Here is a 57,671-nt window from a genome sequence, read left to right on the forward strand (position 1 = left end):
AGGGACCACGACTGTTGGCGTCATTGTTGCATACCAAACAGCGAGAATTGGCCAGCCAGCTCTTAGCATGGGGGGTTGATGTGCATACAGCTCGAATGCATCTCACTGCGTACAAGAACTATCACGAGTCTTCCGCCAAGGAGGATCTGTTCCTCATGGGGGCCGACCTTTCCATCGCCGTGATGCGGGCCTTCGAGACCAACAATATCCTAGCCGCACGGCAATTAACCCAAGACTCATTCGAGGTCGGATCTCGATCAATACTACACATCCTCGGCGATAAAACGGTCCCTGACGAGGTCAAAACAGCAAGATTGAGATTGATACTTGAGTGGAACATATCAACCGACGGGGCAATGCAGACACTGGCGAAGAAAGGCGAGATCGAGGACATTCGGCGTCTCGTCAGACTTGGCGTTTCCGTCGATGCATTCATGATGGACCTGAGCAAGCAGGGCGACGTGCGGCGCATCGCATCGCTCATTACCGCTGGAGCAGATATCGGCAAACCCATGCAAACCCTGCAGGCCAGCAACGAACAAGAGGCATTGCGCACGCTGACGGTAGCGCTGATGAAGGCCCAAAGTGACTCGACATTGGCATATGCGAAAGCCGCTAACCTGCCCTACAGTATCAATCCAGGCGGCCGCGTCGAGCTGCTATAGATACATTGAGAGGGAATGCGTGGCAGGGATGCTCCCACCACGCAATCTCGAAATAGATGGAACACCAACAATGAAATCGTTACTTACACAGACTACGTCCACTAGTACGTGTGCTTCCCTCTGCCCGTAGACAAAGGTTGGCTCGTCTAGGCGACTGTCCATTTCAGCCCAGGAGCCAGCATGACTAATGAACTCAGTGCCTCGCAAAGCCTACGCACGTCTCCGCCCATTGAGCCGGGTCTGGCGCTTGAAAAGCCTCGTGCATCAATCATTAAGGAAGAGGTACTACAAGCCCTCAAAAACGACGATTGGTCAACATTCGAAGCATTGACACTGGGATCAGATGCTGAAATAAATATCGTAGCGGAACGATTCGAAAACGGCGAAAACTGCTTTCATGTCGCGATGAAGTCTGGCAGCTATTCGATCGTCTCAAATCTCATGATGCTGAGTTATGGGGGGGTGCCCGATCTCATTAATGACCGCGACGATGCTGGGCACACTCCCCTCATGTATGCGGTCCAGGCGAAAACCGACAACCCGGAATTGATCAAATCCATGATTAATGCCGGTGCGACAGAGGACCTGTCCGACGCTCTGGCCACTGCGGCGGTGAAAGGCCACATAAAAACAGTAGAGTGCTTGATCGAAAATTGCACCGACCGCGACGCCGAACGCGCATTGGAGAATGCTATTGCTCAACACCATGGCCAGCGAGGTTCGACGGCTGCAAAGTTACTGATATCGATGGGCGTCAAGGTTTCAAATGCCCTGCCAGAGACTATTACTGCTAATTTTGAGAAGGACCTTGCAAAGCGTTTGCTTTTGCTCGGCGCAAATGGAGCCGCCAAGCTGGCCCAACTCGCAGGATTTCACGACGCCGCGGAAATCGAGCCATACATTAAAGTGGGTGTGGACGTCTCTCGAACGTTGGCGATCCTGGCGAGCAAGCAACCTAAACCTGACATCAAGGCTATGAAATTAGTAGCCGCCACGCAGAGCAAGCTCCAGGATAAATCAGCGTCAGCGATCTATGAATCGGCACTCTTGCGACTGTGCAGAAACCGGAATCTTCCAGAGATCAAGACATTTTGCGCCGCGCTAGATGCCATCAATCCCGATCATCTGGACAAGATACTCCATCAACTCATCGCGCGCGGTGACTCCGACACGCTCATCACCTTAATTTCCGCAGGTCTGGCAAATCCCGACGACATTCTGATGAATGTTGCCCTGACAGGTAACTTTGCCGCGACAAAAGCGTTGCTCCATACCAGTACAAACGTATCCTCCGTCCTACAGCATCTGTCAAAGATTCACACCTCAGGTTATCTGAACACCTCTGAGGCGATAGAACTGTTGGTTCTCGCAGGAGCAGACTCTTCCGTATTGCCGGACAGTACCGAGGCCTTGATTAACATCAATGAAAGAAATACCGCGATATCACAGTCCTCGCAAAGCCAAAAGAATGACGCGCTCATCACCGCAACGATGCAATACAACGACGTCGTGGATGCCGTGTCGTTCATCAAAGCAGGAGCAGACAAGCTCGTTGCATTGAAAGCGCTGAAACAGACCAATTCTCTGGAAGGTATCCGTACATTGCTGAAAGCTGATGACGATCCCTGCGCACTCCTGATTGATCGACTCAAAGCCAACGACATGGAGCTAGTCCAGGCGATACTAAAGGCCAAAGATATATCCAGCGATGCGTTGAACTATCTCATCAAGAAAGGAGATCTGCAGACTGCGGCCGCGTGTATTCCCGTGCTGACCGACGGAGTTGATTTACTGTTACAGGCGGTGCAAGACAACGATGAAGAACTGGCGAAACTTCTCATCTCGATAGGCGCAGATGGACCCAAGCTATTGGCATCACTGATGCACACCAAACAAAGAGAATTGGCCGGCCGACTGTTGACATGGGGAGGAGTCGACATCAATACGGCACGGATGCGTCTCACGGAGATTACTACGGGCTGGTCGCCCGCTAGCGTGGATCTGGGTCTGTTGGGAGCCGATCTGTCCATCGCAGTGATGCGCGCCTTCGAGTCCAACAATATAGAAGCCGCGCAAAAGCTAGTCAACGCGGTCAATTGGGCAGGTTCTCGATCGATATTGCGCGTCATCGACGATAAGACGGTAGCTGAGGACGTTAAAACTGCAAGGTTGAAATTGATACTTCAGTGGAACGTATCAACCGACGAGGCGATGCAGACACTGGCGGAAAGGAACGACACCGATAATCTTCGGCGCCTGGTTAGGCTTGGCGCTTCTGCCGAATCGCTAATGATGGACTTGAGCAAGCGAGGCGACATAAGACGCATCGCAGCGCTCATTGTCGCTGGGGCGGATATCGCCAGACCCATGGAGACCCTGCAGGCCAGCAACGAGCAAGAGGCATTGCGCACGTTGACGGTAGCGCTGGCCGTGGCTCAGAGCGACTCGATACTGGCTCACGCGAGAGCTAATAACCTGCCCTACCGTATCAACCCGAGCGGCAGCGTCGAGCTGATATAGATGGACCGCGTCCTGTCGTAGCAGGACACCGCAGTACAAGCCCGTCCGATTTTTCTATGCATGAGTACGGGATAGAGTGCAGGCCCCTAAGAAATGGGACGATATCTTTATCGTCTTTTTCTTAGGGGCCACGTATGTTTCATAAACTCAATCTCTCGCGAGATCTCTCGTGTCCGACGAGGACGGACGCTTTCCCTGAAAACCCGGGCGCACAGGGTATTCAGGCTCACACGCTAAAGACCTCGCAAGAAGATGACTCCGGGAAAACGCGGGTGTATGCGGCCGAACCGAGAGGAGATAAGGTCGAACTGGCACCAGCGTTGATCGACTGCGGCGTATGCGGCGATTTATCGGAAGCGCTAAAGTCCGCCTCCCTAAGAGGCGATGTCGAAACGGCGCAGTGCCTGATCAGTGCCAAGGCTGACACATCAAAGACCCTGGCAGAGCTAGCCACCCGTGATGACGGACACCTTTCTCCCATGGCGGCGGCCAAAGCCGCAAAGCTATTGATATCGCTAGGAGCAAATGTTTCCAGCGCGCTTGATTACGCGGCCAAGACTTTTTGCGCAGAGGCCGTAAGTACATTGCTTTTGCTGGGCGCCAACGGGTCCGATATGCTGGTATCGGCCGCAATATCACGCGATACGAACACATTAGGGCAACTGATATCGGCAGGCGCGGATGTCATCACAGCACTCGTTACTCTCGCGAGGGACCCCGATAAAAAGGCCCATGAACAGGCTGCGAGACTGTTGACCCTGGAAATCAACAGGCAACATCTATACGACTGCCCTGCAGGGTTACGAAGCCAGGCAACTGTCATGTCCAGACTGGCCAAAGACAGAGACAGAACGGCCATGCTCAGATTAAGAAAGGCGATAGCGCCCGAAAATCCAGGATGGGAGGAGCTGGCAAAAAGCGGTGATATCGAATCAATCAAATTGCTAATCCCGCCGTCGGACATGCAATATCCAATACAGCATCTACGCCAGCTTTCTCTCGAGGGCCATTTTGTGGGAGTCAAAACCTTGATTGCTGCGGCTGTGCCAACAAAAGCGGTTATCAACGAATTGCTCGTTCAGTACAGCAACTGGTGGGATCCGCTCACGTCTGGGGCGATAAAGCTGTTAATCGCTGCCGGAGCAGACCCGTCAGAGGTGCCAGACGAAATCACCACCGCGTTCAACAAGCGAAAAACCGAAATATCGAATCTCTCAGAAATAGAGAAGACGACAACCCTGCTCTCTGCAATAAAAAAGGACGACGTTGCGGAGATCGTGATGTTGACTGACGCAGGGTCAGACGTGACCGCTGCGCTGCAGCACCTGAGCCAAGCCAAAGATCTGAACGACATAGAAAAAACACTAGGTCTATGCAGATTGATTAACGCAGGCGCGATCTCATCGCAGACGCTGCTCGATCGGGTTCAGGCCGGCGACATGGACGTGGCAACGACGTTGGCCCAGTTGGAGGACATTGCAAACGATGCGCTTATTGTGAGCATTACATCAGGGGACCAGCAAACACCGCGCGCGCTCATTCCCACCCTGACCGATGGGCGGCTTGCCCTCATACAGGCCACTGAAAGTAGTAACCAGGACCTGACAAAAACACTGCTTGCGATAGGTGCGGATGGGCCAGGAGCATTGATGTCGTTACTACACACGAAATCCCGCGAGGCGGCGGGCCGGCTGATCGCCCTAGGCGTGGACATTCAAGCAACGCTGATACGTGCCATGCGCGAGGATCCAGACTTATATCAGAACGCGATCGAGGACCTGACCTCGATCGGGGCCGAATTCCCAGCGGACGAGGAGATACTGACGCTGCAAGCAGAATAAATGTATGGAACGATTTCAATGAAGTCGTTACTTACCATTCGCAGCCCCTCATCGCACGCGAATAGTAGTCAGCTGGTGGCTGGGTGGCTAACCCCGTTCAACGGTCCATCCTATTTTCCCTTAGGAAAGTCCCCATGCCCAATCAGATCACGGTTTCTCAGAGCCCGCCTTGCGTTATCTCAACAGCCGGCTTGCCTGTCACGCCGGCCAACGTGGATGCTCGGCGCAGCCTGTCACAAGCCTTTCAAACAGATGATTGGACATTGTTCGACGCATTAACGACTGACAATCACACTGGGTTAACCGTCGCAGACCTCAACGAAAAAGGTCAAAACTATCTACATATCGCCATCATCTCCGGCAGCTATTCGATTGCGTTGAATCTCACGCAATTCGCTTATCAATGGGACGTCGATCTGATTAATACCAAAGACCAGTTCGGATATACCCCCATCATGTATGCCGCTGAATCCCAAGCGGACCACCCCCAATTAGTCGATATGCTGATCGACCTCGGTGCCTATGTCGGCCTGCCCGAAGCACTGAAGTCCGCAGCAAAAAACGGGCATACAGAAACCGCAAAGCGCCTCATCACCGGTGTCGGCGGGGACGCACCCAAAGTCCTGGCGCAAGTGTTGCACCATGATCAAGACGGGTCCGGCATGAAAGCAGCCAAATTCTTGATATCACTAGGGATGAACCCGACAAGCGCCCTTGAATATGCTGGGGAAAACCACTGGTTTGATGCCGCAGACGCACTGCTTGTACTTGGGGCGAAAGGATCCGAGGCGCTGGTCTTGATAGTGACGCGACAGCCGCTGACCCGAGGCGCTATCACCTCAAGCGCAATGCACAAGATTTCGACCAAAGTAAGAACCTTGGTTCAGGCCGGGTCAGACGTCGCGGCGGCTCTGACAGATCTGGCGAAAAAGCCCAAAAATCAGAGCAACACCTTGGCAGTGGCCATGCTGATCAGGGCAGAAGAGAAAGCGAGAGAGCTTGGTCACTGCGAAGGCCCCTCGTGCAGCACCGTAGCACTATTGAGGCTGGCAGAAAGCGGGGATATAGCAGCCATACTCGTGTTGAGCGAGGCGATGGATTTCCAGCATCAGGGCTACGATGAGCTGGTAAAAAACAGTTATGTTGACGCGCTCAAGGCATTGATCTCCGCACGCAGGGTGAACCCAAACGAAATGCTCCGCCGCGCCGCTCATGCAGGAGACGTTGCCTCAACAAAAGCGTTGGTTAATACTGGCATGCCCACATCAGCGCTACCCAGAGACATGATTATCCAGAGCCAGCCCTGGGAACATTCAGCCACGCTCAAGACGATCAAACTATTGGTTACCGCAGGGGCAAGCACATCAACAGTGCCAGACGAACTGCTCACAGAGATCAACCGCAGAAAACAGGAAATCTCGGATCTTTCTCCAAGCGAGAAAAATACGGCGCTCCTGGCTGCAGCAAAGGAAAGGAATACAACTGAGGTAGCGATGCTGCTTGAGCGCGGAGCTGAGATCGCTGCTGCGTTAAAACACCTGAGCGACGCCGATGATCTGGACGGCATACGCACCTTGATTAACGCAGGCATGTCCGCACCCACAGCGCTGATTGATCTGGTACGGGCCGGTGAAATGGATGTCGCACAGTCGTTAATCCGAGCGAAGGACGTTTCGGCTGAGGCGCTTATTCAGCTCATCAGAAATAAAGAATTAACACTGGCGCGCGCCTTTATTCCAGCCTTGACCAATGGGCGAGAGGCGCTGGTACAAGCTGCTCAAGACACCGATGACAACCTGGTGAGCGCACTGGTCAGACTGGGCGCAGCGGGGCCAGAAGCCTTGCTGTGGTTGCTACAAATGAAATCTCGAGAGCAAGCCGTCAGATTGATCAGTTCCGGGGTGGACATTCATACCGCGCTGATGCTCGCAATCCGCAGCGGTAGCTACGCAGCCCAGAAAGATCTGATCACGATGGGAGCCGATTTGTCGCTCGCTTTGACGCGCGCCGTCGAGTGCGAGGATATGGCGACCGCACAGCAAATCCTGCTCTGGGACGACCTGGAGGCCGGACCCAAAACGCTGTTGGACCTGATTGAGGACGAGACGGTGCCCGATGACATCAGGAATGCCAAATTGAAGGTATTGCTGCAAATGGGGATAGATACTGACAGCGTATTAGAGCGGGTCATTGAAAACGGAACGCCCACCCAGCTAAAAAACCTCATTGCACTAGGGGCACCCACTGCCAATGTACTGGCAGATCTGGGCAAAAAAGGCAATCGGAGAGACGCGCAAATGCTGATCGGCGCCGGAGCAGATGTCGCTACGGCAATTGAAACGCTGCTTCAAAGCAACGAGCAGGCGGCGGCAAACGTGCTGGTAGTAGCCATGACGTGGCGGCTCTGGGGACAAGACCAGCCATTGCCGAATTGGCTTCCTCAACACTCGGCTGCCGTCTGAGATGGGCCAGGGCGACATCATTCACAAGCAGGCATTCAACCGGAGTGATATCCCACATGGGTTAACGCGTCTGAAAAGCCCTTGGGCATGAAACCATATCGATCGATTCGGGTTACCTATATCAAGCGGTCTCGCACTTCCCAGCGCAGCAGCCATGATGTCCCATTTGTGGCTAGGTCGCCTACCCCAATCGAGCGTTTATCGCTCATGCTCCAAGGAGCCTCATGCTTAGTCAACTCAATGCCTTGCGGTGGAGCCCCGCCCCCGGCAGGAACGATACTAGACCTGAAAATTCAGGCGCATCGGATACGGCCTGCAGTGCGGATCCATCCGAACTGCGAGCATCCCAGCATGCAGCCGCGCCGGTTATCCTTAATTCCGATTCAGTCGCCGTTGACGCATGCAACACGCTGGCTGCGGCGCTAAAAACCGCCGCGCAAACAGGTCAGGTCGACGCGGCCGCACAACTGATCAGTGACGGTGCGGATGCTGCTAAAGCGCTGGTCTCAATCCTCGTCGAAACCCCTGAGCCCAATCCGCTGAATATGTACGAGATGCGCCAAAACTCCTGGATGCCTCTGACGCCGCTGCCGTCTCAGAAGATCCATATGCTCCGGACGGTGGCCAAGGCAGCAAAGCTATTGATATCGCTAGGCGCAAACGTTTCCGAGGCGCTGAACCATGCGGTGCAAAATCACCAAACCGCAGTGGCCAAGATACTTTTGTTGCTGGGAGCAAAGGGGGCCGATGCGCTCACTTTGGCTGCGATATCGGGTGACACGCAAGCCCTGGCGCAATTGGGCAAGGCTGGCGCCGACGTCAGCACCGCCCTGATCAATCTGGCGAAAAATCCGGATACCAAAATCAATGACACAGCAGCCCGGCTGTTAGTCTGCAACGCCCGTCCAGAATTGACGGGCATCGAAGATAATGCCATCCACGCAACGCTGCGACACGATACCTCGGCCATATTGAGGCTCGCGAGAGAGGACGATATCGCGACCCTGCTCGTCGTAGGAAAAGTTGTATCCCCTGAGCACATGGGATGGAAACAACTGGCCATTAGCGGAAATATCGGAGCATTAAAAGCATTAAAAACATTGATAACCTCTCCCGGGTTTGACTACCCAGAAAGACTCCTGAAAACTTTTGTGTTTGACGGCAATATCGGGGGGGCCAGAGCACTGATCCGTGCCGGCGTATCGTACGCAACCGTCCTGAGCCAGCATGGCAACGAGATCAATAGTGACGTTCAGCAACATAGGCCTCAGATCATTAAAGTATTGCTCTTGGCCGGCGCAGACGCATCGGCAGTGCCCGGACATCCCATCGACATCAATAACGCCAGAAAGGAAGAAATCGCGGCACTCTCGCCCGCCGAGAAACAGAAGCAGCTGCTATGGGCCGTCTGTAACGGCAACACGATAGATACGGCGATGTTGGTGGATCAAGGTGCCGATGCCGTTGCCGCGCTCAAGCCCTTTAGCCACATCGAGAACGCTATGGAGATCCGCGATTTTTTCAGGGCAGGCTTGGCTTCGTCCCAAACCTTGATTGATCTGGCGAAGTCCGGCGAACAACTCGTCGCAAGAGCCCTGGCCAACCAAAACCAGATATCGACGGATGCACTGATTAAGCTGGTTAAAAACGGAGATCTGGACTTCGCCCGAGCGATTTTGCCTCGCACGAACGCGATCTCGGGTCCCTTGGTGGCGGCGGCTCAGGGCGACGACATCGGCGTGATCGATGCGCTGATAAAGATAGGCATGAATGGACCTAAAGCGCTGCTATGGTTATTGTCAATGAAACATCGAGAGGCAGCGGGCAGATTAATAAGCCTGGGTGTGGATATTCATACCAGCCTGTTGTGTGGCGTTTACGATGGCCGCGCTATATATCAGGATGGCATTCATGAGCTCCTGACGATTGGCGCTGAGTTTCCCATCGCCCTGCTACGTGCCATCGATCTCGGCGACACCAAAGTCGCGCAGAAGGTATTGGATCTGCAGGGCTCGTCTATCGGGTGCGAAGCGCTGCGGCTCCTCATCGACGACAAAACGCTGCCTCGCAATGTGCGAGCCACGAAAATCAGCGCGTTGCTCAAGCTGGAGCTCAATACCGATGCCCTATTGCGTCAGCTCATAGACGACCAACAGACCTCTACACTAAAGGTCCTGATTGCACTGGGAGCACGCACCGACGGGTTATTGATGGACCTGGGTAAACAGGGCAATCGGGCGCGGGCAATAACACTGATCACCGCGGGCGCAGACTTCGTCACCGCCATCAGGACCCTGAGGGATAACCGCGAGCCAAATGCCGCCAATGTATTGATGCTAGCGCTGACGGAAGCCAGAGACCGCAAAATAACACTGCGACCATCCTGACGACAATCGGGGGCATCGTAAGAGTAAGGAACGAAATTTTTAATTTCGTTCCTTACTCTTACGAGCCCCCATGCAATTCATACAAGTTGGCCATCAGTGCCGGTTTGTCATTGGGCGGCTTACCCTCCGGCGACTCATCGTCTTTGCCTATCGGAAGCCTCTCCATGCTCAATTCAGTCTCTATTTCTCAGCCATCATCCTCCGCCATTACCGCAGATCGTTTCCCTGCTACCCCTTGGACACCGTCTACTCAATCAACACTATTACGGGCATTTCGTACCGATAATTGGGATTTGTTCAACACATTGCGCAATGCCGCAGATGCCGGGATCAACGTCCAGACCGATCTCAACGACGATGGTCAAAATTATCTGCATCAGGCAATCCAATCCGGCGGTGAGGCGATTGCCTTGAATCTGGTGGCACTGTCTGACGAGCTCGGCACCGATTTCCTCGATCACACCGATCGGTTCGGCCATTCCCCCCTCGTGTATGCGGCCCGATCGAAAGAGGATCGGCCTGAATTGGTCGACGCGCTGATCAACGCCGGTGCACGCCGAGGGCTATCCTCCGCACTGCAAGCCGCCGCAGAACGCGGCCATACGCAAACGGCAGAGCGCTTGATGCGTTGCCCCTACACGAACGCGCCGCAGGCGTTGGCTAGGGTTCTCAAGCAAAACCCGGGCGAGTCTGGCATGAACGCCGCCCAATTCCTGATATCGCGAGGGGTCAATGTAACCGATGCCTTGGCCGACGCCATCAACATGGGCTGGGCGAATCTCGCCGACAAGGATTGGCAGAATGTCGCCGACACGTTAGTTTTACGATTCGGCGCTCAAGCCTCTATGGTATTGGTCCAGACCATAGAACAGCTCAATCCCACATCGGCAAACTACGTCTCAGACCTGTACAAACTGGAGCTGCTGTTACGGGCTGGCGCCGATGTGGTAAGCACGCTTATCGACCAGGCGAAATCCTCCCAAAGCGATAAGAGTAGCCTAACCATCGAAACGCTGTTACTGTCGGAAAAAATGATGCTCCTAGCCAACTGGCATTGGGGCCCGCGTAGCGACATCACCGCATTGACGCGATTGATACAAAGCGGAGACACGCAGGCTGCGCATGTGTTAAGCCAGCACATTCTCCCCGACACGCTGCATTGCGACCACCTCACGCAAGGCGGCAATCCTGACGTGATAGAAGCCCTAATTGATGTGCAACGTTTGAAACCAGAACCGATGCTGGCAAGTGTCGCCCGTGCGGGCAAGCTAGGTTTGCTCAAAGCGCTGATTCAAGCCGGGGTGCCGACGGCGAATCTGCTGAAAAATCTGCTCGGACCGCAGCAGGTGGGCATGCCGCCGGACACGGTGAACATACTCATGCTCTTAGCGGCCGCAGGCGCGGACCGATCCCTATTGCCGAGGGAGTTTACCGATTACGTCGACTCGCGCAAAGCGGAGGCTGCGAGTATCTCAGCGCTCTCTCTCGACAAGCAAAATGACGCGCTCCAATTTTATGCCCAGCAGGGCCAAGTGGAAGCTGTGGCGATGTTGCTCGATCAAGGCGTCAATAAGATCCACGCCCTGACATCACTGCATCAAGCTCAACACTATTCCGGCATGCGCACCGTGCTGGCTGCGGATAGACTCCAGCCCGACGTGCTGGTTGATCTGGTAAAGGCTGGTGCAACGGATGTTGCGCGCACGTTCATCACAGAAGAACTCCTTTCCACCGCAGCATTGATGGACTTGCTAGTCAGGGGCGGCCCTGAAACAGCGCGAGTGCTCATTCCCGCCTTGACGACTGGCAGTGAGGTATTGGCACTGGCGGCACGAAGCAATAATGAAGCACTGACACAGACACTGATTGATCTAGGCGCAGATGGCCCGGGCGCCTTGGTCTTGTTATTAGAAACGCGCGCCTACGAGGTGGCGAGACAGTTCGCCACACGGTACGCCGAAAAGGTGAATATTCATGATGCGTTGAGGCAGGCCTATCGTAACGATAGCGATAACGCGAAAGAGATGCTGGTCACGATGGGAGCCGATTTGGTCACCGCCGCCTTGCGCGGACTCACCCAGCACGATGATGAAGCGACAACGATGATCATTCAGCAAAACGGCCCAGCCGTGGCAAAGCCAGCCCTATTGCATGTGATCAATAATGACAGCCTGCCCAACGACCTCAAGAGCAGCTATGTGAAGTTCTTGATTGACCAGAAAATCGATACCGACGGCGCGCTCACCGCACTGGCCGAGCGTCACGACATCCCCAAATTGAGGATGTTGATTATGGCGGGTGCTCCGACTCATGGGCTGTTGATGGATTTGGGTAAACAAGGAGATCGCATCACCGCACAGGCCCTGATTACCGCCGGTGCAGACTTTATCACCGCAATCCGGATCCTGCGCGACAGCGGCGCGCACGACGCGGCAACCTTGTTGACCTTTGCAGTAACCGTCGCAAGGGATCGCAGGATCAACCCGGAGGTACCCCGCACATAAGCCCGCCACCCGGCTACCGCACGTAGGCTCGCCGGGTGCAGCCATCGCACCCGTGGTCAGCCCACAAGCGTATTACTTTTCAACAAAGGCGCGTTCGACGACATAGTCGCCCGGCTCACCGACGCCCGGCGATACCTGAAAGCCGCGAGAATCCAGCATTGCGCTGATATCGGCCAGCATGTGCGGGCTGCCGCAGAGCATGGCGCGGTCGGTTTCGGGATTGATTTGCGGCAGGCCGATATCCGCGCAAAGTTTACCGTTGTCGATCAGTTGCGTAATACGGCCTTGGTTGCGGAAAGGTTCGCGCGTGACAGTGGGATAGTAGACGAGCTTGTCGCGCACGACATCGCCAAAGAACTCGTTGCTGGGCAGCTCGTTCTCGATGAAATCGGCATAGGCCAGCTCGCTCACCCAGCGCACGCCATGCACCAAGACGATTTTTTCGAATCGCTCGTAAACGTCGGGATCCTTGATGATGCTCATGAAGGGCGCCAGGCCGGTACCCGTGCCGAACAGGAACAGGTTTTTGCCGGGTTTGAGGTCATCGACGATCAGCGTACCCACGGGCTTGCGGCTGACCAGGATGGAGTCGCCCTCTTTCAGGTGCTGCAAACGCGAGGTCAAGGGGCCGTCCTGAACCTTGATGCTCAGGAACTCGAGGTTTTCTTCGTAGTTGGCACTGGCGATGCTGTAGGCGCGCATCAGGGGCTTGCCCTCGACCTCCAGGCCGATCATGACAAAGTGGCCATTGTGGAACCGCAAGGCCGAGTCACGCGTCGTGGTAAAGGAGAAAAGGGTGTCGTTCCAGTGGCGCACGCTGAGTACGCGTTCGGTATTAAAAGCTGCCATGTCGTTGAAAAAGTGCAACGCACCAGGTGCGCCGAGTGAAATTCCGCGCTGTGCAAAAAACTTGCAATAAGCTGGCGCGGGGCTCAGGGTTTTCCCGATTTTACCAAGACTACTTGATAACTCATCTCATTATTCCGTAATTCTCTTATAACTTTTTGGTAGAACACCGCGTCAAGCCGGAAAACGGGGCCTTAGCTGACGTCAAGTTGAATGGTGAGCCGGTTCCTGTTATTGTCGCACCCACTTGATAATAATTTTCGTTAACGGGCCCTCCTCCCGCCTGGCGCCGCTCTCGGCCCGGGGTGAATAGTGCCCGGGACAAACTGCATTTCAGTCGTCTATTTAACGCTATACCGGAGCCTGGCCCTCTATGTCGACCCGACGCTTTTCCTTGTCCCCCCTCTTTGGCGCGCTGGCTCTCGCGGGCGCCGTATTGGCTACCCCGGCAACTGCGGCCGAGGAAGTCAGCCTGTACACGACGCGCGAACCCAAATTGATCCAGCCGATGCTGGACGCCTTTACCAAGGAAACCGGCATCAAGGTCAACACCGTCTTTGTGAAAGACGGCCTGCTCGAGCGCGTCAAGGCCGAAGGCGCACAATCGCCGGCGGATGTGCTGATGACGGTCGATATCGGAAATCTGATCGACCTGGTCGACGGCGGGATTACGCAAGCAGTCCAGTCAGAAACACTGAACAAGGTCATCCCCGCCAATCTGCGCGGTGCCGATGGCAAATGGTATGCCCTGTCACTGCGCGATCGCGTACTGTATGTGGCCAATGATCTCAAGCTGGAGAGCTTCCACTACGAAGACCTGGCCGATGCACAATGGAAGAACAAGGTCTGCATCCGCTCGGGCCAGCACCCGTACAACACAGGCCTGGTCGCGGCAATGATCGCGCATGACGGAGCCGAGGCGACGGAAAAATGGCTGCGTGGGGTCAAGGCCAACTTGGCGCGCAAGGCCGCAGGCGGCGATCGTGACGTAGCGCGCGACATTCTGGGCGGGATTTGCGATATTGGTATCGCCAACGCCTACTACGTGGGCCATATGAAAAACGCCGAACCCGGCACCGACGCCCGTAAATGGGGCGATGCGATCAAGGTGGTGCGCCCGACATTCAAGAATGGCGGCGATGGCACGCACGTGAACATCAGTGGTGCGGCCGTTGCAGCCCATGCCCCGCAAAAAGAAAACGCGGTCAAGCTGTTGGAGTTCCTGGTTTCCGAGCCGGCACAGGCCCTGTACGCGCGCGCCAACTACGAATACCCCATCCGTCCCGGTGTGACGCTGGACCCCGTGGTGGCGAGTTTTGGCGAACTGAAGATCGATTCGCTGCCCGTGGCGGACATCGCGAAGCATCGCAAGCAAGCCAGCGAATTGGTGGATAAGGTCGGGTTCGATAATTGATCGCGTCGAGGCGACAGGCGGAGCCAGGCATATCAGATATTATGCAGCCCGCGCCTGAGCCTTAACTCATTATCACCGCCAGCGCTGCTGCCTATCTCGGCGGACAGTCATCAACCCGTGTCAGGTACCGCAAGGCGCCTGACATTTGCTTTTTCCACCGACCGACGGAAACTGCAGGTGCAGCGCGAGGATGTTTCTTTCTTTGTATGCAAACTGATTCTTTGCCACGCCCCTGGCGACTACGCGGCCCCGAACGCGGCGCGGGCTGGCTGCTGGGCGCGGCCCTGATCGCGTTCGCTGTGTTGCTGCCGTTGGGGGCGTTGGCCTGGCAGGCGCTGGATGCGGACCTGTCGCACTGGTCGCACTTGGCGACATACGTCCTGCCTCAAGCACTGGCGAATACCGCCATGCTGCTGGTGGGCGTCGGGATATTGGTCACGATGCTGGGCACTGGCGCGGCCTGGCTGGTCACCGCGTATGATTTTCCCAGTCGGCGGACATTGACGTGGGCGCTGCTGCTGCCTTTGGCTGTGCCCACTTACATCATTGCGTTTGCCTATCTCGATTTGCTGCATCCGATTGGGCCGATTCAGACAGCGATCCGTACGGTGCTGGGCTATGACAGTCCGCGGGATTTTCGCCTGCCGGATTTGCGCTCGATTTATGGCGCGATTTTTGTGCTGGGCTTTGTGCTGTACCCGTATGTGTACTTGAGCACGCGTGTGATGTTCATGACGCAAGCCGCGAGCCTGCTCGAGGCGGCACGTACGCTGGGCGCGGGAAAAGTCGGCGTCTTTGTGCGGGTCGCCCTGCCCCTGGCGCGGCCGGCGATTGCGGTGGGCGCCAGCCTGGCGCTATTGGAAACGCTGAACGATATCGGCGCATCCGAGTTCTTGGGCGTGCAGACGCTGACGGTGTCTGTATATACGACATGGGTGACACGCTCGGACCTGGCGAGCGCGGCACAGATTGCATTGACGATGCTGGCCATCGTGGTGGGGCTGATTTTGCTGGAACGGCATGGCCGCAAGCGGCAGCGTTACGCCAACACGCAGCGCATGCGGCCTATGCAGGCTCGACGGTTGCGCGGCGGCGCCGCGTTGCTGGCCATCGTGCTGGGCTGGATTCCAGTGTTGCTGGGGTTTGTGGCGCCAGCCTGGTATCTGGTGGTCGAGACGTCCAAGCGCCTGCATCTCGTGGGCGGCGTGTCTGATCAGTTAATCAACGGCTTGACCAACACGGTCACGGTAGCGTTTGCCGCGACAGTCGTCACGCTGGGCTGCGGGCTGATCGTGGCGTGGGCGGGACGGACGTTGCGGGAAAGTGCGCGGCTGAATCCGGGCCGCGCATGCGCCCGGATTGCCAGCCTCGGTTATGCCGTACCCGGAACAGTGTTGGCGATCGGTTTGCTGATGCCGTTCACCTGGATAGACCGTCAACTGGGATCTGTGTTTGGTACACAGGGCTTGCTGTTGATGGGTTCGACGGGCGCGCTGGTATGCGCCTACACGATGCGTTTTCTGGCAATTTCGGTGGGCGGGATCGAGGCCGGCCTGTCGCGCATTCCGCCCTCATTGGAACAAGCCTCGCGATTATTGGGTGAAAACGCCAGCGGCACGCTGCGCCGGGTCCATTTGCCCTTGCTCAAACCGGCGTTGGCCACGGCGGCGTTGCTCGTGTTTGTCGATGCGATGAAAGAGCTGCCGGCCACGCTATTGTTGCGGCCGCTGAATTTCGAGACGCTGGCGACATGGCTCTATGCCGAAGCCGCGCGCGGCACGTACGAAGAAGGCGCTGTCGCGGCCTTGGCCATCGTGGTCGCGGGCCTCGTGCCGGTGATTTTGCTGGCACGTACTAATTTGAAAATGGGACATTGAACGTGGCCGATTTGCTTGAACTCGACCGCATCCGCCTGGCCTACGATACGCCGCAGGGACTGCGCACTGTGGTGCAGGATCTGTCGTTGGCGCTGCCGGCCGGCCATATTGGTTGTCTGCTGGGCCAATCGGGCTGCGGCAAGACCACGATTTTGCGTGCTATCGCGGGCTTTGAACCGGTGCGTGCCGGGCATATTGCGCTGGACGGCACCATCATTTCATCTGAGTCCGTGCTGGTCGCGCCGGAACACCGCCGTGTAGGGATGATGTTCCAGGATTACGCGCTGTTTCCTCATCTGACGGCCGCGGAGAATGTGGCGTTTGGGCTGCGCAAGCTGATGAACAAGGCCCAGCGCGCGGTGCGCGTCAAGGAAATGCTGGATCTGGTCGGCCTGTCGGCAGCGGCCGATAGCTATCCGCACGAGATTTCCGGCGGACAGCAGCAGCGCGTGGCACTGGCCCGGGCGCTAGCGCCCTCGCCCGATCTCTTGCTGCTGGATGAGCCGTTTTCCAATCTGGATGTGGATACGCGCGAGCGCCTGGCGTTCGAGGTCCGCGATATTCTCAAGTCCACGGGCCACACCGCCATTCTCGTCACCCATAACCAGGCTGAAGCTTTTGCCATCGCTGACCGCATCGGCGTGATGAACGAAGGCAAGGTCGTGCAGTGGGATACGCCGTATAACCTGCATCACCACCCTGCCACGGATTTCGTACGGGACTTTGTTCGACGCGAGGCCTTGGTGGAGCAGCGGCAGCAGGCATACGCGCGCGGGCGCTGATGCGCCATTCCCGGTTCGCAGGGGGCGGTATCGGTTGCGCAACGCATGGGCTCGGGCAGCAGAACGGCTGACGGCGGCCACGCTCGAGCAGCCGCCGGCACACCCACTCTCACCGTCTCTGGATCAACGACAGGTCGCCATTGTCATATCCTCACGCCTTGGGTGCAGGCAACGGAATATATTCCGTTTCGTCACCCGGCACGATCTGGTCGAAACGATCACGCTGCCAGTCTGCTTTGGCTTGTTCGATGCGGTCTTTGCGGCTGGAGACGAAATTCCACCAGACAAAGCGCGGGCCATCCAGCGGCTCGCCGCCCAGGATGGCAAAGCGGACATCGTCCACGGCCCGCACAGTAACCGGTTGGCCCGCGGCAAACACGATGAGCTGTCCAGGTTGATAGGCCTGCCCGTCGACCTCGACGGTGCCTCGGCTGAGGTAGGCGGCTCGCTCTTCGTATTCGGCGGGGATGACCACGGTGGAGCCGGGTTTCATGACGATGTCGCCAAAGAACAGGGGCGATAGCGTATGTACGGAAGAGGTTTTGCCGAATAAGGAGCCCGCGACGACCTGGGCGCGCACGCCCTCGCCTTCGACGATGGGCTGCGCATCGAGACCGTAATGCACGAAACCGGGATCGGTTTCCTCATGTTGGCTGGGCAAACCTACCCAGAGCTGCAAACCTGCAATGCGCTGGCCCGCACTGCGTTGGGCAGCGGGACTGCGCTCAGAGTGGACGATGCCGCGGCCAGCCGTCATCCAATTGACCTCGCCAGGACGAATTTCCTGGACATTCCCCGCGCCATCTCGGTGCATCATGGCCCCCTCGTAGAGAAAGGTCACGGTAGACAAACCAATGTGCGGATGAGGACGTACGTCCATGCCCGCGCCCGGCTCGAACAACACGGGACCCATTTCATCGAGGAAGACGAACGGACCGACGGTGCGGCGTTGCGCCGACGGCAAGGCGCGGCGGACGGTGACGCCGTCACCTAGATCGCTGGTGCGTGGGACGATGAGCGTTTCAACGAGGGACATGCGGTTCTCCTGGAATATCGCGCCGCGCGGGCGTAGTGAGAGCATTTTGGGGGATTACAGCCCGCATGGCTATCGCGGATAACCATGCGGGGACGTGCCAACGGGTCCGGCGTGGCCCGGCTTTGCCAGCCCGTCTCAGGCCAGATCAAACACCAGTACATCGGCCTGTTTGCCGTCACTGATGCGCACAGCTGCCTCGTCGACCAAGGCCAACGCGTCGCCGGCCTTCAGGGCTTGGCCATTGACCGTTACTTCGCCACGTGCCACATGCACCCAGGCACGGCGGCCGGCAGCCAAGGGCAGCTCGGCAGTTTCAGCCCCGTCGAACAGACCGACATACAAGCGTGCGTCCTGATGAATGCGCATGGAGCCATCGGCGCCATCAGGCGAGATGACTTGACGCAGGCTGCCGCGTTTTTCGGCCTCAGGCACATCTTGCTCTTCGTATTCGGGCTCGATACCCGTGACATTGGGCTCGATCCAGATTTGCAGCAAATGGGTGGTCTGGTCCTCCAGCGGGTTGAATTCCGAGTGCAATACGCCGCGCCCAGCGCTCATGCGCTGTACGTTGCCCGGGCGGATGGTCGAGCCACTGCCCATGCTGTCTTTGTGCGCCACGGCGCCGTCGAGCACATAGGTGATGATCTCCATGTCGCGGTGGCCATGTGTACCAAAGCCACGGCTGGGGGCGATACGGTCGTCATTGATGACGCGCAGCGAACCGAACCCCATATGCGCCGGGTCGTAGTAGTTCGCAAAAGAAAAGGTGTGATAGCTGTCGAGCCAACCGTGATTGGCATGACCACGTTCATTGCTACGGCGCAGGGTCAACATAGTAAGCTCCTTTCGATAATCTGAATGATTTGCGGTGAGACGTTGTTGTCTGATCACCATCCATGAAACGTATTGTGCGCGGATTGCATAGGGTTGAGACTGAACCGGTTTGATGAGATCATTCAAATTATTTGAACGATCCTCTCACCATGCAAGCCATCACCCCCGAACTGCTGTACATGATCGATGCCATCGCCCGGCACGGCAGTTTTGCCAAGGCGGCGCGCGAATTAGGCAAGGTGCCATCGGCCGTGACCTACGCGGTGCGCAAGCTCGAGGATGCGCTGGATGTACTGTTGTTTGATCGCAGCGGCCATCGCGCTCACCTCACGCCTGCCGGGGAAACCCTGTTGCATGACGGCCGGCAGGTGCTGCAGTCACTGGATGCGCTGGCAGGCCGGGTCAAGCGCGTCGCGACGGGATGGGAGCTGGATTTGCGGGTGGCAGTCAGTGCGGTGCTGCCTTTGGCACCACTGTACGACCTGATTGCCGAGTTTCGCGAGCTGGCCTCGGTCACGACGCTGCGGCTCTCTACCGAGGTGCTCAGCGGGAATTGGGACGCCTTGGCCTCCGGGCGGGCGGACCTGGTCATTGGTGCGGACGCAGCGGGGGTGCCTTCGGGGGCCTACTGGTCACAGCCTTTAGGGGAACTGCAATTTGGTTTTTGCGTGGCGCCCCACCATCCGCTGGCGCAGTTGAATCGCCCATTGACGGCGGCCGACATCGCGGCCTACTGCGCCATTGCGCTGGCCGACACGTCGCGCGATCTGCCGCCGCGCACGCGCGGCCTGCTGAGCCAGCAGCCCTTCATCATGATGCCCACCATGCAGGCCAAGATCGACGCGCAGGTACGCGGTCTGGGGTGCGGCTACCTGCCCCTGTCGCTAGCCGCGCCCTACATCATGCGAGGTCAATTGGTGCAATGCACCACGGATGACGTGGTGCCCATCACGGAACAATTGGTCTACGCCTGGCGCGAGCCGATCCCGGGGCAGGCATTGAAATGGTGGCTGCAAAAGCTGCGCTCGCCCAGGTTATGCGAAAGCCTGCTGGGTGTGTGACTCCACGCCAAAGGCCCCGCCCCTGCGACGCTACGTTGCTGTCGACTGGGCAACCGCACATCATTGCATATGTTCAAGGCAAGGCATCTTCCTTGTGGGCGGGCGGGATTACGCCTTGCCCATGGGGCTCAATTCACCGAGACTCGGTGCTGTATTTCAACAGATCGATCAATGCCGCGAACGGCTCTGCAACGGGTTCCACGACGAATTCCGCCATTCTGCCTGCCAAGCGCGCCGGCTGCAGATAGCGTTCGACGACATGATATTCAGGCCGGTCCACATAATCGTCGAACAAAATGACGCAGCCCGGCGGCGCCATCAGCATCGTGATCAGGAACGAAGCAACGCGGAACCGCCCATCGATCAATACCAGATCGGGCCGCTCACCGGTTTTGAGGAGTTTTTCCCAAGGGGCCGTGCAATAAGCAGGCCAGTCTCTGGCGTGAGACTCGTCCACCGGCCTGCCCCATTCTTTGGTGGCGCCGATGTCCGCATAGATGGGGATGTAACGACGGCGTGGAATGCCTTCGTCCAGCAATCGCTGCCTGACGGCTTTCAAAAACTGCTTGTCGGTATCGACCGAATAAATGCTCTTGACACCGGCCTGGGCGACCATCAATGAGCTACCGCCCGAACCATACTCTAGAAAAACTCTGATCCCCGTCAGGTGTTCGCCGAGCAAAGCGATGCCCTCTGGCTCCATGTGCGGCAGACTCGGAATCGTGCCGGCGGACCAATCCTCTGTGGCATGTGCCGCCACAGCCTTAGGCCGGGCTTGTCCGGTCTTGGTTTTTTTGGTTTTGATGCCCGCGTCTTTTGCTTTGGCGCCCTTGACCTTGATACTGCGGTCTTTTGCCTTGGCACCTTTGGCCTTGACGTCTTTGGGCTTGGGCCCTTTGGCCTTCGCCTCTTTTACTTTGGCAGCTTTGGTTTTGGTCATCGTAACCTTGCGTGCTTTGGCTTCAGTTTGCGCGGCTGCGGCCTGCGTCGAGGCCGAGACTGGTTCAGGATGTTTGCGACGAACAACTTTAGGCACTGCGAACTCCCACAAGTCCGAAGCCTTTATTGCACCACACTATCTATACAGTCCCAAGACACTCGCCCCTGTCAGCCAACAAGGGCGAGCGAGGCATTAATCTTCAATGCCGAGTTCACGCAGTTTACGCGTAATCGTGTTGCGGCCAATGCCCAGGCGCGAGGCCGCCTCGACCCGCCTGCCGCGGCTGGCGTCGAGCGCCGTTTGCAGCAGAATGCGTTCGAATTGCCGCGTCAGCGTGGCCATGACAGCTGGCTCACCGCGCTCCAAGCGCTGTTGAGTTTCACGCAGTAAGGCCCCTTGCCAGTCCGGGACGCCGGAGGCGGCCGCGGGTGTCACTGGCGCCGATGCCGCATAGGCTGGCGCTGGCGCGGCGGTTGGGAAACCGCCTCTGCCCGCCACCATCGGAGCAGCCGCACCGCCGTTGATCACGGTGGGCGCCGCCGTACCCCCATGATGTGGCGCCTGCTGCTCCAACTCGATGGCCCGGATTTCAGGCGGCAGATCGGCGCGCTCGATGATCTGGCCCGGCGCCATGACGGTCAGCCAGTGACAAAAATTCTCCAACTGCCGGACATTGCCCGGGAAATCGAACCGGGTCAGGACGGCAATCGCATCCGGCGTCAGGCGTTTGACCGGCACGCCCAAGGAGCGCGCACTGGCTGCCAGAAAATGATTCGCCAGTGCTGGGATATCCTCGACCCGCTCGCGCAACGGCGGCAAACGCAGGCGAATGACATTCAAACGGTGAAACAAGTCTTCGCGAAACTGGCCTTGTTCGACGCGCTGCTCGAGCGGCTGATGCGTGGCGGCGACGATACGCACGTCTACACGCACAGGTTGAGCACCGCCCACCCGATAAAAACTGCCTTCGGCCAGCACGCGCAGCAAGCGGGTCTGCAGCTCGATCGGCATATCGCCGATTTCGTCTAAAAATAGCGTGCCGCCGTTGGCTTCTTCGAAACGGCCGCGACGCAAGGTGTTCGCGCCGGTAAAGGCCCCGCGCTCATGGCCGAAGAGCTCGGCCTCGAGCAGATCGCGAGGAATCGCGGCGGCGTTCAACGCCACGAACGGCCCGCCCGCTCGTGCACCATGGCCATGCAAAGCCCGTGCGACTAACTCTTTCCCCGTCCCGGACTCGCCGGTAATCAATACGGTGACTTTGGATTGAGACAGACGGCCGATGGCGCGAAAGACTTCTTGCATGGCGCTGGAGGCCGATTGCGTCATCATCCAGCGCTCGTTGTTTTGCAAAGGGTCTGCCCCCTCGCCAACGACGGTTTTTTCCTCGGGGGCGGATTCGAGCACTGCGCGCTCGATCAACGCGACGGCCTCGTTCACGTCGAACGGCTTGGCCAGATAATCAAACGCGCCGCCTTGAAAAGCCGACACGGTGCTATCCAGATCAGCGAATGCGGTCATGACAATGACGGGCAGACGCGGATGGCGCTCTTTGATTTGACGCAATAAGTCCAGCCCACTGCCGCCAGGCATGCGGATATCCGAGACCAGGGCGGACGGCGTTTCGGTTTCCAGTGCGTCCAGGACATCGGCAGCCTGGGAAAAGCTGCGCGTTGGCACGTCGGCGCGAGCGAGCGCTTTTTCCAGCACCCACCGAATGGCCTGGTCATCATCAACGATCCAAACAGGTTTGCTCACTGTGGCTGCTCCATCGGTAAGACCAGACGGAATTCTGTGTGCCTGGGGTGCGATTCAAATTCGATAATGCCTCCGTGCTGCTGCACGAAATCCTGGGCCAGGCTCAGGCCCAGCCCGGTCCCGCCTGGCCGTGCGGTGACCAGCGGATGAAAAATACGATCACGAATCGCCTCGGGCACACCCGGCCCGTTGTCGATGATCGCCAGCTCGAGCGCCAAACGATGTTGGCGATGAGCCAGCATGACCTGCCGCGCGACACGCGTGCGCAACGTAATCTGGGGCGAAGGCACATCCGCCCCGGGTTTCTGCAGAGACAGCTCCTGAGCCGCATTACGCGCGACATTCAAGACGGCCTGCATCAGACGAGCGGCATCGCCCTGCAAATCAGGCACCGACGCGTCATAGTCACGCACCAGCGTGATTTTCTCGCGGAACTCGGCCTGAATCAGCGCGCAGACACGCTCGCAGATCTCGTGAATATTGACAGGCCGCGCACTCAAGGGAACGCGTTGCGGACCACTGAGCCGGTCGACCAGGACTTGCAGGCGGTCGGCTTCGGAAATAATGACCTGGGTGTATTCAGCCAGCGCCACATCGGGCAACTCGGCCTCAAGCAATTGCGCCGCACCACGCAAGCCCCCCAGCGGGTTCTTGACCTCGTGTGCCAGGTTACGCAACAACTCGCGATGCGCTTCGATTTCCTCGACCAGGCGATGATTGCGATCGGCCAGCACACGCTGCTCGATCTCGCGCGCCTCGATCAGGACGGGCCAGGCTTGGCCGCTCAGTGACACCGTTGTAACGGTGACCTCGACACACTCGCCTGCTCGACGCAACGAAGACAATTGGCGCACATCGGCAAAATGGCCGGATACGGCACGGTCGATGGACGACTGTACGGCCTCCGGATGGCCAAACAATGTGGCAGCAGAATGGCCGTGCAGTTGTCTGCGGGACCGACCGAAGAGGTCTTCGGCTGCAGCATTGGTCCATTCGACATGTCCTTTTTCGTTCAACAGCAGGACAGCCGTCGCCAGTAGATCAAACGCATCAACATTTATCATTTGCAGCACCGGGGTGGACGGGCCGGCGGGCCGCCCCGTCCGCCCCAACTAAGCCAAAAACATCACAGGCTGTAGTACATGTCGAATTCGACAGGGTGCGTGGTCATACGCAGACGCTGGACTTCACCTTCTTTCAGCGCCAGGTAGGCATCGATCATCTCGTTGCTGAACACGCCACCACGGGTGAGGAACTCGCGGTCCTTGTCGAGGGCTTCCAGAGCCTGGTCGAGCGAGGCGCAGACGGTCGGGATCTTTGCATCCTCTTCCGGCGGCAGATCGTACAGGTTCTTGTCGGCGGGATCGCCAGGGTGAATCTTGTTCTGCACACCGTCCAGACCGGCCATCATCAGTGCCGAGAAAGCCAGGTACGGGTTGGCCAGGGGATCCGGGAAGCGCGTTTCGACGCGACGGCCCTTGGGGTTGCCCACGTAAGGAATACGGATCGAGGCCGAACGGTTGCGAGCCGAGTAAGCCAGCTTGACCGGGGCTTCGAAGTGAGGAACCAGACGCTTGTACGAGTTGGTGCCCGGGTTCGTGATGGCGTTCAGGGCACGAGCGTGCTTGATGATGCCGCCGATGTAGTACAAGGCGAATTCGGACAGGCCCGCATAGCCGTTGCCGGCGAACAGGTTTTGGCCGTCTTTCCAGATCGATTGGTGCACGTGCATGCCGGAGCCGTTGTCACCGACGATGGGCTTGGGCATGAAGGTCGCGGTCTTGCCGTAGGCATGGGCCACGTTGTGGACCACATACTTCATGATCTGGGTCCAGTCGGCGCGCTGCACCAGCGTGCTGAACTTGGTGCCGATTTCCAATTGGCCGGGGCCTGCGACTTCGTGGTGGTGCACTTCGACCGGCACGCCCATTTGTTCGAGCAACAGGCACATTTCCGAACGCATGTCCTGGAACGAATCGACCGGGGGCACGGGGAAATAGCCACCCTTGACGGCGGGACGGTGACCCAGGTTGCCGCCTTCGAATTCCAGGGCGCTGGACCAGGGGGCCTCTTCGGACTTGATCTTGACGAAGGTGCCCGACATATCGGTGTTCCAGGTCACGCCGTCGAACACGAAGAATTCGGGTTCCGGACCGAAGTAGGCGGTGTCGCCCAGGCCGGAGGACTTCAGATAGGCTTCGGCGCGCTTGGCCAGCGAACGCGGGTCGCGGTCGTAGCCCTTGAGGTCGGACGGCTCGACAACGTCGCAGCTCAGGATCAGCGTGGGTTCTTCGCGGAACGGATCCAGGTTGGCGGTGCTCAGATCGGGGATGAGCAACATGTCCGATGCTTCGATACCCTTCCACCCCGGAATCGACGAACCATCGAAGGCTTGGCCGCTTTCCAGCTTGTCTTCGTCTACGACGGTCGTAGGCACCGATACGTGGTGCTCACGGCCCATCGTGTCGGTAAAGCGGAAGTCTACGAATTTGACTTCGTTGTCGGCGATTTGCTTCAGGATGTCTTTCGGGCTTGCCATGTCATCTCCATTAGATAAAAGCGCCGGGGGTCTAAGCCTGGCTCCGGCTGGCATAAACAGTAGAAAGCAATATGTGTGCCAGGTTCCATTACGGGGCATAGCCACATAAAGCATCCATGGCGGGGCATTTATGCACTATATTAGTGCATAATATGGTGCATATAAGCACCATATTGGTGCCTTTCAATTACAGGAACATTTCCTGCAGGTCGTTCAGAAAGCGCCAACCCAGTGCAGTCGCCCGTAATCGCGTGGGGTCCGCGTCCAGCAGCCCCTTGGCGCTGGCGGCCTGCAACGGGCGCGACATCGCTGCCAAGGACAGGCCCGTGCGTTCCTCGAAGGATGCCGCGGACACGCCCTCTTTCAAGCGCAACGCGTTGAGCATGAACTCGAACGGCAGCTCATCAGGGCCGACCTGGCGGCTCTCTGCGATGTGGCTGCCATCGCATGCCACAGCCGCCGCCATCCAGGTATCGGGGCTACGCAGGCGTGCCTCTCGCACGATACGGTCATGAAATGACAGTTTTCCGTGTGCGCCCGGACCCAGCCCCAAATAATCGCCGAATTCCCAATAATTCAGGTTGTGACGGCTACGCGCGCCGAGTTTGGCATAGGCCGAGACCTCGTAGCGTTGCAGCCCTGCCGCCGCCAGCCGAGCCTCGACCGCATCCTGCATCGCCGCGCTGGTGTCGTCATCCGGCAACTCGGGCGGATACTTCGCGAACACGGTGTTCGGCTCCAGGGTCAGGTGATACATCGACAGATGCTCTGTGCCAAAGGACAGTGCCTGCTCGACATCGAGCATACAGGCAGCCATATCCTGCCCCGGCAGGGCAAACATCAGGTCCAGATTGATCCGGGACACTGCCCTCTGCGCCATCTCGATGGCTGCCCGGGCCTGGTCCGCATCGTGAATACGGCCCAGCTTTTTGAGCTGCACATCGTCAAAACTCTGAATCCCCAGCGACAAACGGTTGACGCCGCTGGCCGCATAGTCACGAAAACGACCGGCCTCGGCGGTGCCGGGATTCGCCTCCATCGTGATTTCGGCGTCTGGCCACAGATTGAGATAGGCGCGCAGCATGGCCAGAATCTCGTCCATCGCCGCTGCGGACAACAGGCTGGGCGTGCCTCCCCCGAAAAACACCGAGATGACCTGCCTGCCCCATATCGAGGGCAAGGCCTGTTCCAGATCGGCGCGCAAGGCATCCAGATAGGCGCGTTCGGGGATCTCGGTGGGCGCCGCATGAGAATTGAAATCACAGTACGGACATTTGCGCACGCACCACGGCACGTGGATGTAAACCGAGAGCGGCGGCAGGCTGGTCAGCGTGGCGCCGGGCGGCGTCACCACACGGGAAGAATTGCCTGCGCCAGCCGCGCGAATGGGAATTGTGATGGCCAAGATAGAAACTCAAAATACGAAAAGCGGTGACTGCAGCTCTCACAATACGGCGCGCTCTTGCACAAGACACGCCACGATCGCCCTTTTACCTACCGGCACAGCGTGCTAGCGCGAGGCCAGCTTGCCCAATAGCTGCTGCAGAGCCCGGGCGCGGTGGCTGACACGGTTTTTCTCGGCGGGATCGAGTTCCGCCGCCGTGCGGCCAAGATCCGGCAGCAGGAAATACGGGTCATAGCCGAAACCATGATCGCCTCTGGGTGTGTCGACAATTTCGCCGTGCCACAAGCCCTCGCCGATCAGGGGTTGAGGATCATCGTGCGCACGCACCAATACCAGCAATGCGACATACCAGGCGCTGCGATCGACCACATCGGCCAAGTTATTGACCAGCAAGGCGTTGTTGGCGCTATCGCTGCGAGGAGCGTCAGGATTGGTCAACTGCGCATAACGGGCAGAATACACGCCTGGCGCACCGCCCAAGGCCGCGACACACAGGCCGGAATCGTCTGCCAGCGCAGGCAATCCTGTCAGCTGGCTGGCATGGCGCGCCTTGGCCAGGGCGTTTTCGACAAACGTTACATGGGGCTCGGGAGCCTCAGGCACGCCAAGCTCGCCTTGCGGAACGAGTTCGATGCCCAAGGGGGCAAACAAGGCCGAAAATTCGCGCAATTTGCCAGCATTGTTCGAGGCCAGCACCACTCGGCTCAGAGAGGGATGAATCGTTGTAGAGGTCATAGCCCCCATTGTATGCCGCGCGAGTTTTACTTGGCCTTGGCAGGGATTTCGCGTTCGCTCTCAGGCACGTCGGCCACCAGCATATCCACCAGCTCTCTCGCAAACGCTGGCAAGGCCTCTCGACTACGCACGCAGATCTGCAGTTTGCGCACGGCCCATTCATCGGTCAACGGCACAATGGCGATTTTCAATACCCGGGCAAAACGCAGTGCGACAGATTCGGGAATCACACCAATCCCCACGCCTGTTTCGATCATGCGGCAGACGGCCTCGAAATTGCCGACCTCGATGCGGAATTTGAAAGTGCGGCCCAGCGCCTCGGCTGCCTGCACCAAAAAGGGATGGATCGCGCTCCACTCGGACAGCCCGACGTAATCGTTGTTGAGCGTATCGGCAAAAGCCACCGCCGCCTCTTTCGCCAGAGGATGATTGCTGGCAGCAACGAGAACAAGCCGGTCTTTGCGATAGGGAATGAATTCCAGATTCGGGTCAGCCGTGCAGCCCGCTACGATACCCATGTCGGCCGAGCCCTCGGCGACAGCCCGCATGATCAGATAACTCAATCGCTCGCGCAGTTCGACATTGACGTCCGGATGGGCCGCCAGAAATTTCCCCAGGACGGCAGGCATGAATTCCGTCATTGCCGTGGTGTTGGCCAACACGCGCACATGGCCCTTTACCCCGCGAGCGAACTCCTGCATATCGCCACGCAATTGTTCAACCTGGCGCATCACGGTGCGCGCATGGCGAGTCAACGCCTCGCCTGAGGGCGTGAGCGTGACGCCCTGGCTGGTCCGGTACAACAACTGCGTCCCGAAATGCTCCTCCAGGTTTTTGATGCGCGTACTGGCGGCCGGCAGCGATAGATGCGTCTTCTCCGCAGCGCGTGTCAGGCTTTGGCGATCGCCGATATGGACAATCAGTTGTAGATCTGTCAGATCAAAATGCCCTGCCATGGTTTCCTCTGTTCTTCGGCAATTGCTAACCCGGTATTAAGCAATCATAAATTGGCAAGGGTACCCGGGTTGCGGCAAAGTGCCGGTGTTGTTTTGGCCACCGAGCCGCCTCTGAGCATAGGCGCGGCGCCGCAGGCCATTATCTTTGTTGGCGTCATCATAGACATAGAACCTGAACCATGCCCAATACGAATCACGATTTCCAGGACATCCGCGAAGCCGTCCGCGACCTGTGTTCCCAATTTTCCGGTGAATATTTCCGCAAAATCGACGAAGAACGCGGATATCCCGAGGAATTTGTGCGAGCGCTCACCGAGGCCGGCTGGCTGGCGGCGCTGATTCCCCAGGAATACGGCGGATCGGGCCTGGGCCTGACCGAAGCCTCGGTCATTATGGAAGAAATCAACCGCAGCGGCGGCAATTCCGGCGCCTGCCACGGCCAGATGTACAACATGGGCACCCTGCTGCGCCACGGCTCCGAGGCGCAAAAGCGCGAATATCTGCCCCGTATCGCCAATGGTGAGCTGCGTTTGCAATCCATGGGGGTCACCGAACCCACGACGGGCACCGACACCACCAAGATCAAAACCACAGCGGTGCGGCGCGGCGACCGCTATGTCATCAACGGCCAAAAAGTCTGGATCTCACGTGTGCAGCACTCGGACCTGATGATCTTGCTGGCCCGGACCACGCCGCTGGAGCAAGTCACCCGCAAATCGGAAGGCATGTCGATTTTTCTGGTGGATCTGCATCATGCAGTGAAACACGGCATGCAAGTGCGCCCCATTCCGAACATGGTCAATCACGAGACAAACGAACTGTTTTTCGACAATCTGGAAATCCCGGTCGAAAACCTGATCGGCGAAGAAGGCAAAGGCTTTAAGTACATCCTGGATGGCCTCAATGCCGAGCGCACGCTGATCGCTGCGGAATGTATCGGCGATGGCTACTGGTTTGTCGATAAAGTCACGGCCTACGCGAAAGAACGCATCGTATTCGGCCGCCCGATCGGCCAGAACCAGGGCGTGCAATTCCCGATCGCACGCGCACACATCAACGTCGAAGCCGCCAGTTTGATGCGCTACGAGGCCTGCCGCCTGTTTGACGCCCATCAACCCTGCGGCGCGCAAGCCAACATGGCGAAACTGCTCGCCGCGGACGCCTCCTGGGAAGCCGCCAACGCCTGCCTGCAGTTTCACGGCGGTTTTGGTTTCGCCAACGAATATGACGTCGAGCGCAAATTCCGCGAGACCCGCCTGTATCAAGTTGCGCCTATTTCGACCAATCTGATTCTGTCGTATGTGGCCGAGCACGTGCTGGGTATGCCGCGCTCGTTCTGATCAGCCTGATAATTTGAAGCCCTTCATGACTGCTACTTCTCATCCGAGCGCTGCACTCGCTGAATTTGCCGCCAATCTGCGTTTCGAAGACATTCCAGCCTCCGTGCTGCGCCGTGCCGAGGACTTGCTCCTGGACTGTGTGGCATCGATCCTGGCAGGCGCCACTACGCGCCCTATCCAGGCTATCGAGCGCTATGCTGTCGCCATGGGCCCGGCCGACGGCGGTGCAGAGGTCCTGATTTCCCGTCGCCAGACATCCCCGCTATTTGCTGCAATGGTCAATGCAGCCGCGGCCCACGTGGTCGAGCAAGACGACGTTCATAATGGCTCGGTGTTTCACCCCGCTGCTGTGGTGTTCCCCCCTGCCCTGGCCGTTGCGCAGGCCTTGGGCCGATCCGGCAAAGAACTGCTGGTCGCGGCCGTGGCGGGCTACGAGGTCGGCATCCGTATCGGTGAATACCTGGGCCGTTCGCACTACAAGATCTTTCATACCACCGGGACCGTGGGGACCCTGGCGGCCGCCGTCACCGTGGGCCGGCTGCTGAATTTGAACGCCGAGCAAATGCTGCATGCGTTGGGCTCTGCGGGGACACAGGCCGCAGGTCTGTGGGAGTTTCTGCGCGATGCGGCGGATTCCAAACAGTTGCATACCGCCAAGGCCGCTGCCGATGGCATGACCGCAGCATACCTGGCAAAAGAAGGCTTCACTGGCGCACGCCGCATTCTCGAAGGCCCGCAAGGGCTCGCCGCTGGCATGTCCACTGATGCGGACCCTGCGCGCCTGCTCGATCGGCTAGGCGAACGCTGGGCGCTGTCCGAGACGTCGTTCAAGTATCACGCCTCGTGCCGCCACACCCATCCTGCCGCCGACGCATTGCAGCAGGCGATGCGCGAATACAAACTGCGCGATACCGACATCGCCGAAGTCATCACGCACGTCCACCAAGGTGCGATTGATGTCCTGGGCCCTGTCGTCGACCCCAAGACCGTACATCAATCGAAATTCTCGATGGGCACGGTCCTGGCCTTGATCGCACGCGAAGGCCGCGCTGGGCTGGCCGAGTTTGACGCGGCCCCCGGCAACGCCGACGTAGCGACGCTACGCACCAAAGTCCGCATGGAACTCGACCCCGAAGTCGATGCCGCGTACCCCGAAAGATGGATCGGCAAAGTCACCGTGCGAACCACAGATGGCCGTGTCCTGCATGCGCGCGTAGACGAACCCAAGGGCGATCCAGGTAACACGCTCAGCCGCGATGAAATCGAAGAGAAAGCCTTGCGGCTCGGTGTGTATGCACAAGCTGCCAGCGAAGCGGAAGTCCGCGACGTGATCAAAAGCGTGTGGAACCTGGAAAATGCTGCGCGCGTGACGGCACTATTACCTAAACGCTGAGGCGACGTTTCGCCGCTGAAGTACTACGCGCGGCAGCAGACACAGGCCCTGCGTGCCCATCTGCTGTTGCACGTGCCCGTTTACTGTTGTCCGGGACCGTACGCTGCGCGCGGAGCCGTCAAAGCCGTCCAGCACTGACGGTTTCCACGCCACAGCCCGTCTGCTGCGTCGAGCTATCACAAACCTGCTGCGCAGTTCGCTGAGTGCCACAAGCTCCCTGCGTATGCTGCAACCAGGCACGCAGTATCGGCCGCTCGTCCGCTCGCGCGTAGTCGACTTTCAACGCATCCAACTGTGCCTCGATTTGTGCGGGATCTGTTCCGGCATCAATACCACGCGCGATCACATCAAACACGTCTTGCACCCGCTTCTGAGCACCGGTGGGCTGCTCGGCGGTCAAGCCTTCCAGTACGCCAAAATGGCTCCAATTCAAGCCAAAATCCTCGGCATACAAGAGATGCGTCTTGGCGTGATCCAACACCTTTCGCGACACCGATGTGATGCTTGTCCGCAGCGCGGAGCCTTCTTCGGATACGAGCACAAACATTTGCCCCAGATACGGCGAATTCATATCCAGCCGTTCTCCCACCGAGGTGAACGAAGCTGGATCGATGACGATAGGAAAGTAGGATAGCTGCCGGCCCGACATCTTTGCGGCTCGCGCCGTCGCAGCCACGCTGCGCACCACGAGATCTGCACTGCCTCCCATGCTGTAGTGCAAACCTATGAAGCGTGTCCCTGGATCGCGAGCCATGACTTGAGCGATACGCTCCGGGTCGCGCCCATTCAGCTCGAAAATCCGCGCGGCATAGCCATGGCTAACCAACCATTTCCCCCCATCCACGGCCAGCCCCTGATCCCAGCGGGCGCTCAACGACAACATGCCTGGATGCACGAAGACGGTGTTCTTGTTGCTATTCGCCATGCCGGTATTCGAGGTGGCGCCGGCGCTCGACACCGTGCCAGTACCCGATACCGTGCTGCCATTCGATGCAATGCCGTCACTCGATGCAGTGCTGCTGTCTGGAACAGCTTGCGCCACAGGCATTGCACAGGTGCCGGCCGTCAGGCCAGCCGGCACTGCCGCATCCGCAGACGAAACCGGCACCATCATCTCGGGGTGAGAATAATACCGGCCACTGGAACAGCCTGCGACACACAGCAAAAACACCGCGCATGGCAGCATACGCAAGCCAATCATCCTCTACCCCTGATTGCTGAAAACAGCTGGTTTATATCAGTGGAAGTTGGCTTGCGACCGCTTGGGCAATGCTATCTTTTACATCGTGACCCTTCGCAACACTCTTGTGACTTTTTAGCAGGATCCGAGGCTTAAACCCCTGATTTCAAGGCAGCGCGCTGCGCTTGCACCAATTGTGCAATGCCCTGCTCCGCCAGGCCCAGCATGGCATCCAGTTCCGAACGCGCAAACGTCGCGCCCTCGCCCGTGCCTTGCACTTCCACAAAAGCGCCGGCCCCTGTCATCACCACATTCACGTCGGCGTCGCAGGCCGAGTCTTCCTGGTAATCCAGATCAAGCACGGGCCGGCCGTCGACCATGCCCACCGACACCGCTGCCACCGCATCACGGATCGGATTGACCGCCAGATCGCCGCGCTGCACCAACAGAGCCACCGCGTCGGCCGCCGCCACCCAGGCGCCCGTAATGCTGGCGCAACGGGTCCCGCCATCGGCCTGCAACACATCACAATCCAGATGCAGCGTGCGTTCGCCCAAGGCCTGCATATCGAACACCGCACGCAAGCTGCGGCCAATCAAGCGTTGAATTTCCTGGGTCCGGCCACTTTGCTTACCGCGTGCGGCCTCGCGATCACCGCGCGTATGCGTGGCACGCGGCAACATGCCGTATTCGGCCGTGACCCACCCCTCGCCTCGCCCTTTCAGAAATGGGGGCACTTTGTCCAGCACACTCGCTGTGCACAGTACATGCGTATTACCGGCACGCACCAACACCGATCCTTCGGCATAGCGTGTAAAGCCACGCTCCAGGCTAAACGGCCGCAATTGATCAACCGAACGGCCGGACGGACGAGAAACAGTGGTGGACGAGGACACGGATAGACTCCATACAAAATTAGCAATTCGCCGCATTGTACGGGGCTTGCCGCAGCATCACCGACCCGCTTGAGTTATCCTGCCGGAATACGGCTCCTGGCAGCCTATTTTTCTAGATTTCTTCAGGACACTCCATGATTCGCAGCATGACCGCTTTCGGCAACGCCCGCGTCGACCTCGAGCAAGGCACTTTGGCGCTGGAACTGCGCAGCGTCAACAGCCGTTATCTGGATCTGTATTTCCGTTTGCCCGACGAACTGCGGCATGCGGAAACGCCGCTGCGCGAATTGCTCACCACCAATCTGGCCCGCGGCAAAGTCGAAGTGCGAGCGTCCTATGCCCGTAATGCCGGCGCAGAATTGACCACGCTGGATCCTGCGTGGCTCCAGCATCTGGCTACGCAACTCGAGGCCGCCCGCAATATCCTGCCTGAGGTTGAAGCCCCTCGCCTGGCGGAGCTTTTCAATTGGCCCGGTCAACGCGGCAACGATGCGCTCGACCCTCAGGTCTGGGGAGCCGCATGCGTCCAGGCCGCCAAACAAGCGCTGACACAGCTCCAGGAAGGCCGCGAACGCGAAGGCCAACGCCTGGCAGCCATCATGCTCGAATGCGCCGATGGTGTCGCCGGTATCGTGGAATCGGTCGAAACTCACCTGCCGCAACTCCTGCAGGACCATCGGGAAAAACTGGCCAATAAACTACGCGAATCCATGGAAACCGCCTTTCCCGGCGGATTCACGCATATTTCCGGTGCAGAGCTCTCTGAGCGCGTGGCCCATGAGGCCAATCTATTCGCCCTACGCATCGATGTCGCAGAAGAACTCGCCCGCCTGCGTTCGCACCTGGAAGAACTCCGTCACCTGCTAGGCGGCGGCGAAGGCGCAAGCGCCAAAAAAGGCAAAGCCGACGGCAAACGCGGCAACGCTGGCGGCAGCGCTGGCAAACGACTCGATTTCCTGTTCCAGGAAATGAACCGCGAAGCCAACACATTAGGATCCAAAGCCGGCAGCATGGACGTCACGCGCGCTGCAATGGATTTGAAATTGCTGATCGAGCAGATGCGGGAGCAGGCGCAGAATATTGAGTGATTGAGGGCAGGAATAAACGAGGGCTCCTGGATCAATCCAGGAGCCCTTTGCTCATCGGAGAATCACGCCTCACCCCTTCGTACACGCCATGATCGGGTCATCGAACTCATGCGCATTCTGATGCGTGTTTTGCCAGTACCGCACGATCGACCCTTTGCCCTGCTGGACGACCTCCGCCACATGCGCGGGCCCGATACGGCCAGGGTCCTGGGTGGAGAGACGTTGTCCGCCAGGGATTGCGGCCGATTGCACCGTCGCCTGCAATACCCAGGCACTGTTGATGCAGTTGACCACATTGCTCACCGAGCGAGCCGATTCAATAGTGGCCGAGGGCGCCGAGTCGACGGTGTCGTCCAAAGTCGTACAGGCGGTCAAGATCAGACTAGCAGATAGCGTGGCAATTAATTTCATAGCGGCTCCAATCGTGTGGCAGCTATGTCGCACGATTCGGCCCCCAGAGTCAAGCACTACTGTAGTGAACAGCCCTAGGCCTGATGTCCGCCGATCAATGCAGAATGCTCCATCCAATCGCGTTGCGGATAAAAATTAAATAGGAATGCCTGTTTCGCCAACGTATCGATCAAGGGCCGCGCAACGGGCACGCGTACCGCCGGACAACCAAAACTGCGCCCCAGCCGCCCCTGCGACCGGATCGTCTCGGCGCTCACATACGGCGCGCCGTGAATGACGATGGCGCGGTCAAAAGCCAGATCGTTGAAACCCGGCTCCAGCCCGTGCAAACGCAGGGAATAGCCGTTCTTTCCCGTATAGATCTCGCCCGCCTGATAAGCCCCCAGACTGGACATATGGCTTTCCGGGCGGTTCGAGAACTCACGCGCAAAATTGTCGCCAGTATTGCGCCCATGGGCGACCCACTCCTCGAACAGGACGTCGTGACTATTCAGGTCAAATACCCACAAACGCTTGGCAGTGGAAGGCAGGCTGAAATCCACCAGCGCCAGCACACGCGGATCGCCGCCGGGCAAGGCCTTGTCGGCCCGAGCGCGCTCCAGTGCCTCGGTCGCGAGTTGCACGGCCAGCATCGACGCATTGGGCGCTTTCGCAGCCAGCGACAATGCCAGCTTGTTGGCGGCAGCTGCGCTCGACGAGGCATTACTGCAGAATTCACTGCCGGCCTGGACACCGCCAGCACCGTGCGCTGCACATGGCAGCGTGGAAAGGGCCGAGGTCTGCTTGAATGCAGCCTCAGAACGCGCAAACGCGGAGGGCAGCGCCCCGCCCAAAGCCAGGCCGGCCAAGGTACGCAAAACACGACGACGGGAAGGATGATCAATCATGGGCAACTCTAACTTTCTCAAAGAAACCGCGGAAATCCGCGTCTCCTTGCCCCTAGCGGGGATGGCGATTCCTTGCCTCCTGCGGGAGACCGGCCGGATGCAGTCGGGCCGCAAGGAACGCCTATCTAAAAAAATGCCGGGCCAAAGCCGGCATTATGTCCCCTATTTCAGGCGGGCCATATCAAGCCCAGGAGACATTTAATCAACATCAGATTCTAATACACGTTCCGTCTGACCCGGTCCAGGAACGTCAGGCGCCGGCCTGACCGCAGGCACGCTCGTGATCAGCATGGTGGTGCCAGGTTTGAGCAAACTGTACACACGGCGGATGAATTCAGGCTGTGCTTTGATGCTGTTTTCCAGACTGCTCAGGGACGGCGGCGAGCCAAACAAAGGATAGCTGGCCCATTGATGCCGCAATTGCGTAGGATCAAAAGGACTGGGCTCGTTGACCGTCCCTGCCCCCATCACCAGCAGCAGCGCACCATCAAAATGGGCACCTGAATCAGCATGCAACCATGACGAACCGATCGCGATCCCGTTACGCAGGACGTAAAACCGCTGCTCGCTCAAGCTGACGACAATACTCAGGGGTCCTGAGGGTGAAATACTCTCATCCCAGAAATCTCCCTTGCCACGCTGGGCAATCTGGTCAACGGGGGATACCGCCGCCCCGGGCGCTACAGGCGCCAGCAACGCGGGAAAAGCGATCCGGGCTGGATCCACCCGGGTATCGGCTACCACCACCGTATCGCCGGTCTTTGTCTCGGCAAACAACCGTTGCGCAAACGCATTCGGCAACCGCACGCAGCCATGGGAAGCCGGGTGCCCAGGAATGGCACCGCCGTGCAGCGCAATCCCGCTCCAGGTCAGCCGCTGCATGTACGGCATGGGCGCATTGTTATAGATATTGGACCGGTGATCACGGTCTTTTTGCAGGATGGTGAACACCCCGGGAGGCGTCTCATGCCCAGGCTTGCCTGAGCTGATGGTCGATACGCCTATCGCAACGCCATTGCGGTAGACATACACGCGCTGTTCGTCCAGGCTGACCAGGACGACCAATGGACCGGCGGGCGCCGCCTCGGGATGCCAAATGAACTCACCCGGGCTCATGTCCTTCACATTGATAGCCAGCGCGTCCGCGCTGGCAACAAGAGCAGTCGACAAGCACGCGCCCAGAAAAGCGCGACGCGAATACACGGCGTTCGATGTCAATGGCATAGCGGCTGAATGGTTAGGGACACAACATTAACTGTAGCCGTTTTATTCAGAGAAGGTGAACCTTATCTCTCCATCGGGAAAATCATGGATGCCGTCACAACAGCCATTCCACCGGCAGCCAGCCGACCATCGTGATGATGGCCCGCTTGAACCAGCCCGCGCCGGGTTCTTGTCGGTGGATCTCGGTGCGGCCGTCCGCAAGCTTTTCATGCCAGACCATGTCGCCATCATCGGTCAATACGGGACGGTATGCGGCGAGCTCGAGCGGGCCGTCAAAATTCCGTTCCGTCTGAGCCGCCATCGTCGGGCTATCGATCAGAAACCCCATCTCGCAATTGAGCTGCGCCGAGCGAGGATCGAAATTGAACGATCCGATGAACACACGCCGATCATCAACGGCAAATGTCTTAGCATGCAGGGCGGCCCCCGACAGTCCCATGGGCTTGAGTTCATCGCGGCCTGATGGCTGGCCGGCACGCAATTTCAGCTCAAATAACTCGATGCCCGCCTGCAACAGCTCACGGCGATATTTGGCATAGCCGGCATGCACCACCAACACATCGGTAGTGTTCATCGCATTCGTCAGTACCCGCACTCGCTTGCCTTGGCCCGCGAGATTCTCAAAAAAAGCAGCGCCTTCGCGTCCCGGTATGAAATAGGCCGACACCAGATCCAATTGTTTTTCGACGCCGCCCAAAATCGTGATCAACCGCGAAATCATCAATTGATCACGTCTGGCCGTACCCTGTCCTTTGACAGGATCGTCGACGACCAATTGCACGGCCGTCAGTTCGGGACGCACCTGACCATTGCGAAAACTCGCCGCACTGGATTCCAGCTGATCCGCGAAGGTGCGTGCCCGATCACTGGCCTCGGTGTCAGCGACTTTACTTAGAAATGCAGCCAGATTCCCCGTACGTCCGACGATTTGCTCGACACCGAAAGCCGAAGCGCTATTCCAATACGCATCAAAGGCGGCCGAGGTATCGGCAACCACCGAGCCCATGGCCAGCACGTCCAGATCCAAGAAATAATGGTCGTCGCCGACTTGGAAATACTCGTCGCCGATATTACGGCCGCCAATGATCGCCGCCGCACCATCGACGATATACGCCTTGTTGTGCATGCGGCGATTCATGCGCATGAAATCGAACGCGTAACCCGCTAATTTCGGGGTGCGCACCGTGGATGGATTGAACAGACGGATCTCGAAATTATCCAGCGCATTCAGCGCTGCCAGTGTGTCATCCAGACCTGGCACACCGTTATCGTCCAGCAGCAGCCGCACCCGCACACCGCGCCGGGCCGCATCGTATAGCGCTTTGAGCAATAGCTGGCCGGTCGTGTCATCGTGCCAGATATAGTACTGAGCGTCGATCGATCTTTCCGCCATCCGCGCCAACGCCAGCCTGCTGCCGTATGCGTCATGGCCGCTGACCAGGGGGACGACGCCACTGAGTTCCGGCCGCTCGGCCATCTCGTGTGCCGTCCGCCGGGCCAATGGCGTGCTCGGATCCATCGACAGGGCAACCTGAATCGGACGGCCAGAGATATCCGGCAGACGAAAGATCGCCCTGGCCGCGACAAAGGCGATGGCCAATACAGCAATGGCATAGAGTGCAAACTTCATCATTCGGGCCGGCGGCGAACGCTGTTGAATTCAGTTTTCGAATCGGCCATCAGCGCACCGATTTCACCATGGGATGCGCATGGAAATGCGCCAATAGATTTTGCTTTTGACGGGCGGTCAGCTTGGCCTGCTCGATCAGAGCAGGCCATTGCGCGTGCGCGGCTTTTACGCAATCGCCCACTGCCTTGGCAGCGGGTTTTTCTGGAATACGCAGGTGCGCGCAGAAAGCGCGCAGCATCGCAGGAGACAAGGCGGGTTTCAAGGATGCCTTAGTACCCGGCGGCATGTTGCCGGCGCCGATCGTGGGCTGTTGTGTTCCGGACGCGGAGAACGGTGCCTTTTCCGGCGCGGCTGCCGCTCTGCCGGCACGGCGTGGTTCCAATCCCTCCGGCATGATGCGCAGCGCATGCCCCTGGCACGGGTGATAGGCCGCATACGCCACGATATCGTACGCAGGCGCCAACTGCGGTGTATGACCATCTGCGTAGATCAGGCCGATGTTCTTCAGATGCATATCCGGATTGCCCAGCATCTCGTTGACTGCCATACGGCGCAGCAACTCATGCACAGCCGGCTCGCCTAACGACGGAAACGCCATTAATACCGCAGCCACATCCAGATACGACGCCGCCTGGTATTTTTGCTCGGGCATCGCGCCCAGCACCTGGGCGAAGTCTTCGCAATGAATGCGCCGCCCCGGCTCGCGGTCATAGCGCACCACGGCCAGAAACTGCGTACGTGCATCGGCGTCGCCCAGGTCATAGCCGTGCTCGGCTGCCAGATTCTCCAGCGGCTCGAGATAGGCCTCGCAAATAGTCACGCCGGCCACCTGCGCCAATTGCAGGGACAGCGATTCCAGTTCCGGCAACAGCGGCTGCCCCACCACCGGCAGCTTCGCAATGATATGGGTGTCGTGATCCCGTGTACGTCCCACATAACGCTCGCCCTGTTTAATCACGCCCAGCTTGGGCTGAACACCTGACAGCGACACGCCCTGCTCCATCGGATCGGCCGTAACCGTCATTTCCAGCGCGTCCTGGTCCTGTGTCACGTAGTGGGCCAACTCGTCACGTGACAGCTCCACCGGCCGCGCATAGACATTCCCCGGCAAATCCCCCCCACACGCGGCCAACATTTCAAAGTGATCTTTTGGGTCGCAGCCCCGCACGCGAGCCACATGATCGCGAAAAACACCCTCTGGCAGCAAATTCTGGAAAAATGCCGGCAATAGCCAGCCATTTTGCGGGGAATAGCGTCCATTTAACGGCTCGCTCCGGACATCCGCCCAGAACGCCGCCTGATCCTCGGGAGAGTCCGCGACATAGGCAGCCGACACCACGGGCGCATCCCACTGATGCGCGAAAGCATCGTCGGCGACAAAACGGGTCACCACGTCCGCCCCCTGCATGCGGTATTGGAACAGCACGCCGACCCGCTCGGCACCGATGAAAATGGCCAATGCCTGCACGTTCATTTTGTCTCACCCAGTTGCCGGCGGGCGACCTCGATGCGCGTGGGGATCTTGGGCTTGACCGCGTCTCGTGCATCCATCGCTACAGCCGCCCCCTTGGGGACCAACACCATTTCCAACCCCAGGCGGTCAGCCAGCGCCAGCAACGTACTGACCTTAAAGTCCTGCTCGCCGCTCAGGACGTTAGTCAGCGTGCGCTGTGCGATCCCTGCAGACTGGCGCAAATGCGCCTGCGTCTGCCCTTGTTGTTGCAAGCGTGCCCGCAGAATATCGGCGATGTCAGATAGGCTGTTCATACTGCCACCAAGCGCAATAAAGTAGTATTAGAAAAATAATAACTACTATATTACTAGTAAACAAGCCTTATAAATAGCACTAAAGTAGTTTTATAGAAAAATATACTACTTTAATGCCTATTGAAATGCCGTTTCCATAAAGGTGCGCAGTTTGCGAGAATGCAGACGCTCTGGTGGCATATCCCGCAAGCGCTCCAGCGCCCGTATCCCGATTTCCAGATGCTGATTCACCTGGTCCCGGTAGAACGCGCTGGCCATCCCCGGCAGCTTCAGCTCGCCATGCAAGGGCTTGTCCGACACGCATAACAAGGTCCCATAAGGCACGCGAAACCGGAACCCATTCGCGGCGATCGTCGCAGACTCCATATCCAATGCAATCGCCCGCGATTGCGTAAATCGCTCCACCAGCTCGGTATGATCCCGCAGTTCCCAATTGCGGTTATCGATGCTGGCGACCGTCCCGGTACGCATGATGCGTTTCAGTTCCCAGCCTGATAGGCCTGCCACCTCTTCTACTGCCTGCTCCAGCGCCACCTGCACTTCCGCTAGAGGCGGTACCGGCACCCAAGTTGGCAGATCGTCGTCCAACACGTGGTCTTCTCGCACATAACCGTGCGCCAATACATAGTCCCCCAACCGCTGGGAATCCCGCAGTCCGGCGCAGTGCCCCAGCATCAGCCAGGCATGGGGGCGCAGCACGGCAATGTGATCGGTAATGGTTTTGGCATTCGAGGGCCCTACTCCGATATTGACCAGGGTAATGCCCGAGTGATTGGAACGCACCAGGTGGTACGCCGGCATTTGCGGCAACCGCACACCGCCGGCCGGAGGAGCCGCAGCGGTCTCGCCGCGGCGAGTCATGCGATTACCGGGCTCGACCAGCGCATCGTAATCGCCCCCGCCCTCGGCCATCAGCGCCCGGGCTCGTGCGCAGAACTCGTCTACATAAAACTGATAATTCGTGAACAGCACGAAATTCTGAAAATACGAAGGCGCAGTCGCCGTATAGTGCTGCAGGCGATGCAGCGAATAATCCACCCGCGGCGCCGTAAAGGGCGCCAGGGGGCGCGGCTCGCCCTCCCGGCCATGCCAGGAACCATTGACGATCGCATCGTCCGTCACCGCCAAATCCGGCACATCAAACAGATCACGCAATGGCCGCCGCATGCCCGCCAGGCGTTCGCCCTCGACATAGGCTCCCTCCGGAAAGGCGAAATGCAGCGGAATGGGGCAATCCGACTCCCCCACCTCGACCGCAACGCCATGATTCTGAATCAGCAGACCGATCTGCTCCAGATAGTAGTCACGAAACAGCATCGGCTGGGTCACCGTGGTCTGATATACGCCAGGCTCCGCGACGTGGCCGAATGACAGCCGGCTGTCAATCAGATCATAGGTATCCACCCTGATGCGGATCGCGGGGTAACACGCCCGTACGGGCCCCGGCAAGTCCCGGCCATTCACCACATCCTGAAACGCCGCCCGTATAAAGGCCGTATTGCGGCCATAAATCTCCGTCAGGCGCTCGACGGCGGCCTCCGCCTGATGAAAGGCCTCGAACTCCAGCGGAGGTGGCGAACTGTGGGAACCAATCGAAAAGTCAACTGTCATTTTTTAGATTTCCGTAAAACGGCATGCCTATCCAGCATATGCTTATCATGCATGAACACGATGACAGCACCAAATCCCCCTCAAGCCGCCACCATCTGTTTCGATCAGGTTAGTAATAACCCCAAAATGCAAAAAATCGTCAATGGGTTACAATGCCCCGTGGACGCGTTGTATGCGCACCACATTTTCGCCGGCTTGACGTAGTCAGCCATCCCGCCCCACTCCGAAAGTTGAAGTGTCGCAATGACTCCACCGACGCGAAAAGTCCGTCTTAATTTATCCGCCCTCCCCTCATTCCTGGCCGCGCCGCTTTTGGCTCTCGGCCTCTCTTGGCCCCCCACCGCTCACGCCACGAATACGCCCGAAGCCATCGCTTCGATGCAAGGCCTGCGGTTGATTGATCCCCTTACGGTTCCCAGCCTGTCCGACATGGTCGTGCGTGCCGGCCTGGATGCCATCGGCACTCCCTATGTCTGGGGTGGCGAAGACCCCGATGCCGGTTTCGATTGCAGCGGCCTGACGCAATTCGTCTATCGCGAGATCGTCGGCATGGAATTGCCTCGCACGGCACGCGCGCAGCGCCTCGAGGGAACCGGCATCAAGAAAACCGAGCTCAAGCCCGGCGACCTGGTGTTCTTTGCGACGATGCGTCGTCGCGGGGTCTCCCATGTGGGCATTTATATCGGTCAAAACCAATTCGTCCATGCCCCTACACGCGGCTCGAAAGTTCGCGTCGACAGCCTGGACAACAGCTATTGGTCGCGCCACTACGTCGCGGCGCGGCGCTACATCGAGCCAAGCACCGTCCCCCAAGGCCATCTGATCGCCAAAGCCGACACGGGGCAGTAATTCCCGCACAAGCCAGTACGGCGAATGAATATCAAAAGGGAGCCCTCGGGCTCCCTTTTGATTGCAGCAAAGCAGAGACGAATCCCCGCGAATCAGCCTCGGCCCACAAACGGCATGTTCGTCGCCATGATCGTCATGAACTGCACGTTGGCATCCAAGGGCAGCTTCGCCATCGAGACAACGGCATGGGCCACGTGCGCAACGTCCATACGAGGTTCCGGACGGCGCTCACCATTGGCCTGCAACACGCCCTCGGCCATGCGCTGGGTCATGTCCGTGGCGGCATTGCCGATATCGATCTGTCCGCAGGCGATGCCGTACTCGCGGCAGTCAAGCGAAATGGATTTGGTCATCCCCGTCACGGCATGCTTGGTCGCGGTATAGGCAATCGACAAGGGTCTGGGTGCGTATGCCGAAATCGATCCGTTATTGATGATGCGGCCACCACCGGGTTGTTGGGCCTTCATCAATCGAATCGCCGCCTGTGCGCACAGGAACATCCCCGTGAGGTTCACATCGACGACCTCGCGCCATACCTCCACGGGCAGGTCTTCGATAGGCACTGCCGGCGTATTGCGCCCGGCGTTATTGAACAGGACATCCAACCGCCCATAAGCCCGCTGTATTTCATCAAACAGTTCGCGCACGGCCTGCTCGTCACTGACATCCGTGGGCACCACCAAGGCGCGTGCGCCGTCTTCGCCTGCTGCGGTACGGGTCTGCTCGAGCTGTTCGCGCCGGCGGCCTGCCAGTACCACTCGATAGCCTTGCGCCAAGAACTCCAGCGCGACGGCACGGCCGATGCCACTGCCTGCCCCCGTCACCAACGCCACTGGCGAAATGCTTGTCTGCTCATTTGACTGCATGTTTTTCGTCTCTCTGTATGGGTCTACGTCGCATAATCCTAAAGCAATCGCGCGACTTGAGTTACAAACAACCGTGATCTTCCTGCGTCACTTTGAGGACACCAGCGGCACTATCCTCCGGCGCAGGGACTCCGGCTCAGAGACCAAATATAATAGTTAAAAACGTGAATTTGTTATTCTTCGCGTCCTGTATCCCGTCTGTCGATCCGATTTATGTCAAAACGCCCCGGCAATGTGTTCATGGTGGTCGCGCCCAGCGGCGCTGGCAAGTCCAGCCTGGTCAAGGCCTTGCTCGACCATGACAAATCACTGGTCTTGTCGATTTCCTGCACCACGCGCGAGCCGCGCACTGGCGAGGTGGACGGGCGTGAATACCGCTTCATCACCAAAGAGCAGTTTGAAACCCTGCGCCAAAATCAGGCGCTGCTCGAATGGGCTGAGGTGCACGGCAATTTCTACGGCACTCCGCGGGACCTGATCGATCAGGCTACCGAGGACGGCCGCGACGTACTGCTGGAGATCGACTGGCAAGGCGCTCGCCAGGTCCGCCAGCGCTTTCCTCAAGCCATCGGCATTTTTATTTTGCCGCCGTCCATCGAGGAACTCGAACATCGCCTCAAGACCCGTGGCCAAGACGCCCCCCAAGTCATCGCTCGTCGATTGCTGGCAGCTGGCGGCGAAATCGCCCACGCGCCGGAATGCGAATATGTTATTATTAATCAAGAATTTAGCGTAGCCTTGGCGGAACTGTCTCAGGTGATCAGTGCTGCCCGGCTACGTTTTTCGTCTCAGGCCGTTCGCCATGCTCCGCTGTTCGCTCAGTTGGGCATTCCGGCCGATCACTGAGACGATCCTCCTTTTCACAGCCCGTTCCAGGTATAACTCATGGCTCGCATTACTGTCGAAGACTGTCTGAATCAGATTCCTAACCGCTTCAAGCTGACGCTGACCGCTACCTATCGCGCTCGCGAGCTGGCGCAGGGCCACGCCCCGCGTATCGACAGCAAAGACAAGCCCACGGTCACCGCCCTGCGCGAAATCGCCAGCGGCCATACCGGCCTGGAAATGCTGCGTAAAGTCCCCACCTGATCCAGTCCAGGGGGCGGCAACATGGCTTTTCCCCGGCTGAAGTACGCTTCTACGGGCCTGCTCGCTGCCTTGCGAGCAGGATCACGGCTCGGACGCCGTTCCGACAAAAAAAACTCGCCAGTCGAGCTTTCCAGCACGACGTCTGACGGCACGCTTTCAGATACCCCCGCCTCTCCTGTCGCCTCGCTTGCGCCGCTGACCGAGATCATCGGCAGCTACCTCGACAAAAAAGACGTCGAGCGGGTGCGTGAGGCCTACCGGTTCGCCGACCAGGCGCATCTGGGCCAGTTCCGTGCCAGCGGTGCGCCCTATATCTCGCACCCGATCGCCGTGACAGAAATCTGCGCGGCCTGGAAACTCGACGCGAACGCGTTGTCGGCAGCCCTGCTGCACGACGTCATCGAAGATCAAGGCATCCCCAAGCAAGAGCTCGCTGAAAAATTCGGCGTACAGGTCGCCGAATTAGTCGACGGCCTGTCCAAGCTCGATCGCCTGGATTTCGCGACCAAGGCCCAGCAACAAGCCGAGAGCTTTCGCAAAATGCTGCTGGCCATGGCGCGCGACGTGCGTGTCATCCTGATCAAGCTGGCCGATCGCCTGCACAATATGCGCACGCTGGATGCGGTCAACCCCGAAAAGCGCCGCCGCATCGCTCGCGAGACCCTGGACATCTATGCGCCGATCGCGCATCGCCTGGGCCTGAATGTGCTGTTCCGCGAACTGCAGGACTTGTGCTTTGCGGCGATGTACCCCAATCGCTATCAGGTCCTGTACAAGGCCGTATTGGCTGCACGCGGCAATCGGCGCGAGGTCATAGGCAAGATCAGCGATGCAGTACGCGCCGCCCTGCCCGCCGCAGGCATCGAGGCCGAGGTCTCTGGCCGAGAAAAAACCCTGTTCGGCATCTACACCAAGATGGTCGAACAGAAAAAATCCTTCTCCGAGGTGCTGGACATCTACGGATTCCGCGTCATCGTGCACACGCTGCCGGAATGCTACCTGGCGCTAGGGACGCTGCACCAGCTATACCGCCCGGTGCCTGGCAAGTTCAAAGACTACATTGCCATCCCCAAGGTCAACGGCTATCAATCCCTGCACACGACGCTGGTGGGCCCCTATGGCACGCCTGTCGAATTCCAGTTCCGCACGCGCGACATGCATCACATTGCCGAGGCAGGCGTCGCCTCGCACTGGCTGTACAAGGGATCCGACGTCAGCCTGAACGACCTGCAAAAGCGTACGCACCAGTGGTTGCAGTCGTTGCTGGACATCCAGAGCCAGACGGGCGACTCGGGCGAATTCCTCGAGCATGTCAAAGTCGACCTGTTCCCGGATGCCGTCTACGTATTCACCCCTCGCGGCAAGATCATTTCCTTGCCACGCGGCGCCACACCGGTGGATTTCGCCTATGCGATCCACACCGACATCGGCAACCAGGCCGTGGCAACCAAGGTCAACAACGAGTTCGTGCCGCTACGCACCGAGCTCAGCAGCGGTGACGTGGTCGAGGTCATCACCTCGCCCGCCTCACGCCCCAATGCCCAATGGCTGAACTACGTGCGCACCGGCCGTGCGCGCTCGGAGATCCGCCATTATCTGCGTACAGTCAAATACGAGGAATCGGTCGCCTTTGGCGAGCGGCTGCTGGAACAAGCCCTGCAAGAGCTGCATCTGAACCTGCCTGCGCAGGACGACCCGGCCTGGCAAAAACTCGCGCGCAGCACGGGCGCGAGCTCTCGCGACGAAATTCTGGCCGATATCGGTTTGGGCAAGCGGCTGGCCGCCGTCGTTGCACGACGCTTCGCACCCGAACATCAATTGGTCGCCACGACAGCCGCCGCCGTCGACGAAATCACCTCGGCGCGCAGCGCGCCCATTCTGATCCAGGGCAACGAAGGCCAGGCAGTCCAGTTGGCCTCCTGCTGTGGCCCATTACCCGGTGACCCCATCGTCGCGGGCCTGCGCCTGGGCCAAGGCCTGGTCGTGCACACGGCAGACTGCCCCACCGCGACGCGCTTACGGGCCCGCGAACCCGATCGCTGGGTCAATGTCGCGTGGGACGCACATACCGCCAAGCACCTGTCTACACGCCTGGATGTTATTACACGTAATGAACGTGGCGTCCTGGGCCGGCTTGCCGCCGAGGTCACGGCAGCCGACGCCAACATCGTGCAGATCACCATGCATGACGATGCCATCGCGACGGTCTCGCTGCACCTGACAATCCAGGTCGACAGCCGCAAACACCTGGCCCAGGTGATCCGTTCGATACGGCATGTGCCGCAAGTCCAGAAAATCGTTCGGGTCAAGACCTGAACGACTTTAGGCCACGTGCTGTAAAAAGTCTTTCAGGCGCTGGCTCGGTGGATTGGACAACAGCTCCGCCGGCGGCCCGTCATGAGCGACCTTGCCGTCGTCGATGAAAATCAATCGGCTGCCGACTTTACGCGCGAACTCCATCTCGTGCGTCACGACCACCATTGTCATGCCCTCCTCGGCCAAGTCTCGCATGACTTTGAGCACCTCGTGGCGCAGCTCAGGATCCAACGCCGAGGTCGGCTCGTCAAACAGCATGAGCTTGGGTTTGATCGCCAACGCGCGCGCTATGGCCACACGTTGTTGCTGCCCTCCCGACAGTTCCGAGGGATAGTGATTCATCCGCTCGCCGAGGCCGACTTTACGCAAAAGATCCTCCGCCAGCGTACGCGCCTCCCGGCGTGGCATCCCTCGCGTATGGACCGGACCGAACATGACATTATCCAGTGCCGACATCTGCGGGAACAGATTGAACTGCTGGAACACCATCCCTGCCTCGCGCCGGATCTCGCGCACCTGTGCGGATGGGCCTTTCACGCTCAAACCATCGACCAGCAGATCACCGCCCTCGATCGTTTCCAACACGTTGATACAGCGTAGAAACGTGGACTTGCCTGAGCCCGAGGGTCCAACCACCACCACTACTTCGCCTGCATCAATATTCAGGGTGATGCCGTTCAGTACGACGGTATCACCAAAGCGTTTGATGACGTCGTGGAATTCGACCATGCTCATAGGATGCGCATCCTTTTTTCGACCAAACGCAAGGCCAAGGCCAGCGCTCCGGTCAGAATCAGATAGATGATCGCGACTGCCGACCAGATCTCGACCGCACGAAAATTACTGGCCATGATTTCCTGGCCCTGGCGCGTCAGTTCGGCCACGCCGATCACGATGAACAGCGATGAGTCTTTCAAGCTGATGATGCATTGATTGCCCAGTGGGGGAATCATGCGGCGAAACGCCACCGGCCCGATAATGTGCAGCAGAATCTTGTGAAACGGCAGGCCCATGGCCTGGCCAGCCTCTTTCAGGCCTTTGTGCACCGACAGCAACGAGCCGCGCACGATCTCGGCAATATAGGCACCCGAGTTGATGATCAACGTGGCGATCGCCGCCCAGATAGCATCGACGCGCAAACCTGGAATCATCAACGGCAAGGCAAAGTAGATGAACATCACCTGCACGACGATCGGCGTACCGCGAATGATCGACACGTAAATCTGGGCAATGCCTGAGAGGATCGCAGGTCCGTACGCACGCGCGACACCAGCCAGCGCCCCTAGCACAAAGCCCCCTACCAACCCCCAAAACGTGATTTTGACGGTCATCAGCGTACCGTCGAGCAGATTGGGCAAGGCAGCCCAGATGACAGACCAGTCGAATTGCACGGTCTTCCCCTTCATTTTGATGGCGCGGACCCGGCTGGCCCCGCGCGTCGTCTGCTACGTGGGTGCGAGCGGCCTCGCTCGCACCCAGCCTGCTCAGCAAACTATTTAGGGCTTTTTACCAAACCACTTCGTATAGATCTCGTCATACTGACCGTTGGATTTCAGTGTGGCGAGGGCCTGATTGACCTTGGCCGTCAGATCGCTGCCCTTGGGGAACGCGATTCCGTAAAAATCGCCGCTCTTGACCGTGCCGGCGACTTTGACCCGGCCTTTGCCCGCGGTATTGGCGTAGTACTGCACGTTCGGCGTATCGTGCACGGCGGCATCGACACGGCCGGTAGCCAACTCGAGATAGGCGTTATCGATGTTCGGGAACAGCCGCAGTTTGGCGTCCGGCACCTCTTTTTTCATGAAGTCGACCGTAGCGGTGCCGGTCTTGACGGCGACACTTTTGCCCGCCAGGTCGGACGCGGCCTTGATATCGGTATTGTTGTCAGCCACCAGAATGGCCAAGCCGCTCTCGTAATAAGGGTCCGAAAAATCAATGACCTGTTTGCGATCGTCCCGTATCGTGATTCCCGCCAGCGCCGCATCGATGTTTTTCGTCTGCAGACCGGGGATAATGCCGTTGAAATCCATCGGCTGCAGCTTGTATTTCAGGTTCAGCTCTTTGGCGATAGCGGCCCAGAGGTCGATGTCAAAACCGGTGTAGGTACTGCCCTGCTTGAATTCAAACGGAATAAACGCCGTATCCGTGGCGACGATCAGCTCTTTATCTTGGGCCGCGGCGGTGGAAACTGCGCCGATCAGGCTCAAACCCATCAGCACGGCGGCAAATTTGCGTTTCATCATCGATCTGCTCCTGTAGAGACAACGAACCTCTGGTAAATCCAGATAGGCCAATAAACACATTGCAACGGATAGCTGCATGCCTGTAATCCATCTTAACTCATGCGTCCCCATGAGCGTATAAGGGACGACGCCAATGCCCGATCCGGCCCCAAATGTAACTTGACCGGAAATATCGCGGAGATCCAGCGGAAAGTATCCTATAGGGTGTGATTATTTCCTCGATGACGCTCTACGCCGGAGACGACTCATGCCGTTCAAACCTGTACGCATCACGGGTACTCGCCGCCAAGTTGGCGCCGCATTAGGAAAACTCGCCCGCCCGCTGATGTCCGTCTATCTGGATCAAAGCACAACTTGGCGAGCGTTACGCCCCTGGCGCGGTCACGCCTATCTGCAGGAGCTCGCCGCACACATCCAGCGCAACCTGCCTGAACTCTGGCAAGAGTTCGAAGGCATGGTCGAGGGACTGCAAATGCCTGCAGAGGATTTGCTGCTGTGGAACTGCCGTGGTGATCTGTTGCATCAGACGACTGACGGCTGCACCTCTGTTGCGATACACGGCCCCGATGGCACTCGGTGGATCGGCCATAACGAGGATGGTGACCCCTACCTTTACGGACGTTGCCATGTGGTCGACGTACAGCCCGATGATGCACCGGGCTATGTCAGTTTCTATTACCCGGGGTCATTACCTGGGCATACCTTTGCCGCCAATCGCGCAGGGATTGTCCAGACCATCAATAATCTGCGTACGCGCACCCGGCGTGCGGGCGTACCGCGTATGTTTTTGGCACGCGCCGTACTGGACTGCACGACCCTGGATCAGGCGATCACACGCTTGCACGACACGCCACGTGCCGGCGCGTTTCATCACACGTTGGGCGCGGCGGGCGACAAGCGCTTGTTCAGCATAGAGGCTATGCCTGGCCTGTGCTCCATCGAGCCCGTCCAGCGCCGATATGGACATGCGAATCACCTGGTACATGGGGCGACCCAAGACATTGCCCAGATCATCACCGAGTCATCCCGCTCACGTCAAAGCCGCATCGAAAGTCTGCTGGACAGCTGGCACGAAGACATCACAGAAAGCGACGTCGTCGCCGCCTTGCACGATAAAGAAGGAAACCTACCTATTCTGCGCCGCGCAGCCGATGACCCCGACGAGGAAAACACCCTGGCAACTGCGGTATTTACCCTGGACGACGCTCACGTCACCCTGAAGGTTTACGATCGGAAAGCAACAGCGGCACAAAGCCTCGCCATCAAATGATGGATCGCACCGACATGAATCGGCTCAGCGTTGTGGCGCACTTCACTGCGAAAAAAGCCGTCAAGATCAACAATGATCTTGACGGCTGATTACGCAGCTCGGGCGTTATGCCCTATCGCACGGATTAATAGCGATACTTCGCCATCAGGTTGCCACCGGTTTCGTGATAACCCGCGGTCCCCTGGTTATGGAACAACTCGACGTTGAGCGAAATGCGCTGATTGATGTTGCCCTCCACGCCCAATTTCAACTGGCCAGCATCGCGTCCGCTATTCATTTTTGCATCGGTATTGTTCATACGGACACCGTAGCCCTTGCTGGAATGCAGCCAGTTCGCCTCAAAGTGCGGCGTGATGACAGACGTCAATCCCGTTGGGATATGCGCAGCGGCGCGCAAGCCCAAACTGGTCCGCATGCGCGATCCGTTCTGAAACTCGATACGGGTGCCAGTGCTGTCGGTGAAATTGTCCGAGCGTACATGCTGATAGGTCAACTGCGCATGTGGCTGCAACACGTACTTCACGTTATTGCGTTCGGCGATCTTGGCGTTGTAGCCAAACTCCAGCGACGCGGTCATGCCTTTTGATTTGTATTTCTCGCTCGGCAGATCGTTACCCTTGACGTGGTTATCGAACTGGTTCCACAGCAGCCAGCTGTCCACGTACACCCCTTGCTGAGTTTCGGCATTCTGCTGATAGGTTCCATACAGGCCCAGACCGTAGCCATCGACTTTGCCCTTGCTGCCAAAGCCAGCCAAGCTCGAACTGGTATTGCCATCATAGTGGCCGTACCCACCCATCACACCGAGCGTCACCTGATCGCGATCATTGGTGGAATCCACCAGCATATCGACACCCATCATGACCGTATTCTTGTCACCCTTGGTGCGCAACTGACCGGATGTGTCTTTCAGAGCGCTGTGCGAACCGCTGTACCGGATCCAGGCACTGCCCTGATGGGGATGGCCTTCGCCCTGGAAATAGCTGCCCAAGCGATCGTTCAGGTTCATCTGGAACATCGTGTTGGCCGCCCAGGCGTTGCTGTTGTACGAGCCTGCCTGGGGAGCAACAACGACGATGCCTTTCTCGGGCACTGGTGCCGAAGCCTCGGCGGGCAAAGGTGCCGGCGCAACCACGGGCTCATCAGCCGGAACGTCCGGGGTTTCCTCCTCGAGTGCTTGCTGTTCGTTCGACGCATCATCGGACTCCTCGCCCGACTGTTTCGGGGGCTGCTCGTCCGAATGCTCTTCAACCTGCTCGATTGGCTCGGGCGACGTATCATCGTCGGCTACAGCGACCTTTTCGATTGCCTCGGCTTGTTCTTTGGTAAGGGGCCCGTAGTATGGGAGTCCGTTCTCGTCGACATGCGGAACGGGTGTGTCGGAAACTCCGCTATCGCCAGGGACCACCGGGACATCAGGCATCGTGCTATTGCCGACCACGGGGACTGCCTTTATCTCCTCGGTTTTTGCTTCGACTTTTTCCTCGGTGTGGTTAACCGCGGACGGGGGCATTATCTTGTCGGCCCCCGGAGCGATTGTGTTGGACGAGCCGCTACCATTAAGAGCCTCCGATGCATTAGAAAACGTACCATTGACGGCTTTGGCGTCTGCCTCGAGCGCTCTGTCTTTTTTCGCTGCATCTTCTTTGGTCTCGGGCCCGTACAGCTGCTTCTCCTCCTTGTCGACATACACAGGAGTTATGTCGGACGCAGTTGTATTAGACGCAGTTGTATTGGACGCAGTTGCATTGGACGTTTCGGTCTTGTTGTAGATCGTCATTGCAGTGAACTGCGACGTCACATTGGTCTGTACGGGAAACGTCGCAGGTTCAGGCACGATTTCGTTTGATGAGTTCGTCAGCGGCGTACCCTCGGCACCAAAGGCTTGATCGAAGACAAACGCGTCATCTTGCAATTGAGGCGCGAACGTCCCGTTCACAGGCGACGTCTTATTCATCCATTCGTCGATCTGATTTGTCGAATTCCAAGAGGTGAATGCGTGCCCCACATTCGGCAGCAGCAATGGACCCACCAAAGCACAGGCAGCGATTGAGACCGACTTTTTACCTCGGCTTTTCGTCAACTCTGACACGACCACCCAGCAGTGCAGACTGCGATTCCAGACTAACTTAAAGACCTTATTCATTTATTCTCTTTCTCTCCCGACAAGGCTAGGCAATTTGATATCTCAACAAGAAAAAACGGACGATTCCTGCATCTAAGAAGAAATCATGCTCGAGATTTGGCCACGATCAATGCAGAGATGAAATGCCGGCCGTTTGATAAAAACACGTATAAATCGCGTCGGATTATTAGTGTCGAAATCTCATTTTTTCGCTGTTTTTGAGGGGTCTCATGTCATCCAAAGCGCACCCCGAACCGACTTAGATACCTAAGAAACGACCCCTCAACAAAATCAGACTATTCCTGCCCTCACAACGTTGAGACCGTCGTCCACCGCAAACGCCGCGTTGCAGTCGATGAGACTCGGCTTCTGTAAAACATCTTTCCAAGCCTTAAGCGAATCCATCGCCATGGATCGACGCCCTCCTCATCCTTCATAGGAGGCCGAGCCTGTTCTATGACAGAGCCGAGACAGCACTCGACCCAATCGCCAAAATCTGCAATACAACAATGCATCGTTGTCAAAAAAATGCCTTTTTTCAGGCCTAGACTTCCGCCCCTGACGATTGCAATCCGACCCTGTTTTTGAGCTGGCTTATCAACGTGTGCACTCTCGCCTGATCACCGCGGGTGCGCGCACTCTTTCCAGGCGATACGAAACGATGATGCGAAGTAACACTGAGGGACGGCCCTATACGCGCAAGCTTGCGTGGGCAATGAGTCTGTCGTTGGCGGTCCTGCTGGCGGCTTGCAGCAATAGCGATTCGGACGATGACGACACGACGACGCCTCCTCCCGGCGGCTCGACCGAGTGCACCGCCGAGGCTCACTGTGCGCCCGCGCCCTGACCCCTCTTCTTTCATTCACGGAAATCACGTACCCAACATGTCATTTGATCCCTCCAAGCGCGGGTTTCTGCGTGCTTCGCTAGGCACGACCGCGGCATTGACCGCCCTCTCGACGCTGCCGCTGTCTATCCGCCGCGCTCTGGCCATCGAAGCCAACTCCGTCACAGGCACCATGCAAGACGTCAAGCACGTGGTGTTGCTGATGCTGGAAAACCGTTCGTTCGATAGCCATTTCGGCACGTTCCGCGGCGTGCGCGGATTTGGCGATCGTCATCCGATCCCTTTGGCAAACGGCAGTCATGTGCTTTATCAGACCGACGCCAACGGCAATACCGAAACGCCATATCACCTGGACAGCAGCATAGGCAACGCACAGCGCGCGGGCGGCACCCCGCACACCTGGCCTGACGCGCAGGCAGCTTGGGATCATGGCCGCATGAACCGCTGGCCCGTGGCGAAGCAACCGCTGTCCATGGCCTACATGGAAAACGCCGAAGTCCCGTTCCATCGGGCGCTGGCGGACGCCTTTACGCTGTGCGATGCATATCACTGTTCCATGCACACAGGCACGATCCCGAATCGCCTGTTCTACTGGACCGGCACGAACGGCCCGTCGGGCGATAACTACGCGGCTATCATCAACCAGTACAACGGCGGCAACGATGTCGGCCCGTCGACCGAAGGCTGGACGTGGACCACTTATGCGGACCGCCTGGAACAAGCCGGTGTCAGCTGGAAGGTCTACCAAAGCCTGGACGACAATTTCGGCTGCAATCAGCTCATGACGTTCCGCCATTGGCGCGAGGCCATGGAGGTCATGCCTGCGGATCGCCGCCCTGTGGCGTTGCCCGCCATTTCGCCGGCCTATGATCCCGCCATCGACGATGCGCTGAGCCCGCTGGCCAAGGGCTTTGGCAACACCATGCCCGATGGCTTGCTGCAAAGCCTGCGAGATGACGTGAAAAATGGCACGCTGCCTGCTGTGTCGTGGATCATTCCTCCATCGACCTACAGCGAGCATCCTGGCCCCTCCAGTCCCGCCCAAGGCGGGTGGTACATGCAAGAGGTTCTGGATGCATTGACGTCGAATCCAGAGGTTTGGGCCAGTACGGTCTTGCTGATCAATTACGACGAAAACGACGGATTCTTCGACCACTTACCGCCGCCGTCTGCACCGTCGGTTCGTGATGATGGCTCCTTGGCTGGCAAAACGACGCTGAGCGACAAGGAGATGGCCTTTGAGTACTACAACTATGCTCCAGCCTCTTCGTCGCATCCTGCGCAAGACGGCAAACCCTTTGGCCCGGGTCCGCGCGTGCCGATGTGGGTGGTATCCCCCTGGAGCCGTGGCGGCTGGGTGAATTCCCAGGTGTTTGATCACACGTCGACGCTGCTGTTTCTGGAAAAGCGATTTGGCGTACAAGAACCCAATATCAGCGCCTATCGCCGCGCGATCTGCGGCGACCTTACGACGGCGTTCAATTTCGCCAACCCGAACGGCGAGGCGCTGCCCACGCTGGCCGGCAGCACGACCAAAGACGCGGCGGCCGAACTGGTCGTTCAACAAGAATCCGCCTCGGCCATTCCGGTGCCAGTGGATCCTGCGTTGCCGAGTCAGGAAACCGGCACACGGCCCTCGCGCGCCCTGCCGTACGAGTTGCATACGACGGCCAAGCCCGACGTCAATGCAGGAACAGTCACGCTGGCGTTTGCCAATAGCGGCCAGGCTGGCGCGGTGTTTCATGTATACGACAAGCTGCACCTGGGCCAGATCCCGCGCCGCTATATGGTCGAAGCCGGCAAGGAGCTCGATGACGCCATCGACGTCAGTGCAGACAATGGCCGATACCATTTCTGGATACTGGGTCCCAATGGCTACCATCGCGAGTTCATTGGCGATCTGCGCGACACGGCAACATCCGGATTGGAAATCCAGGTCTGCTATCAGTTGTGCGAACCGCCAGAGGTCCAAGTCAAGCTATACAACCGTAGCGACAGCGCAGTCACATTCAGTGCAGTTGCCCAAGCCTATCACCAGGATGGTCCGTGGACGAGCCTGGTCGAAGCTGGAAAAATCGGCAAACTGAGCTGGGCGCTAGGTGACAGCGGTAATTGGTATGACTTTGTCGTGACCGCGGGCGATTCAAAGGGCTGGTCGCGCCGCTTTGCCGGTCACGTAGAGAACGGCAAAGACTCGGTTTCGGACCCCGAGATGGGTCAAGCCTGATGACACCGGGGCGAAACGCCGTGAAGTTTCGCCCCGGACGTTGGAAGGATGCCCGAACGTTATTGGCAGCCACATGCCCCGCAGTACAAGGCATGAGGCCTGCCCGGCGACTTAATCTGGCGCCTGAGTCGAAGCCGTTGCGTGTCGCAGCATGCTGGCACTCACTCGCTCTGAAAGACCGACGTCGGAAAACAATAGTTCGCGCATATGCCGTTCGAGGGCCAAGTCTTTCGCACGTTGTCCTTGCCCATTTGTAATATCGGGGTTGGCGCCATTGAGCAGCAGCGTGCGGCAGCACGGCAAATCGCCATGCAACACAGCCAGATGCAGAGACGTGTTTCCATCCCGGTCTTGCGCATTGAGAGAGTACTGCCATCTATCGACCGCAGCCTGTGGCTCCCTGCTCGCCACATAGCTGAATGGCGCCGTGAAGAGGTTTGCAGCGTAGCCCAGCATCGTGGCCTGGGAAGCGGCAGCGGCAGCGGAATCGATCGGCTGTCCCTGCATGGCGCGTCGGCAACTGAGAACGATGTCGCCGTGACCGTGCTGCGCAGCCAACATAAAAGCGGTGCGTCCGGTATCGTAGGTGCGCAAATCCCAAACATCCAGGGGTAACCTTTCGAGCAGCGCGTCCATGGCCCTGGCCTTTCCTTGCTCTGCAGCGCGATGCAGGCATGAGTATCCTGATTTCTTTAGCTCAGTGACGACCAATTCCACATCACTGGCATTGCTCAGCAGAGAATCAATGGCCTTATCATCATCACTGGCCACATATTCGGCCAGGCTTTGCATCAGATCCTGCGTATGAAGCGTGTCGCTCTTCGCTCCGGGAAGGTGAGCCGAAACGGCGGATACGAAAGCACGGATGAACATGGTTGAAACCTCGTCGTTGACATGGCGGTTACCGACCACAAAGCGGCACGCGCTCGAAACAGTGCGTGCGTGATCAGGCATCCGCTTATGTACCAAATCAACGTGTCGAGTCTCGTACGGCGTCAGCTCAAACCGTGAGATTCGGACTCGATTTACTTGTCCCGCCCGATCATCTGAGCGTCTTGATCAATAAAGCCTGGTATGTGGAACAGCCAATCAGGCCGCACCAAGCCCGGACTGGCCGTTTACCGCCATGAACAGGTCATCGACATGTACCATCAAGTCGCGGACCTGGCGCAACAGTGGATATTGACGCCGCACCGTGTCCCATCTGGCAGATGTCAACAGCTGTTCCCAGACGGACGCCAGGCTCTGCCTATCGCCAGACGCTGCATCTGCCACACCACTGGCATACGCCACGCTGCCAGGCGCGGACAAGAGTTGCATGCGGGTCGCGGTACTGAGCAGTTTTGGATAGGCGTCAGCCGATGCGTCACAGCAATAGAGGACACTGCCTGCCACATGGGTATCATCACCGGCGAATCTCTTTAATGATGAGCCGCGCAATCGCATACGTCCTTGATGGGTGTCAAACACATACGTTGCATCGGCCTCGGCACTGGCCAATAGCCGCAAACCCCGCAGCAGGCGAGGTAAATCGGTAGTCGCTGCCTCGACGGAGGCTTTGGCCTCAATGAGCAGGCAGACGTCAAACGCCGGCGCGTCTCCATCCGAAGAAACCTGCTGCAACAGCACGGCATCCCACTCACTCTTGGCATAGTCGGCGTTTCCTGGCAGCGACGGGGAGGCACGCATCGACGTCACTACGCGATAGGGTGTTCTGTTCTCCGGTTGCGCATTCAGCCGCTGGGCCAACACCTCTAGCGCCTGTGCCGCGCGTGCTTCGACTGCCGCGCCGCGCTGCTGCGATGCAGCGCCTTGTTCCATCGCAATGGCACTGCCTGCACGGGGCCCCTGCT

General features: G+C 58.4%; 46 protein-coding genes (2 of these 46 only partly in view). 20 read left to right on the forward strand and 26 right to left on the reverse strand.

Annotated features, from left to right (window positions below):
* The 6 genes from ACYVI2_RS24550 to ACYVI2_RS24575 form a co-directional block, all read left to right on the forward strand.
* A protein-coding gene (locus ACYVI2_RS24550; RefSeq protein WP_415819725.1) for a hypothetical protein crosses the window boundary here: on the forward strand, positions 1 to 665 show its end. 1,255 nt of this gene lie to the left of the window's left edge; 665 of the gene's 1,920 nt are visible here — the last part of the coding sequence; its start codon lies beyond the left edge, outside the window; the stop codon is at positions 663 to 665.
* Between the two features lie 180 nt (positions 666 to 845).
* Positions 846 to 3,185, forward strand: a complete 2,340-nt coding sequence (locus tag ACYVI2_RS24555; protein ID WP_415819726.1) for an ankyrin repeat domain-containing protein — start codon at positions 846 to 848, stop codon at positions 3,183 to 3,185.
* A 134-nt stretch (positions 3,186 to 3,319) separates the two neighbouring features.
* Positions 3,320 to 5,026 (forward strand): hypothetical protein, encoded by a 1,707-nt coding sequence (locus ACYVI2_RS24560; RefSeq protein ID WP_415819727.1) that lies wholly within the window; start codon positions 3,320 to 3,322, stop codon positions 5,024 to 5,026.
* A 134-nt stretch (positions 5,027 to 5,160) separates the two neighbouring features.
* Positions 5,161 to 7,488 (forward strand): hypothetical protein, encoded by a 2,328-nt coding sequence (locus ACYVI2_RS24565; RefSeq protein ID WP_415819728.1) that lies wholly within the window; start codon positions 5,161 to 5,163, stop codon positions 7,486 to 7,488.
* Positions 7,489 to 7,712: 224 nt separating this feature from the next.
* The gene (locus ACYVI2_RS24570; RefSeq protein WP_415819729.1) at positions 7,713 to 9,875 is read left to right on the forward strand and encodes a hypothetical protein; all 2,163 of its coding nucleotides are present in this window, start codon (positions 7,713 to 7,715) and stop codon (positions 9,873 to 9,875) included.
* An 86-nt stretch (positions 9,876 to 9,961) separates the two neighbouring features.
* Positions 9,962 to 12,379: a hypothetical protein gene (locus ACYVI2_RS24575; protein WP_415819730.1), complete on the forward strand. Its 2,418-nt coding sequence runs from the start codon at positions 9,962 to 9,964 to the stop codon at positions 12,377 to 12,379.
* Positions 12,380 to 12,451: 72 nt separating this feature from the next.
* Here ACYVI2_RS24575 and ACYVI2_RS24580 read toward each other — a convergent pair whose 3' ends face one another.
* Positions 12,452 to 13,228, reverse strand: a complete 777-nt coding sequence (locus tag ACYVI2_RS24580; protein WP_415819731.1) for a ferredoxin--NADP reductase — start codon at positions 13,226 to 13,228, stop codon at positions 12,452 to 12,454.
* Between the two features lie 370 nt (positions 13,229 to 13,598).
* Between ACYVI2_RS24580 and ACYVI2_RS24585 the strand changes: the two genes are divergently transcribed.
* The 3 genes from ACYVI2_RS24585 to ACYVI2_RS24595 all read left to right on the forward strand — a co-directional run bounded on the left by ACYVI2_RS24585 (position 13,599) and on the right by ACYVI2_RS24595 (position 17,298).
* Positions 13,599 to 14,639 carry a Fe(3+) ABC transporter substrate-binding protein gene (locus tag ACYVI2_RS24585; protein WP_415819732.1) on the forward strand — a complete coding sequence of 347 codons (1,041 nt, stop codon included), beginning with the start codon at positions 13,599 to 13,601 and terminating at the stop codon, positions 14,637 to 14,639.
* A 206-nt stretch (positions 14,640 to 14,845) separates the two neighbouring features.
* Positions 14,846 to 16,516: an ABC transporter permease gene (locus tag ACYVI2_RS24590; protein ID WP_415819733.1), complete on the forward strand. Its 1,671-nt coding sequence runs from the start codon at positions 14,846 to 14,848 to the stop codon at positions 16,514 to 16,516.
* A gap of 2 nt (positions 16,517 to 16,518) precedes the next feature.
* Positions 16,519 to 17,298: an ABC transporter ATP-binding protein gene (locus ACYVI2_RS24595; protein WP_415819734.1), complete on the forward strand. Its 780-nt coding sequence runs from the start codon at positions 16,519 to 16,521 to the stop codon at positions 17,296 to 17,298.
* 151 nt (positions 17,299 to 17,449) lie between these two features.
* Here ACYVI2_RS24595 and ACYVI2_RS24600 read toward each other — a convergent pair whose 3' ends face one another.
* Together ACYVI2_RS24600 and ACYVI2_RS24605 are read right to left on the reverse strand one after the other, a co-directional pair.
* Positions 17,450 to 18,334, reverse strand: a complete 885-nt coding sequence (locus ACYVI2_RS24600) for a pirin family protein (protein ID WP_415819735.1) — start codon at positions 18,332 to 18,334, stop codon at positions 17,450 to 17,452.
* A 135-nt stretch (positions 18,335 to 18,469) separates the two neighbouring features.
* Entirely contained in the window at positions 18,470 to 19,168 is a 699-nt protein-coding gene (locus tag ACYVI2_RS24605; RefSeq protein ID WP_415819736.1) for a pirin family protein, read from the reverse strand.
* Positions 19,169 to 19,317: 149 nt separating this feature from the next.
* Here ACYVI2_RS24605 and ACYVI2_RS24610 point away from each other — a divergent pair, with 149 nt between their 5' ends.
* Positions 19,318 to 20,229, forward strand: coding sequence for a LysR family transcriptional regulator (locus ACYVI2_RS24610; RefSeq protein WP_415819737.1), 912 nt, complete (start codon positions 19,318 to 19,320; stop codon positions 20,227 to 20,229).
* Positions 20,230 to 20,362: 133 nt separating this feature from the next.
* Here ACYVI2_RS24610 and ACYVI2_RS24615 read toward each other — a convergent pair whose 3' ends face one another.
* From ACYVI2_RS24615 to ACYVI2_RS24645, 7 genes are all read right to left on the reverse strand, one after another.
* Positions 20,363 to 21,265, reverse strand: a complete 903-nt coding sequence (locus tag ACYVI2_RS24615) for a class I SAM-dependent methyltransferase (protein ID WP_415819738.1) — start codon at positions 21,263 to 21,265, stop codon at positions 20,363 to 20,365.
* 96 nt (positions 21,266 to 21,361) lie between these two features.
* A complete protein-coding gene (ntrC, locus tag ACYVI2_RS24620) occupies positions 21,362 to 22,924 on the reverse strand; it encodes a nitrogen regulation protein NR(I) (RefSeq protein WP_415819739.1) in 1,563 nt (520 codons plus the stop codon).
* Positions 22,921 to 23,988, reverse strand: coding sequence for a nitrogen regulation protein NR(II) (gene glnL, locus ACYVI2_RS24625; protein ID WP_415819740.1), 1,068 nt, complete (start codon positions 23,986 to 23,988; stop codon positions 22,921 to 22,923). The genes ntrC and glnL overlap by 4 nt, the downstream gene beginning before the upstream one ends.
* 62 nt (positions 23,989 to 24,050) lie before the next feature.
* The gene (glnA, locus tag ACYVI2_RS24630) at positions 24,051 to 25,463 is read right to left on the reverse strand and encodes a type I glutamate--ammonia ligase (RefSeq protein WP_415819741.1); all 1,413 of its coding nucleotides are present in this window, start codon (positions 25,461 to 25,463) and stop codon (positions 24,051 to 24,053) included.
* Positions 25,464 to 25,650: 187 nt separating this feature from the next.
* The gene (hemW, locus tag ACYVI2_RS24635; RefSeq protein ID WP_415819742.1) at positions 25,651 to 26,868 is read right to left on the reverse strand and encodes a radical SAM family heme chaperone HemW; all 1,218 of its coding nucleotides are present in this window, start codon (positions 26,866 to 26,868) and stop codon (positions 25,651 to 25,653) included.
* Between the two features lie 105 nt (positions 26,869 to 26,973).
* A complete protein-coding gene (gene rdgB / locus ACYVI2_RS24640) occupies positions 26,974 to 27,603 on the reverse strand; it encodes an RdgB/HAM1 family non-canonical purine NTP pyrophosphatase (protein WP_415819743.1) in 630 nt (209 codons plus the stop codon).
* A gap of 26 nt (positions 27,604 to 27,629) precedes the next feature.
* Positions 27,630 to 28,559 carry a LysR family transcriptional regulator gene (locus ACYVI2_RS24645; protein WP_415819744.1) on the reverse strand — a complete coding sequence of 310 codons (930 nt, stop codon included), beginning with the start codon at positions 28,557 to 28,559 and terminating at the stop codon, positions 27,630 to 27,632.
* A 179-nt stretch (positions 28,560 to 28,738) separates the two neighbouring features.
* On the opposite strand from ACYVI2_RS24645, the gene ACYVI2_RS24650 reads away from it, so the two are divergent.
* Together ACYVI2_RS24650 and ACYVI2_RS24655 are read left to right on the forward strand one after the other, a co-directional pair.
* The gene (locus tag ACYVI2_RS24650) at positions 28,739 to 29,899 is read left to right on the forward strand and encodes an acyl-CoA dehydrogenase family protein (RefSeq protein ID WP_415819745.1); all 1,161 of its coding nucleotides are present in this window, start codon (positions 28,739 to 28,741) and stop codon (positions 29,897 to 29,899) included.
* 25 nt (positions 29,900 to 29,924) lie between these two features.
* The gene (locus tag ACYVI2_RS24655) at positions 29,925 to 31,292 is read left to right on the forward strand and encodes an MmgE/PrpD family protein (protein ID WP_415819746.1); all 1,368 of its coding nucleotides are present in this window, start codon (positions 29,925 to 29,927) and stop codon (positions 31,290 to 31,292) included.
* Positions 31,293 to 31,410: 118 nt separating this feature from the next.
* On the opposite strand, the gene ACYVI2_RS24660 is transcribed toward ACYVI2_RS24655, so the two are convergent.
* Both ACYVI2_RS24660 and rph read right to left on the reverse strand, forming a co-directional pair.
* Complete coding sequence (locus ACYVI2_RS24660; RefSeq protein ID WP_415819747.1) at positions 31,411 to 32,493, reverse strand: hypothetical protein; 1,083 nt, start codon at positions 32,491 to 32,493, stop codon at positions 31,411 to 31,413.
* A 131-nt stretch (positions 32,494 to 32,624) separates the two neighbouring features.
* A complete protein-coding gene (rph, locus tag ACYVI2_RS24665; protein WP_415819748.1) occupies positions 32,625 to 33,368 on the reverse strand; it encodes a ribonuclease PH in 744 nt (247 codons plus the stop codon).
* A 134-nt stretch (positions 33,369 to 33,502) separates the two neighbouring features.
* Between rph and ACYVI2_RS24670 the strand changes: the two genes are divergently transcribed.
* A complete protein-coding gene (locus tag ACYVI2_RS24670) occupies positions 33,503 to 34,456 on the forward strand; it encodes a YicC/YloC family endoribonuclease (RefSeq protein WP_415819749.1) in 954 nt (317 codons plus the stop codon).
* Between the two features lie 69 nt (positions 34,457 to 34,525).
* Here the strand turns inward: ACYVI2_RS24670 and ACYVI2_RS24675 are convergent, their stop codons facing one another.
* From ACYVI2_RS24675 to ACYVI2_RS24705, 7 genes are all read right to left on the reverse strand, one after another.
* The gene (locus tag ACYVI2_RS24675) at positions 34,526 to 34,867 is read right to left on the reverse strand and encodes a hypothetical protein (RefSeq protein ID WP_415819750.1); all 342 of its coding nucleotides are present in this window, start codon (positions 34,865 to 34,867) and stop codon (positions 34,526 to 34,528) included.
* 74 nt (positions 34,868 to 34,941) lie between these two features.
* Positions 34,942 to 35,754: a murein L,D-transpeptidase catalytic domain family protein gene (locus tag ACYVI2_RS24680; RefSeq protein WP_415819751.1), complete on the reverse strand. Its 813-nt coding sequence runs from the start codon at positions 35,752 to 35,754 to the stop codon at positions 34,942 to 34,944.
* Positions 35,755 to 35,952: 198 nt separating this feature from the next.
* Positions 35,953 to 36,978 carry a L,D-transpeptidase gene (locus ACYVI2_RS24685; protein ID WP_415819752.1) on the reverse strand — a complete coding sequence of 342 codons (1,026 nt, stop codon included), beginning with the start codon at positions 36,976 to 36,978 and terminating at the stop codon, positions 35,953 to 35,955.
* Positions 36,979 to 37,072: 94 nt separating this feature from the next.
* A complete protein-coding gene (locus tag ACYVI2_RS24690) occupies positions 37,073 to 38,611 on the reverse strand; it encodes a phospholipase D family protein (protein ID WP_415819753.1) in 1,539 nt (512 codons plus the stop codon).
* A gap of 46 nt (positions 38,612 to 38,657) precedes the next feature.
* The gene (locus ACYVI2_RS24695) at positions 38,658 to 40,082 is read right to left on the reverse strand and encodes a type II toxin-antitoxin system HipA family toxin (protein WP_415819754.1); all 1,425 of its coding nucleotides are present in this window, start codon (positions 40,080 to 40,082) and stop codon (positions 38,658 to 38,660) included.
* Positions 40,079 to 40,375 (reverse strand): helix-turn-helix domain-containing protein, encoded by a 297-nt coding sequence (locus tag ACYVI2_RS24700; protein ID WP_415819755.1) that lies wholly within the window; start codon positions 40,373 to 40,375, stop codon positions 40,079 to 40,081. Before ACYVI2_RS24700 ends, ACYVI2_RS24695 begins: the two co-directional genes overlap by 4 nt.
* Before the next feature lie 117 nt (positions 40,376 to 40,492).
* Positions 40,493 to 41,986, reverse strand: coding sequence for an AMP nucleosidase (locus ACYVI2_RS24705; protein WP_415819756.1), 1,494 nt, complete (start codon positions 41,984 to 41,986; stop codon positions 40,493 to 40,495).
* 243 nt (positions 41,987 to 42,229) lie between these two features.
* Between ACYVI2_RS24705 and ACYVI2_RS24710 the strand changes: the two genes are divergently transcribed.
* A complete protein-coding gene (locus tag ACYVI2_RS24710; protein ID WP_415819757.1) occupies positions 42,230 to 42,835 on the forward strand; it encodes a C40 family peptidase in 606 nt (201 codons plus the stop codon).
* 92 nt (positions 42,836 to 42,927) lie between these two features.
* On the opposite strand, the gene ACYVI2_RS24715 is transcribed toward ACYVI2_RS24710, so the two are convergent.
* Complete coding sequence (locus tag ACYVI2_RS24715) at positions 42,928 to 43,701, reverse strand: SDR family oxidoreductase (RefSeq protein WP_415819758.1); 774 nt, start codon at positions 43,699 to 43,701, stop codon at positions 42,928 to 42,930.
* Between the two features lie 213 nt (positions 43,702 to 43,914).
* On the opposite strand from ACYVI2_RS24715, the gene gmk reads away from it, so the two are divergent.
* The 3 genes from gmk to ACYVI2_RS24730 are packed head-to-tail and all read left to right on the forward strand — an operon-like array spanning position 43,915 to position 47,106.
* Positions 43,915 to 44,547 (forward strand): guanylate kinase, encoded by a 633-nt coding sequence (gmk, locus tag ACYVI2_RS24720; RefSeq protein WP_415819759.1) that lies wholly within the window; start codon positions 43,915 to 43,917, stop codon positions 44,545 to 44,547.
* A 39-nt stretch (positions 44,548 to 44,586) separates the two neighbouring features.
* A complete protein-coding gene (rpoZ, locus tag ACYVI2_RS24725; protein WP_094821324.1) occupies positions 44,587 to 44,790 on the forward strand; it encodes a DNA-directed RNA polymerase subunit omega in 204 nt (67 codons plus the stop codon).
* Between the two features lie 21 nt (positions 44,791 to 44,811).
* The gene (locus ACYVI2_RS24730) at positions 44,812 to 47,106 is read left to right on the forward strand and encodes a RelA/SpoT family protein (protein WP_415819760.1); all 2,295 of its coding nucleotides are present in this window, start codon (positions 44,812 to 44,814) and stop codon (positions 47,104 to 47,106) included.
* 6 nt (positions 47,107 to 47,112) lie between these two features.
* Here ACYVI2_RS24730 and glnQ read toward each other — a convergent pair whose 3' ends face one another.
* The 3 genes from glnQ to glnH form a co-directional block, all read right to left on the reverse strand.
* A complete protein-coding gene (gene glnQ, locus ACYVI2_RS24735; protein WP_415819761.1) occupies positions 47,113 to 47,841 on the reverse strand; it encodes a glutamine ABC transporter ATP-binding protein GlnQ in 729 nt (242 codons plus the stop codon).
* Positions 47,838 to 48,497: a glutamine ABC transporter permease GlnP gene (gene glnP, locus ACYVI2_RS24740; protein ID WP_415804880.1), complete on the reverse strand. Its 660-nt coding sequence runs from the start codon at positions 48,495 to 48,497 to the stop codon at positions 47,838 to 47,840. The genes glnQ and glnP overlap by 4 nt, the downstream gene beginning before the upstream one ends.
* 105 nt (positions 48,498 to 48,602) lie before the next feature.
* Positions 48,603 to 49,349, reverse strand: a complete 747-nt coding sequence (gene glnH / locus ACYVI2_RS24745; protein WP_415819762.1) for a glutamine ABC transporter substrate-binding protein GlnH — start codon at positions 49,347 to 49,349, stop codon at positions 48,603 to 48,605.
* A gap of 247 nt (positions 49,350 to 49,596) precedes the next feature.
* Between glnH and ACYVI2_RS24750 the strand changes: the two genes are divergently transcribed.
* The gene (locus tag ACYVI2_RS24750; RefSeq protein WP_415819763.1) at positions 49,597 to 50,619 is read left to right on the forward strand and encodes a C45 family autoproteolytic acyltransferase/hydolase; all 1,023 of its coding nucleotides are present in this window, start codon (positions 49,597 to 49,599) and stop codon (positions 50,617 to 50,619) included.
* Positions 50,620 to 50,743: 124 nt separating this feature from the next.
* Here ACYVI2_RS24750 and ACYVI2_RS24755 read toward each other — a convergent pair whose 3' ends face one another.
* The gene (locus ACYVI2_RS24755; protein ID WP_415819764.1) at positions 50,744 to 52,765 is read right to left on the reverse strand and encodes an autotransporter outer membrane beta-barrel domain-containing protein; all 2,022 of its coding nucleotides are present in this window, start codon (positions 52,763 to 52,765) and stop codon (positions 50,744 to 50,746) included.
* Positions 52,766 to 53,405: 640 nt separating this feature from the next.
* On the opposite strand from ACYVI2_RS24755, the gene ACYVI2_RS24760 reads away from it, so the two are divergent.
* Together ACYVI2_RS24760 and ACYVI2_RS24765 are read left to right on the forward strand one after the other, a co-directional pair.
* Positions 53,406 to 53,591 carry a hypothetical protein gene (locus ACYVI2_RS24760; protein ID WP_415819765.1) on the forward strand — a complete coding sequence of 62 codons (186 nt, stop codon included), beginning with the start codon at positions 53,406 to 53,408 and terminating at the stop codon, positions 53,589 to 53,591.
* 37 nt (positions 53,592 to 53,628) lie between these two features.
* Entirely contained in the window at positions 53,629 to 55,818 is a 2,190-nt protein-coding gene (locus ACYVI2_RS24765; protein WP_415819766.1) for a phosphocholine-specific phospholipase C, read from the forward strand.
* A gap of 111 nt (positions 55,819 to 55,929) precedes the next feature.
* Here the strand turns inward: ACYVI2_RS24765 and ACYVI2_RS24770 are convergent, their stop codons facing one another.
* A complete protein-coding gene (locus ACYVI2_RS24770; RefSeq protein WP_415819767.1) occupies positions 55,930 to 56,691 on the reverse strand; it encodes an ankyrin repeat domain-containing protein in 762 nt (253 codons plus the stop codon).
* A gap of 216 nt (positions 56,692 to 56,907) precedes the next feature.
* On the reverse strand, positions 56,908 to 57,671 hold the 3' portion of the coding sequence (locus tag ACYVI2_RS24775) for a 3-deoxy-D-arabino-heptulosonate 7-phosphate synthase (RefSeq protein ID WP_415819768.1). 640 nt of this gene lie beyond the right edge of the window; the window shows 764 of its 1,404 coding nt (coding positions 641-1,404); its start codon lies off the right edge, out of view — the gene reads right to left on this strand; it ends in the stop codon at positions 56,908 to 56,910.

The organism is Bordetella tumbae (assembly GCF_054780995.1).

Bases quoted from the DNA above. Each gene is read 5' to 3' on its own strand.
- ACYVI2_RS24645 (WP_415819744.1), bottom strand. From the start codon at position 28,559: ATGGCAGGGCATTTTGATCTGACAGATCTACAACTGATTGTCCATATC.
- ACYVI2_RS24560 (WP_415819727.1), top strand. From the start codon at position 3,320: ATGTTTCATAAACTCAATCTCTCGCGAGATCTCTCGTGTCCGACGAGG.
- ACYVI2_RS24650 (WP_415819745.1), top strand. From the start codon at position 28,739: ATGCCCAATACGAATCACGATTTCCAGGACATCCGCGAAGCCGTCCGC.
- ACYVI2_RS24710 (WP_415819757.1), top strand. From the start codon at position 42,230: ATGACTCCACCGACGCGAAAAGTCCGTCTTAATTTATCCGCCCTCCCC.
- ACYVI2_RS24690 (WP_415819753.1), bottom strand. From the start codon at position 38,611: ATGATGAAGTTTGCACTCTATGCCATTGCTGTATTGGCCATCGCCTTT.
- ACYVI2_RS24585 (WP_415819732.1), top strand. From the start codon at position 13,599: ATGTCGACCCGACGCTTTTCCTTGTCCCCCCTCTTTGGCGCGCTGGCT.
- rpoZ (WP_094821324.1), top strand. From the start codon at position 44,587: ATGGCTCGCATTACTGTCGAAGACTGTCTGAATCAGATTCCTAACCGC.
- ACYVI2_RS24770 (WP_415819767.1), bottom strand. From the start codon at position 56,691: ATGTTCATCCGTGCTTTCGTATCCGCCGTTTCGGCTCACCTTCCCGGA.
- ACYVI2_RS24730 (WP_415819760.1), top strand. From the start codon at position 44,812: ATGGCTTTTCCCCGGCTGAAGTACGCTTCTACGGGCCTGCTCGCTGCC.
- ACYVI2_RS24700 (WP_415819755.1), bottom strand. From the start codon at position 40,375: ATGAACAGCCTATCTGACATCGCCGATATTCTGCGGGCACGCTTGCAA.
- ACYVI2_RS24675 (WP_415819750.1), bottom strand. From the start codon at position 34,867: ATGAAATTAATTGCCACGCTATCTGCTAGTCTGATCTTGACCGCCTGT.
- glnL (WP_415819740.1), bottom strand. From the start codon at position 23,988: ATGATAAATGTTGATGCGTTTGATCTACTGGCGACGGCTGTCCTGCTG.
- ACYVI2_RS24760 (WP_415819765.1), top strand. From the start codon at position 53,406: ATGATGCGAAGTAACACTGAGGGACGGCCCTATACGCGCAAGCTTGCG.
- ACYVI2_RS24660 (WP_415819747.1), bottom strand. From the start codon at position 32,493: ATGATTGGCTTGCGTATGCTGCCATGCGCGGTGTTTTTGCTGTGTGTC.
- glnA (WP_415819741.1), bottom strand. From the start codon at position 25,463: ATGGCAAGCCCGAAAGACATCCTGAAGCAAATCGCCGACAACGAAGTC.
- ACYVI2_RS24555 (WP_415819726.1), top strand. From the start codon at position 846: ATGACTAATGAACTCAGTGCCTCGCAAAGCCTACGCACGTCTCCGCCC.
- ACYVI2_RS24605 (WP_415819736.1), bottom strand. From the start codon at position 19,168: ATGTTGACCCTGCGCCGTAGCAATGAACGTGGTCATGCCAATCACGGT.
- gmk (WP_415819759.1), top strand. From the start codon at position 43,915: ATGTCAAAACGCCCCGGCAATGTGTTCATGGTGGTCGCGCCCAGCGGC.
- glnH (WP_415819762.1), bottom strand. From the start codon at position 49,349: ATGATGAAACGCAAATTTGCCGCCGTGCTGATGGGTTTGAGCCTGATC.
- ACYVI2_RS24705 (WP_415819756.1), bottom strand. From the start codon at position 41,986: ATGACAGTTGACTTTTCGATTGGTTCCCACAGTTCGCCACCTCCGCTG.
- ACYVI2_RS24680 (WP_415819751.1), bottom strand. From the start codon at position 35,754: ATGATTGATCATCCTTCCCGTCGTCGTGTTTTGCGTACCTTGGCCGGC.
- ACYVI2_RS24590 (WP_415819733.1), top strand. From the start codon at position 14,846: ATGCAAACTGATTCTTTGCCACGCCCCTGGCGACTACGCGGCCCCGAA.
- rdgB (WP_415819743.1), bottom strand. From the start codon at position 27,603: ATGACCTCTACAACGATTCATCCCTCTCTGAGCCGAGTGGTGCTGGCC.
- ACYVI2_RS24765 (WP_415819766.1), top strand. From the start codon at position 53,629: ATGTCATTTGATCCCTCCAAGCGCGGGTTTCTGCGTGCTTCGCTAGGC.
- ACYVI2_RS24610 (WP_415819737.1), top strand. From the start codon at position 19,318: ATGCAAGCCATCACCCCCGAACTGCTGTACATGATCGATGCCATCGCC.
- ACYVI2_RS24565 (WP_415819728.1), top strand. From the start codon at position 5,161: ATGCCCAATCAGATCACGGTTTCTCAGAGCCCGCCTTGCGTTATCTCA.
- ACYVI2_RS24715 (WP_415819758.1), bottom strand. From the start codon at position 43,701: ATGCAGTCAAATGAGCAGACAAGCATTTCGCCAGTGGCGTTGGTGACG.
- ACYVI2_RS24755 (WP_415819764.1), bottom strand. From the start codon at position 52,765: ATGAATAAGGTCTTTAAGTTAGTCTGGAATCGCAGTCTGCACTGCTGG.
- ACYVI2_RS24750 (WP_415819763.1), top strand. From the start codon at position 49,597: ATGCCGTTCAAACCTGTACGCATCACGGGTACTCGCCGCCAAGTTGGC.
- glnQ (WP_415819761.1), bottom strand. From the start codon at position 47,841: ATGAGCATGGTCGAATTCCACGACGTCATCAAACGCTTTGGTGATACC.
- ACYVI2_RS24570 (WP_415819729.1), top strand. From the start codon at position 7,713: ATGCTTAGTCAACTCAATGCCTTGCGGTGGAGCCCCGCCCCCGGCAGG.
- ACYVI2_RS24685 (WP_415819752.1), bottom strand. From the start codon at position 36,978: ATGCCATTGACATCGAACGCCGTGTATTCGCGTCGCGCTTTTCTGGGC.
- ACYVI2_RS24655 (WP_415819746.1), top strand. From the start codon at position 29,925: ATGACTGCTACTTCTCATCCGAGCGCTGCACTCGCTGAATTTGCCGCC.
- ACYVI2_RS24580 (WP_415819731.1), bottom strand. From the start codon at position 13,228: ATGGCAGCTTTTAATACCGAACGCGTACTCAGCGTGCGCCACTGGAAC.
- ACYVI2_RS24600 (WP_415819735.1), bottom strand. From the start codon at position 18,334: ATGTCCCTCGTTGAAACGCTCATCGTCCCACGCACCAGCGATCTAGGT.
- ACYVI2_RS24695 (WP_415819754.1), bottom strand. From the start codon at position 40,082: ATGAACGTGCAGGCATTGGCCATTTTCATCGGTGCCGAGCGGGTCGGC.
- ACYVI2_RS24670 (WP_415819749.1), top strand. From the start codon at position 33,503: ATGATTCGCAGCATGACCGCTTTCGGCAACGCCCGCGTCGACCTCGAG.